The sequence below is a fragment of the Streptomyces sp. NPDC031049 genome (assembly GCF_055571015.1).
On sequence record NZ_JBVIGC010000032.1, the window covers coordinates 1 to 57,671 of the forward strand.

General features: G+C 71.3%; 42 protein-coding genes and 2 pseudogenes (1 of these 44 running past the window's edge). 18 read left to right on the forward strand and 26 right to left on the reverse strand.

Translation table 11 applies throughout. The features are described from left to right. Together ACZ45Q_RS33145 and ACZ45Q_RS33150 are read left to right on the forward strand one after the other, a co-directional pair. Positions 1-136, forward strand: a pseudogene (locus ACZ45Q_RS33145) (5,10-methylenetetrahydrofolate reductase); the annotation flags it as partial. Between the two features lie 76 nt (positions 137-212). Further along, positions 213-347, forward strand: coding sequence for a hypothetical protein (locus tag ACZ45Q_RS33150; RefSeq protein WP_468268586.1), 135 nt, complete (start codon positions 213-215; stop codon positions 345-347). Here the strand turns inward: ACZ45Q_RS33150 and ACZ45Q_RS33155 are convergent. Together ACZ45Q_RS33155 and ACZ45Q_RS33160 are read right to left on the reverse strand one after the other, a co-directional pair. After that, positions 311-982 (reverse strand): response regulator, encoded by a 672-nt coding sequence (locus ACZ45Q_RS33155; RefSeq protein WP_468268589.1) that lies wholly within the window; start codon positions 980-982, stop codon positions 311-313. The genes ACZ45Q_RS33150 and ACZ45Q_RS33155 overlap by 37 nt on opposite strands. Further along, positions 979-2,076, reverse strand: a complete 1,098-nt coding sequence (locus tag ACZ45Q_RS33160; protein ID WP_468268592.1) for a sensor histidine kinase — start codon at positions 2,074-2,076, stop codon at positions 979-981. The genes ACZ45Q_RS33155 and ACZ45Q_RS33160 overlap by 4 nt, the downstream gene beginning before the upstream one ends. A 167-nt stretch (positions 2,077-2,243) precedes the next feature. Here ACZ45Q_RS33160 and ACZ45Q_RS33165 point away from each other — a divergent pair, with 167 nt between their 5' ends. From ACZ45Q_RS33165 to ACZ45Q_RS33180, 4 genes are all read left to right on the forward strand, one after another. Then, complete coding sequence (locus ACZ45Q_RS33165) at positions 2,244-3,254, forward strand: carboxymuconolactone decarboxylase family protein (RefSeq protein WP_468268595.1); 1,011 nt, start codon at positions 2,244-2,246, stop codon at positions 3,252-3,254. 131 nt (positions 3,255-3,385) lie between these two features. Further along, positions 3,386-4,120, forward strand: a complete 735-nt coding sequence (locus ACZ45Q_RS33170; protein ID WP_468268598.1) for a hypothetical protein — start codon at positions 3,386-3,388, stop codon at positions 4,118-4,120. 214 nt (positions 4,121-4,334) lie between these two features. Continuing rightward, positions 4,335-5,039, forward strand: coding sequence for a cyclodityrosine synthase (locus tag ACZ45Q_RS33175; protein WP_468268601.1), 705 nt, complete (start codon positions 4,335-4,337; stop codon positions 5,037-5,039). Continuing rightward, positions 5,036-6,226 (forward strand): cytochrome P450, encoded by a 1,191-nt coding sequence (locus ACZ45Q_RS33180; RefSeq protein WP_468268604.1) that lies wholly within the window; start codon positions 5,036-5,038, stop codon positions 6,224-6,226. Before ACZ45Q_RS33175 ends, ACZ45Q_RS33180 begins: the two co-directional genes overlap by 4 nt. A gap of 55 nt (positions 6,227-6,281) precedes the next feature. Here the strand turns inward: ACZ45Q_RS33180 and ACZ45Q_RS33185 are convergent, their stop codons facing one another. From ACZ45Q_RS33185 to ACZ45Q_RS33205, 5 genes are all read right to left on the reverse strand, one after another. After that, a complete protein-coding gene (locus ACZ45Q_RS33185) occupies positions 6,282-7,283 on the reverse strand; it encodes a TIGR03842 family LLM class F420-dependent oxidoreductase (RefSeq protein ID WP_468268607.1) in 1,002 nt (333 codons plus the stop codon). Positions 7,284-7,322: 39 nt separating this feature from the next. After that, entirely contained in the window at positions 7,323-8,726 is a 1,404-nt protein-coding gene (hydA, locus tag ACZ45Q_RS33190; protein WP_468268610.1) for a dihydropyrimidinase, read from the reverse strand. A 52-nt stretch (positions 8,727-8,778) separates the two neighbouring features. Continuing rightward, on the reverse strand, positions 8,779-10,062 hold the full coding sequence (locus tag ACZ45Q_RS33195; protein ID WP_468268613.1) for an aspartate aminotransferase family protein: 1,284 nt from the start codon (positions 10,060-10,062) through the stop codon (positions 8,779-8,781). Next, positions 10,059-10,901 (reverse strand): nitrilase-related carbon-nitrogen hydrolase, encoded by an 843-nt coding sequence (locus tag ACZ45Q_RS33200; protein WP_468268616.1) that lies wholly within the window; start codon positions 10,899-10,901, stop codon positions 10,059-10,061. The genes ACZ45Q_RS33195 and ACZ45Q_RS33200 overlap by 4 nt, the downstream gene beginning before the upstream one ends. Before the next feature lie 173 nt (positions 10,902-11,074). Beyond that, positions 11,075-12,409, reverse strand: a complete 1,335-nt coding sequence (locus tag ACZ45Q_RS33205; protein ID WP_468268619.1) for a hypothetical protein — start codon at positions 12,407-12,409, stop codon at positions 11,075-11,077. Positions 12,410-13,088: 679 nt separating this feature from the next. Here ACZ45Q_RS33205 and ACZ45Q_RS33210 point away from each other — a divergent pair. Continuing rightward, positions 13,089-15,623: an ATP-dependent Clp protease ATP-binding subunit gene (locus ACZ45Q_RS33210; protein ID WP_468268622.1), complete on the forward strand. Its 2,535-nt coding sequence runs from the start codon at positions 13,089-13,091 to the stop codon at positions 15,621-15,623. Positions 15,624-15,735: 112 nt separating this feature from the next. Here ACZ45Q_RS33210 and ggt read toward each other — a convergent pair whose 3' ends face one another. Then, positions 15,736-17,661 carry a gamma-glutamyltransferase gene (gene ggt / locus ACZ45Q_RS33215; RefSeq protein ID WP_468268625.1) on the reverse strand — a complete coding sequence of 642 codons (1,926 nt, stop codon included), beginning with the start codon at positions 17,659-17,661 and terminating at the stop codon, positions 15,736-15,738. A gap of 118 nt (positions 17,662-17,779) precedes the next feature. Between ggt and ACZ45Q_RS33220 the strand changes: the two genes are divergently transcribed. Next, positions 17,780-18,538, forward strand: coding sequence for a hypothetical protein (locus tag ACZ45Q_RS33220; RefSeq protein ID WP_468268628.1), 759 nt, complete (start codon positions 17,780-17,782; stop codon positions 18,536-18,538). Between the two features lie 236 nt (positions 18,539-18,774). Here the strand turns inward: ACZ45Q_RS33220 and ACZ45Q_RS33225 are convergent, their stop codons facing one another. After that, a complete protein-coding gene (locus ACZ45Q_RS33225) occupies positions 18,775-19,182 on the reverse strand; it encodes a DUF6278 family protein (RefSeq protein WP_468268631.1) in 408 nt (135 codons plus the stop codon). 170 nt (positions 19,183-19,352) lie between these two features. Here ACZ45Q_RS33225 and ACZ45Q_RS33230 point away from each other — a divergent pair, with 170 nt between their 5' ends. After that, complete coding sequence (locus tag ACZ45Q_RS33230; RefSeq protein WP_468268634.1) at positions 19,353-21,119, forward strand: SGNH/GDSL hydrolase family protein; 1,767 nt, start codon at positions 19,353-19,355, stop codon at positions 21,117-21,119. Between the two features lie 24 nt (positions 21,120-21,143). Here ACZ45Q_RS33230 and ACZ45Q_RS33235 read toward each other — a convergent pair whose 3' ends face one another. The 4 genes from ACZ45Q_RS33235 to ACZ45Q_RS33250 form a co-directional block, all read right to left on the reverse strand. Beyond that, entirely contained in the window at positions 21,144-21,923 is a 780-nt protein-coding gene (locus ACZ45Q_RS33235) for an exodeoxyribonuclease III (RefSeq protein ID WP_468268637.1), read from the reverse strand. Positions 21,924-22,059: 136 nt separating this feature from the next. Next, positions 22,060-22,695, reverse strand: coding sequence for an MBL fold metallo-hydrolase (locus tag ACZ45Q_RS33240; RefSeq protein WP_468268640.1), 636 nt, complete (start codon positions 22,693-22,695; stop codon positions 22,060-22,062). A gap of 352 nt (positions 22,696-23,047) precedes the next feature. Then, on the reverse strand, positions 23,048-24,361 hold the full coding sequence (gene pcaDC, locus ACZ45Q_RS33245) for a bifunctional 3-oxoadipate enol-lactonase/4-carboxymuconolactone decarboxylase PcaDC (RefSeq protein WP_468268643.1): 1,314 nt from the start codon (positions 24,359-24,361) through the stop codon (positions 23,048-23,050). Between the two features lie 257 nt (positions 24,362-24,618). Then, positions 24,619-25,758: a PucR family transcriptional regulator gene (locus tag ACZ45Q_RS33250; RefSeq protein WP_468268646.1), complete on the reverse strand. Its 1,140-nt coding sequence runs from the start codon at positions 25,756-25,758 to the stop codon at positions 24,619-24,621. 87 nt (positions 25,759-25,845) lie between these two features. Between ACZ45Q_RS33250 and ACZ45Q_RS33255 the strand changes: the two genes are divergently transcribed. Then, entirely contained in the window at positions 25,846-26,907 is a 1,062-nt protein-coding gene (locus tag ACZ45Q_RS33255; RefSeq protein WP_468268649.1) for a ferredoxin reductase, read from the forward strand. 7 nt (positions 26,908-26,914) lie between these two features. Then, a complete protein-coding gene (locus tag ACZ45Q_RS33260) occupies positions 26,915-28,033 on the forward strand; it encodes a fatty acid desaturase family protein (RefSeq protein ID WP_468268652.1) in 1,119 nt (372 codons plus the stop codon). Positions 28,034-28,199: 166 nt separating this feature from the next. On the opposite strand, the gene ACZ45Q_RS33265 is transcribed toward ACZ45Q_RS33260, so the two are convergent. The 8 genes and pseudogenes from ACZ45Q_RS33265 to ACZ45Q_RS33300 form a co-directional block, all read right to left on the reverse strand. Next, entirely contained in the window at positions 28,200-29,885 is a 1,686-nt protein-coding gene (locus ACZ45Q_RS33265) for a ribonuclease J (RefSeq protein WP_468268655.1), read from the reverse strand. Positions 29,886-30,338: 453 nt separating this feature from the next. Then, on the reverse strand, positions 30,339-30,683 hold the full coding sequence (locus ACZ45Q_RS33270; protein ID WP_468268658.1) for a MerR family transcriptional regulator: 345 nt from the start codon (positions 30,681-30,683) through the stop codon (positions 30,339-30,341). 780 nt (positions 30,684-31,463) lie between these two features. After that, on the reverse strand, positions 31,464-31,790 hold the full coding sequence (locus ACZ45Q_RS33275) for an SCO5918 family protein (RefSeq protein WP_468268661.1): 327 nt from the start codon (positions 31,788-31,790) through the stop codon (positions 31,464-31,466). 49 nt (positions 31,791-31,839) lie between these two features. Beyond that, the gene (locus tag ACZ45Q_RS33280) at positions 31,840-32,241 is read right to left on the reverse strand and encodes a CBS domain-containing protein (protein WP_468268664.1); all 402 of its coding nucleotides are present in this window, start codon (positions 32,239-32,241) and stop codon (positions 31,840-31,842) included. A 45-nt stretch (positions 32,242-32,286) separates the two neighbouring features. After that, positions 32,287-33,783: a DEAD/DEAH box helicase gene (locus ACZ45Q_RS33285; protein ID WP_468268667.1), complete on the reverse strand. Its 1,497-nt coding sequence runs from the start codon at positions 33,781-33,783 to the stop codon at positions 32,287-32,289. A 354-nt stretch (positions 33,784-34,137) separates the two neighbouring features. Then, entirely contained in the window at positions 34,138-34,341 is a 204-nt protein-coding gene (locus ACZ45Q_RS33290; protein ID WP_043505040.1) for a cold-shock protein, read from the reverse strand. Positions 34,342-34,916: 575 nt separating this feature from the next. Beyond that, positions 34,917-35,159, reverse strand: coding sequence for a DUF5302 domain-containing protein (locus tag ACZ45Q_RS33295; RefSeq protein ID WP_468268671.1), 243 nt, complete (start codon positions 35,157-35,159; stop codon positions 34,917-34,919). A 212-nt stretch (positions 35,160-35,371) separates the two neighbouring features. Then, a pseudogene (locus tag ACZ45Q_RS33300) lies at positions 35,372-35,563 on the reverse strand (DEAD/DEAH box helicase); the annotation flags it as partial. A gap of 726 nt (positions 35,564-36,289) precedes the next feature. Between ACZ45Q_RS33300 and ACZ45Q_RS33305 the strand changes: the two are divergent. Together ACZ45Q_RS33305 and ACZ45Q_RS33310 are read left to right on the forward strand one after the other, a co-directional pair. Continuing rightward, the gene (locus ACZ45Q_RS33305; RefSeq protein WP_468268674.1) at positions 36,290-36,721 is read left to right on the forward strand and encodes an NUDIX domain-containing protein; all 432 of its coding nucleotides are present in this window, start codon (positions 36,290-36,292) and stop codon (positions 36,719-36,721) included. Beyond that, positions 36,718-37,035, forward strand: a complete 318-nt coding sequence (locus tag ACZ45Q_RS33310; protein ID WP_468268677.1) for an AAA family ATPase — start codon at positions 36,718-36,720, stop codon at positions 37,033-37,035. Before ACZ45Q_RS33305 ends, ACZ45Q_RS33310 begins: the two co-directional genes overlap by 4 nt. 614 nt (positions 37,036-37,649) lie before the next feature. Here the strand turns inward: ACZ45Q_RS33310 and ACZ45Q_RS33315 are convergent. Together ACZ45Q_RS33315 and ACZ45Q_RS33320 are read right to left on the reverse strand one after the other, a co-directional pair. Then, on the reverse strand, positions 37,650-38,519 hold the full coding sequence (locus tag ACZ45Q_RS33315; protein ID WP_468268680.1) for a hypothetical protein: 870 nt from the start codon (positions 38,517-38,519) through the stop codon (positions 37,650-37,652). 124 nt (positions 38,520-38,643) lie between these two features. Next, positions 38,644-46,290 (reverse strand): golvesin C-terminal-like domain-containing protein, encoded by a 7,647-nt coding sequence (locus ACZ45Q_RS33320; protein ID WP_468268704.1) that lies wholly within the window; start codon positions 46,288-46,290, stop codon positions 38,644-38,646. A gap of 1,285 nt (positions 46,291-47,575) precedes the next feature. Here ACZ45Q_RS33320 and ACZ45Q_RS33325 point away from each other — a divergent pair. Continuing rightward, complete coding sequence (locus ACZ45Q_RS33325) at positions 47,576-48,283, forward strand: hypothetical protein (RefSeq protein WP_468268683.1); 708 nt, start codon at positions 47,576-47,578, stop codon at positions 48,281-48,283. Between the two features lie 90 nt (positions 48,284-48,373). Next, positions 48,374-49,489 (forward strand): SMI1/KNR4 family protein, encoded by a 1,116-nt coding sequence (locus ACZ45Q_RS33330; protein WP_468268686.1) that lies wholly within the window; start codon positions 48,374-48,376, stop codon positions 49,487-49,489. Positions 49,490-50,120: 631 nt separating this feature from the next. On the opposite strand, the gene ACZ45Q_RS33335 is transcribed toward ACZ45Q_RS33330, so the two are convergent. Beyond that, positions 50,121-50,795: a lytic polysaccharide monooxygenase auxiliary activity family 9 protein gene (locus ACZ45Q_RS33335; protein ID WP_468268689.1), complete on the reverse strand. Its 675-nt coding sequence runs from the start codon at positions 50,793-50,795 to the stop codon at positions 50,121-50,123. 358 nt (positions 50,796-51,153) lie between these two features. On the opposite strand from ACZ45Q_RS33335, the gene ACZ45Q_RS33340 reads away from it, so the two are divergent. The 3 genes from ACZ45Q_RS33340 (at position 51,154) to ACZ45Q_RS33350 (ending at position 55,677) form a co-directional block, all read left to right on the forward strand. Beyond that, on the forward strand, positions 51,154-51,954 hold the full coding sequence (locus ACZ45Q_RS33340; RefSeq protein WP_468268692.1) for a calcium-binding protein: 801 nt from the start codon (positions 51,154-51,156) through the stop codon (positions 51,952-51,954). A gap of 420 nt (positions 51,955-52,374) precedes the next feature. Next, positions 52,375-53,823, forward strand: coding sequence for an alanine/glycine:cation symporter family protein (locus tag ACZ45Q_RS33345; RefSeq protein WP_468268695.1), 1,449 nt, complete (start codon positions 52,375-52,377; stop codon positions 53,821-53,823). 483 nt (positions 53,824-54,306) lie between these two features. After that, entirely contained in the window at positions 54,307-55,677 is a 1,371-nt protein-coding gene (locus ACZ45Q_RS33350) for a helix-turn-helix domain-containing protein (protein ID WP_468268698.1), read from the forward strand. Between the two features lie 145 nt (positions 55,678-55,822). On the opposite strand, the gene ACZ45Q_RS33355 is transcribed toward ACZ45Q_RS33350, so the two are convergent. Together ACZ45Q_RS33355 and ACZ45Q_RS33360 are read right to left on the reverse strand one after the other, a co-directional pair. Further along, positions 55,823-57,145: an RICIN domain-containing protein gene (locus ACZ45Q_RS33355; RefSeq protein ID WP_468268707.1), complete on the reverse strand. Its 1,323-nt coding sequence runs from the start codon at positions 57,143-57,145 to the stop codon at positions 55,823-55,825. Positions 57,146-57,244: 99 nt separating this feature from the next. Next, positions 57,245-57,671: the final stretch of an endo-1,4-beta-xylanase gene (locus tag ACZ45Q_RS33360; RefSeq protein WP_468268701.1), read on the reverse strand. The gene runs 998 nt beyond the window's last position; the window shows 427 of its 1,425 coding nt (coding positions 999-1,425); its start codon lies beyond the right edge, outside the window; it ends in the stop codon at positions 57,245-57,247.

Here is a 57,671-nt window from a genome sequence, read left to right on the forward strand (position 1 = left end):
ACGACTCCTGGCCGAGGGCGCCCCCGGACTGCACTACATCACCCTCAACCGCTCCACCGCCGCCCTCGACATCCACCGCAACGTCCAGACCCTCGCCGGCACCCCGGCACGGCACCCGGCGGTCCCGCGTCAGTAACCATACAGGTGGGTATACTCCAGGTGTGGCCGAGGCCACGCCCAGCTCGGCAGCCGAGAATCTTGGAGAGCCCGCCATGAGGATGCTGGTGCGATTCGTCTGGAACCTGCTGCGCGACGCCGCCTACGGGGTCAACGCGGGCAACGCCATCCGGCACGGGGCGCCGGTCCCCGCTCAGCGGTGGCGGGCGGTGACCAAGCCCGACTCGTAGGCGAAGACGACCAGTTGGGCCCGGTCCCGGGCGCCGAGCTTGGTCATGGCCCGGCTGATGTGGGTCTTGGCGGTCAGCGGGCTGATGACCATGTGCGCGGCGATCTCCTCGTTGGTCAGCCCGCGGGCGGCCAGCGCGGTCACCTCCCGTTCGCGCCGGGTGAGGCACTCCAGTCCGGGCGCGGTGGCCCGGTCGGGCGGCCGGGCCACGAACTCCCCGATCAGGGTGCGGGTGACCGACGGCGACAGCAGGGCCTCGCCGCGGGCCACGACCTCGACGGCCTGGAGCAGGTCGGCCGGTTCGGTGTCCTTCAGCAGAAAGCCGCTCGCTCCCGCCCGCAGCGCCTCGAAGACGTACTCGTCCAGGCCGTAGTTGGTGAGGATGACGACCCGTACGGCGTCCAGGGCGGGGTCGGCGGCGATCCGGCGGGTGGCCTCGATGCCCGTCATCACCGGCATCTGCACGTCGACCAGCGCGATGTCGGGCACCTCGGCCCGCACCAGCGCCACCCCCTGTTCGCCGTCGGCCGCCTCGCCGACCACCTCGATGCCGTCCTCCGCCTCCAGCAGCGCCCGGAAGCCGGCCCGGATCAGCGCCTGGTCGTCGACGAGCGCGACCCGGATCGTGTCGGTCATCTCCCCTCCTCCAGCGGCAGTTCGGCACGGACCCGGAAGCCGCCCTCGGGGCGCGGCGCGGCGTGCAGGGTGCCGCCGAGGGCGGTGACGCGCTCCCGCATGCCGGTCAGTCCGGTGCCCGGCTCCGGCGGGCGGGAGGGGTCGGCGGCACCGTCGTCCTCCACGGCGACCGCCAGGCGCTCGGGGCCGTGGTCGAGGCGCACCGTCACCTTCGCCGGCCCCGCGTGGCGCGCCGCGTTGGTGAGGGCCTCCTGGACGATGCGGTACACGGCCCGGTCGACGGCGCCGGGCAGCGGGCGCCCGTCGCCGGTGACGGTCAGGTCGACGGCGAGGCCGGCCCGCCGGGCGCGCTCCACGAGCTGCGCGGGCGTCCCGGCGGGCTCTTCCGCGCGCAGCACGTTCAGCGCGGCACGCAGTTCGCGCATCGCCTCGCCGCCGGCCTCCTGGATGGCGAGCAGGGCGGGCGGCACCTCCTCCCCGCGTTTCCGGGCCAGATGGACGGCGACGCCCGCCTGGAGCTTGACGATGGAGATGCTGTGCGTCAGCGAGTCGTGCAACTCCCGGGCGATGCGCAGGCGCTCCTCGCCGGCCCGGCGGAGGGCGGCCTCCTCGCGGGTGCGTTCGGCCTCCAGGGCGCGCTGTTCGGTCTGGCGCAGATACGCCTGCCAGTTGCGGTCGGCGAGCCCGGTCACCACGGCGCACAGGAACCACCCGGCGAGCAGCGCGGTCCGCTCGGCCGCCTCCTGTGCGCCGGGCCCGGTCACCGCGTATCCGGCGAGGAACACCCCGGCCGCGCCCGCGGCGACGCCGCGGTGGCCGACGCGGGCCGCGGTGTGCACGGCGCCGAGGACGGGCAGGGCGGCGAGCGGCCCCGGATGGGCGTGCAGCACATAGGCGGTGCCGAGCGCGGTGGTGACCGCCAGGACCGCGCGGGGCGCGGCGCGGTAGAAGGCCAGGGCCGCACTGGCGAGCGCGACGAGCGCGTGGTCGAGCGCGGTCGTGTCGCCGTCGGCCGTGACCAGCACGAGCGCGCCGATCACGACGGCGAGCGCCGCGTCGGCGAGCCGTGCGCGTGTCACCCGGTGCCCGCTCATGCCCGCACCCTAGACGGCCGGACCGGCCGGGGCGTCCGCCCTGTGGACGGCTCGGGGACTACTCCCCGTGCAGTAGTTCCGGGTCCGGCCGGGCGCGGCCGGCGCAGCGCGGAAAGCATCCGGCGGCACGACGCCGGGGAGTGCCCCCGCGGCGCACCCTGGGGTCCATGACGTCCCACAGCACGCCCTTCCGCCACACCGACCCCCTCCCGCCGAAGTCGGCCACCGGCCGCGTCGCCGAGGTCTTCGCGCAGATCGCCCGTGACTTCGGCGTCGCCGAGCCGCCCACCTTCGTGGTGCTCTCCTCCGCCCCCGGACTCCTCGCCCCCGCCTGGGCCCTGCTGCGCGAGTCCCTCCTCGCCGGCCCCGGCGGCCGGACCGGCAAGGAGGTCGCGGCCTTCGGGGTGTCGCTCGCCAACCGCTGCCCGTTCTGCGTGAGCGCCCACACCGTGCTGCTGCACGCGGGCGGAGACCACGCCCTGGCCGAGCGGCTGTCGCGCGGCGAGGCCCCCGAGGACGAGCGGCACGCCCGTGTGCTCGACTGGGCGCAGCGCACCCGTGTTCCGGGCGCCGCCGCCGGGCCGTACCCGTTCCCGCCCGAGGAGGCGCCGGGCTATCTGGGCACCGCGCTGGCCTTCCACTTCATCAATCGCATCGTCTCCGCGCTGCTGACCGAGAAGCTGCTCCCCGGCGGTGCCGAGCGCCTGCGCCCGGCGCGCCGTCTCGCCGGACGGGCGCTCTCGTCGGCCGTGCGCCGCCCCGTGCCACCGGGCGCCGCCCTGGCCCTGCTGGACGAGCCGGGCCCGGGGCCGGCCTGGGCGGCCGGAACGCCGGTCGGGCCCGCGTACGCCGCGCTGCGCACGGCCGCGCTGGCGGGCGCGGGCCTGCTCGACGCCGAGGACCGGGCTCTCGTACGGGGGACGGTGAGCGCATGGGACGGCGGGCACCCGCCGCTCGCCCCGGACGGTTTCCCTGACCGGCGGGAGCGGCCCGGCGCGCGGCTGGCGCTGCTGGCGGCGCTCGCGCCGTACCGGATCACCGACCGCGACGTGGCGGCCTGGCGCCGCCCGGAGCACACCGACCACTGTCTGGTGCACCTCGTCGCGTACGGCGCGTTCCTCGCCGTGGACCGGATCGAATCCGCCCATTCCCCGCGCACCGCCCCCGAGACGGCCTAGCGGCGGGACCGTTGCGTCACCGGGCGGGCACGCAGCGAGTTGGCACTTCCGCCCCACCGGGACTCGTGTGAAACTGGCGTCCCGTCCGCAGTGCGGACCCGCTCCGCACCGTCCCCCACGAGAAGTGCGCCGTGCGTTCCCTTCCTCTGCCGCTCGCCCTCGCCGCGCGCCTGACCCCGGTCGCCGTGCTCGCCTCGGCGGGCTGGGCGCTGTCGTCCGGCCCGTTCGCCGCGGCGCCGGCCGCCGAGCACAAGCCGCAGTCGCAGACCGGGCGGACCGGGACCGCCTCGCCCTCCGCACCGTCGACGCAGGCGGTGTCAAAGACGTACGCCTCCGCGCCGGCGCCCTGCACCAGCCTGGCCGAGGGCACGATCTCCTCGCTGGTGCCGGGCGCGAGGACGGCGGGCAAGGAAATACCCTCGACGGATTCCGCAGTGCGCCGCACCTGCTCCTGGAACGCGCTCAAGGGGTACGACTACCGCTGGCTGGACGTCTCCTTCGAGGTGATGCGGTCCGACGAGGCGGCGGAGAAGTCGTACCGGGAACGGGTCGCGGACCGCAGCGGCGGGGGCGAGGTGCCCGGCCTCGGGGACGCGGCCTACTCGGTGGTGAACCTGACCACGGAGGACAAGCAGCAGACGCGCGAGGGCACGGTGCTGGTCCGCGCCGCGAACGCGCTGGTCGTGATCACTTACAACGGCAGCGACTTCGAGAGCAAGACGGCACCGAGCACCGACGAGATCAACAAGGGGGCCATCAAGGCGGCCAAGGAGGCGGTGGCCGCCCTGGAGAAGAAGCCGGACGGCGCGGACGGCACGGCCGGTTCCGACGGCGATGACGGCTCGGACGACGCGAGCGGCTCGTAGGGGCTCGGACGACGGCCCCGGATCGGCGGGCTCCGGCACGCGATGTCCGTTCCGTCCGGACTGAGCGGAGTTCAGCCGCCTACGAAATCCGCAGAGTTACTGGCCGGTCATGGTGTGTGACGCGCGGGGTTTCGGCTAAGTTGCTGCCCGGAGTTCGCCACACCGGGGGCACGGGGCCCCACTGGGACTAGCGGCTCCGAAGGAATCGTCCCCTTTGACGACCATCACGACCGACATATTCACCGTGCGGCCGTACACCTCCCACTGCCGGGTCATCGAACAGGAAGCCCATCACGCCGTCATCGGCGTCTCCCCCGGCAACGGATTCTTCACCGCCGACACGGTCACCGGCCTGGCGCACTGGGCGGCCGAGCGCTTCACCCGGGTCGACATCGTCTACACCGACATGTACGTCGCCGACATGTACGAGGCGCTGGGCTACGCGCCGGACGACGCCCGCCGCAAGGCGGTCAAGAACCTGCGCGGGGTGCGTGCCAAGGTCACGGCCGCCGCGCGGTCCGCCGACCCGGACGACATCCGGGTGCGGGCACAGCCGGTGTCCGCGCTGACCTCGCGGCCGGAGTACCGGCGGCTGAGCCGGTGGCTGGAGGAGCTCATGGCCGGCGATCCCGTGCTGCGGATGACCGTCGCCGATCTGGTGAATCGTTTCCTCAGAGACAAGGTCACCGGACGGGAGAGCACCGGACGGCAGCGAGAGGTGTGCACCCGCTACATCCTGGCCGAGCTGCCCCTGTTCATCGACTCCCCGGCGATCTTCGACGTCGCCTCCTCGCTCAACTGCTACCACCAGGTGCTGCCGCTGGCGGACCTGCTGTACGGGCCGGGGCACGGGCTGCGGGCCTCCCGCAACCAGGGCCACGGCATCATCACCCCCACGCGTACGGAGGCCACCCGGTGACGACCGCAGCCGGCACGGACCTGCTCGACTTCCCCTTCTCACCGCGCGGTGACCGGCTCCCCGACGAGGTGCCGGCCCTGCTGCGGGACCGCCCGGTGACCCGGGTGCGCACCATCGCCGGCGACGAGGCGTGGCTGGTGTCCTCCTACGCCCTGTGCAAGCAGGTGCTGGAGGACGACCGCTTCAGCCTCAAGGAGACCTCCGCCCCCGGAGTTCCGCGCCAGTACGCGCTGACGATCCCGCCGGAGGTCGTCAACAACATGGGCAACATCACCGGTGCCGGGCTGCGCCGGGCCGTGATGCGCGCCATCAACCCCAAGGCGCACGCCGACTGGATGGAGGACTACGCCGCCCAGCTGGCCGACCGGATGGTGGCCCAGGGGGCTCCGGCCGATCTGCGCCGGGACTTCGCGGTGCCGTACTCCACCGGCCTGCACTGCCGGCTGCTGGGCATTCCCCTGGAGGACGCCGACCGCCTCTACCGCAGTCTGCACGTGGCGTTCATGAACAGCCCCCGGCCGATCCCGGCCGCCGCGCTCAACTGGGAGCGCGACATCGCCTACATGAAGGCCCGCCTGGACGACCCGGACACCACCGGGCTGATGGGCGAGCTGGCCGCCCTGCGCGGCACCGCCGGCTACACCCACGTCTCCGACGAGATGTTCGCGACCGTGGGGGTCACCATGTTCGGCGCCGGGGTGATCTCGGTCATGGGCGCCCTGACCATGATGTGCACGACGCTGCTGCTCAACCCCGGCGTACGGGACCGGCTGGCCGCCGACTCCGGCCTGGTCCCGGCCGCGGTCGACGAACTGCTGCGCGTCAACCTGTCCATCGCCGACGGGCTGCCGCGCATCGCCCTGGACGACGTGCGGCTCGGTGACGTCACGGTGGCCAAGGGCGAACTGGTCCTGGTCCTGGTCGAGGCCGCCAACCACGACCCCGCCCGCTACGAGGACCCGCACACCATCCGGCTGGACCGCCCCGATGCGGGCACCCATCTGTCCTTCGGCGGCGGGGCGCATTACTGCCCGGCCACCGCCCTGGGCAAGAAGCACGCCGAGACCGCGCTGCGCGTCCTGCTCGACCGCATGCCCCGCCTCGGCCTGGCGGTCCCGGTCGAGCAACTGGTGTGGCGGACCGGGTTCATGAAGCGCATACCGGAACGGCTGCCCGTCCACTGGTAGGAGCGCCGTACCCGAAGTCCCCGAGGACCGTCCGCCTCGGGGACTCCCGCTCCGGTCAGGCGTTGACGGCCGGGATGACCTCGGAGCCGTACGCCTCGATCGTGGCCTCCTGCGCGTCGTGCATGTCGTACACCGCGAACTGGTCGACGCCCAGGGCCCGCAGCGCCTTCAGCTTCGCGATGTGGGCGGCCGGCGGCCCCAGCAGGCAGAAGCGGTCCACGATCGCGTCGGGGACGAAGTCGGTGGAGGGGTTCCCGGCCCGCCCGTGGTGGCGGTAGTCGTACCCCTGGCGGTCCTTGATGTACGAGGTGAGGGCCTCGGGCACCAGGCCGGAGTGCTCGCCGTACCGGCTCACCAGGTCCGCGACGTGGTTGCCGACCATGCCGCCGAACCACCGGCACTGGTCGCGCGCGTGCGCCAGGTCGTCGCCGACGTAGGCGGGCGCGGCGACGCAGACGGTCACCGAGGCGGGGTCGCGGCCCGCCTCCTCGGCCGCCTTCCGCACCGCCTTGATCATCCATTCGGTCAGGAACGGGTCGGCGAGCTGGAGGATGAAGCCGTCCGCCTTCCGCCCGGCCAGCGCGAGCGCCTTCGGCCCGTAGGCGGCCATCCACACCGGAAGCCTGCCGCCGCGGACCCAGGGGATGCGCACGGGTTGGCCGTCGACGACGGCCTCGCGGCCCTCCGCCAGGTCGCGGACGACGTCGATGGCCTCGCCCAGCCGGGCCAGGGTGTTCGGCTTGCGGCCGGCCACGCGCATCGCCGAGTCGCCGCGGCCGATGCCGCAGACGGTGCGGTTGCCGAACATGTCGTTGAGGGTGGCGAAGGTGGAGGCGGTGACCTCCCAGGTGCGGGTGCCCGGGTTGGTCACCATCGGCCCGACCTTCAGTTTTCGCGTGTTCGCCAGGATCTGACTGTGGATCACGAACGGTTCCTGCCACAGCACGGCGGAGTCGAAGGTCCAGCCGTGGGTGAAGCCGTTGCGCTCCGCCCGTTTCATCAGGCTGACGACGCGGGAGGCCGGCGGGTCGGTCTGAAGGACGAGTCCGAAGTCCATCTGCGCCACTCCATGTCGCTGGTTGTCGGCTGCCGTCGGCTAGTTCAGGTACTGGCAGGTGGCGCGCGGGGTGTAGACGCCGTGGCCCTTGCGGCCGGTGTACTCCCGCTCGGTGATGACGGGGACACCGCGCGAGAGCACGGTGTCGACCCGGCCGGTGACCCGCTTGCCCTCGTACGCCGAGTAGTCGACGTTCATGTGGTGGGTCTCGGCGGACATGACCTGCTCGGCGTGCGGGTCGTAGATCACGACGTCGGCGTCGGCGCCGGGCGCGATGGTGCCCTTCTTCGGGTACAAACCGAACATCCGGGCCGGGGTGGCACAGGCGATCTCGATCCAGCGGCGGCGGGAGAGGTGCCCGTCCAGGACGGCCTGGTGGAGCAGGTCCATGCGGTTCTCGACGCCGGGCAGGCCGTTGGGGATCTTGGAGAAGTCGCCGCGGCCCAACTCCTTCTGGCCGGCGAAGCAGAAGGGGCAGTGGTCGGTGGAGACCACCTGGAGGTCGTTGGTGCGCAGGCCCCGCCACAGCGCCGCCTGGTGCTCGCGCGGGCGCAGCGGCGTGCTGCACACGTACTTGGCGCCCTCGAAGTCCGGCTCGGCGAGGTTGTCGGTGGACAGGAACAGGTACTGCGGGCAGGTCTCCCCGAAGACGGGCAGCCCCTCGTCGCGGGCCCGGGCCAGCTCGGCGACCGCCTCCGCCGCCGAGACGTGCACCACGTACAGCGGTGCCCCGGCGACCTGGGCGAGGCGGACGGCGCGGTGCGTGGCCTCGGCCTCCAGCAGGCTCTTGCGGACCTCACCGTGGTAGCGGGGGTCGGTCTCGCCGCGGGCGAGGGCCTGCTCGACGAGGACGTCGATGGCGATGCCGTTCTCCGCGTGCATCATGATCAGTCCGCCGTTGGCGGCGGACCGCTGCATGGCACGCAGGATCTGGCCGTCGTCGGAGTAGAAGACGCCCGGATACGCCATGAACTGCTTGAAGGAGGTCACGCCCTCCTCCACCAGCAGGTCCATCTCCTTCAGCGTCTCCTCACGGACGTCGGAGACGATCATGTGGAAGCCGTAGTCGATCGCGCAGTTGCCCTCGGCCTTGGCGTGCCAGGCGTCCAGCCCCTCGCGCAGGGAGTGGCCGACGCTCTGCACCGCGAAGTCGACGATGGTCGTCGTGCCGCCCCAGGCGGCGGCCCGGGTGCCGGTCTCGAAGGTGTCGGAGGCGAAGGTGCCGCCGAAGGGCAGTTCCATGTGGGTGTGCGCGTCGACGCCGCCCGGGATGACGTACTTGCCGGTGGCGTCGATGACGTGCGCGGCCGTGAACGACTCGGCGGCCGGGGTGCCGGACGCGGCGAGGGCGGCGATGCGGCCGTCCTCGATCAGGACGTCGGCGTGGATCTCGTCGGACGCGGTGACGACCAGGCCACCGCGGATCACGGTACGGCTGCTCATGCTGCTTCCTCCTGCTCGGTGCGCGGTCGGCGACGTGCGGGGGCGGCGGTGCTCACAGACCGCGCAGCGCGCGTTCCAGGATCGCGGCGCCCTCCTCGGCCTCGGCGACGGTGAGGGACAGCGGCGGGGCGATGCGCAGCACGCTGGTGCGGTGCCCGCCGCCCTTGCCGACCAGCAGACCGCCGGCGCGGGCCGCCTCCAGCACGGCGGACGCGGCCTGCGGATCGGCGTCGTCGGTGCCGGGACGGGTCAGCTCGATGCCGATCAACAGTCCGCGTCCGCGCACCTCGCGGACGTGCGGCACCTGGGCGGCGACGGCCCGCAGCCGCTCGATGAGCAGGCCGCCGACCCGCCGGGCGTTGCCCTGGAGGTCGTGTTCCAGCAGGTACGAGAGGTTGGCGAGGCCGGCGGCCATGGTGACCTGGGTGCCGCCGAAGGTGGAGATGCTGTTGGCGTCCAGGCAGTTCATGATCTCGGCGCGGGCGATCACCCCGCCGATGGACATGCCGTTGCCGATGCCCTTGGCGAACGTCACGATGTCCGGCGGGCCGCCGCGCCCGTGCGCCTGCCAGCCCCAGAAGTGCTCGCCGGTGCGGCCCCAGCCGGTCTGCACCTCGTCGGCGATCCACAGGACGCCGTGCTCGTGCAGCACCTCGCGGAAGGCGGCGTACAGGCCGTCGGGCGGGGAGGTGAAGCCGCCGACGCCCTGGATCGGCTCGGCGATCAGCGCGGCGGGCGGGCGGGTGTGGCCGAGCAGGTCGGTGAGGTCCTCGACGCAGGCGGCGATGAAGTCGCGGTCGTCCAGGCCGGCGTACGGGCCGCGGGTGCGCACCCCGCCGTGGACGTAGAGCGTCTGCAACGGGGACAGGGAGGTCGGGGACCAGCCGCGGTTGCCGGTGATGCCGACGGCGCTGAAGGAGCGGCCGTGGTAGCTGTTGCGCATCGCCAGGATCGTGTTGCTGCGCCGGTGAGTGGTGGCGAGCAGCAGGGCGGTGTCGTTGGCCTCCGTGCCGGAGGTGGTGAAGAAGACGCGGGCGTCGGGGATGCCGCTGACGTGGGCGATGCGCTCCGCCAGTTCGACCATCGGCCGGTTGAGGTAGAGGGTCGAGGAGTGCACGATCCGCCCGGCCTGCTCGCTCACCGCCTTGGTCACCTCGGGCAGGGCGTGCGCGGTCATGGTGGTGAGGATGCCGCCGAAGAAGTCCAGGTACCGGTTGCCCGCGGCGTCCCAGACGTGGCGGCCCTCGCCGTGGGTGATCTCCAGCGGCTCCTCGTAGTACAGGGCGAGCCAGTCGGGCAGGACGGACCGGTGGCGGGCGAGCAGGTCCCGGGTCACGGCCGCACCAGCCCCTCGTAGGCGTCGGGGCGGCGGTCGCGGTAGAACGCCCACTGCTGCCGCACCTCCTCGACGAGGCCGAAGTCGAGGTCCCGGACGACGAGTTCCTCCTTGATGTCGCTGGCGACGTCGCCGACGAACTGGCCGCGCGGGTCGACGAAGTAGGAGGTGCCGTAGAAGTCGTTGTCGCCGTACTCCTCCTGTCCGACGCGGTTGATCGCGGCGACGAAGTACTCGTTGGCGACGGCCGCCGCGGGCTGTTCCAGCCGCCACAGATGGGCGGACAGGCCGCGGTGGGTGGCGGAGGGGTTGTAGACCAACTGGGCGCCGTTGAGGCCGAGTTGGCGCCAGCCCTCGGGGAAGTGGCGGTCGTAGCAGATGTAGACGCCGACCCGGCCGACGGCGGTGTCGAAGACCGGCCAGCCGAGGTTGCCGGGCCGGAAGTAGAACTTCTCCCAGAATCCCTTGACCTGCGGGATGTGGTGCTTGCGGTACGTCCCGAGGACGGTGCCGTCGGCGTCGATGACGGCCGCGGTGTTGTAGTAGAACCCGGACTGCTCGATCTCGAAGACCGGTACGACGATCACCATGCCGGTCTCGCGGGCGAGGGCCTGCATCCGGCGGACGGTCGGGCCGTCGGGGACGGGCTCGGCCCAGCGGTAGTGCTCGGGGTCCTGGACCTGGCAGAAGTAGGGGCTGTTGAAGACTTCCTGGAAGCCGATGATCTTCGCGCCCTGCCGGGCCGCCTCGCGGGCGTGCTCCTCGTGTTTCGCCACCATGGACTCGGTGTCGCCGGTCCAAGTGGCCTGGACCAGAGCGGCGCGTACGACGTTGGCCATGAGCTGCTCCTTCAACGGGACGCCAGAGCCTCTACGCCCGTAGACGCAGGCCGTAGAGGCACGACCGTAAGCCTCGGCGCAGGGCTTGCCAAGACCATCGTCACCAAGCCGTGGTGTCGACCGCGTTTCACACCCCTGTGGGTGAGCGGGCGCACGCCGGGGGCGCACGGGTGTCAGGAGGCGAGTCCGGCGACGCGCAGGGCGTGCACGAGGTCCCAGTGGCGCTCCCGGGACACTCCTTCCGCGGCCTCCAGCAGCAGCGGCACGATCACCCGAGGGCCGGGGACGGCGCTGCGGGCGGCCTCCTCGGGGGTGCGGACGCGGACGTAGGCGTCGAGCAGCGCCCGCACCTCGCGCCGGCGTCCCTCGGCGGCCAGGGCGAGCACGCCCCTGCCGACCTCGGGGGCGGGCCGGGCCACGCCCTGACGCAGGATCTGCTCGGCGTCGTCGGGGCGGTCCGCGGCGGCCAGCGCGTCGGCGGCGGCCACCAGCCGGTCGACGGGCAGTGAGGCGGCCTCCCACAGCAGGGTCGTCCAGTCGGCGCCGAGCCCGGCCTGCCGCAGCCCGGCGGCCAGCAGCGGGAGCCGGGCGGCGGGCCCGTGGGCGGCCTCGGCCAGCAGCACGTGCGCCTCCCCGCTGCGCCCCTCGGCACGCAGCCGCGCCAGCGCCGCGACCAGTCGTACGGCCTCCCGCCGGTCCGCGTCGCCGGCCACGGGCGCCTGCGGCACCACCGGCTCCGGGGCCTGGCCGGCCCCGGCGAAGCGCGCACCGCGCGGGGCACCGCGGCCGGCGGCACCGGGCCGGCCGGGCAGGCTCGGCGCGACCACGGGCGGTACCGCCGGCCCGGCGGCCTCCTCGGCCACCTGGTCGTCCAGCCCGGCGAACCGCGCACCGCCGCGCCGGCGCTTGCGAGGTCTGTCGGGCGGGGTGGCGCGCGGCCCGCCGGAGCCGTCGGGCACGCGCCCCGGGCTCGTGCCCGACGGGGTCCGCTCCCCCGTCGTGCGGCGGTCCAGCGCCTCGATGCGTGCGCGAAGTTCCGTGCAGCGGGCCGCCGCCCGGGCGTGGTCGTCGCGTGCCCAGGCCAGGTCGACGCGGAGGGAGCCGGCCTCGCCGGACGCGGGGGCCGCGGCGAGGAGCCGGCCGAGTTCGGCCTGCCGCTCGGCGGCGTAGCGCCGCTCGCGCAGCATGACGTCGAGCCGGTCGGCGAGGGCGTCGCGGGCGCCGGGCCCGGCGTCGTACTCGGCGAGGGCCGCGGTGTGCAGGGCGCGGGCGCGCTCCGTCTCGGCGCGGGCGCCCGCGGGGTCGTACCGTGCGGCGAGATCGCTCAGGAGCGACTCCACCAGGTCCCACGGCGGCACATCGCGCCCGTCGAGGAAGTCCCGCATGCCGTCCGGGTCGCGCCGCCAGAACACCCCGCACCAGCCGTCGTCCTGGTCCAGACGGGTCAGCAGGTCCGCCAGGTAGGCCGCGAACCGCCTGGTCCGCCCCGGCAACCGATCCGCGGTCATCGCTCAACTCCCCGAACGCAGTGGAGCCTTCCGGTCCGGTCGGCCAGGAAACACCAGGCGTGTTACGGGGCGGCTACGGGGAGTTTTCCGCGGGCGACACGCGGGGGCGCGGGCGACGCGGGGCCGCGGGCGGCGCGCGGGCCGCAGGCGGGCGGCGCGCGGGCCGCAGGCGGGCGGCGGGCCGGCGGCGGGCGGCGGGCCGGCGGCGGGCGGGCGGCGGCAGAGGCCGCGGGCGACGCGCGGGACCGCGGGAGAGGCCGCGGGCGGCGGGTCGGTCCCTGCCGACGGCACGAGGGCACCCGGCGGCGGCCTCGGCAGCATGAGAGCACCCGGCGAAAGCCTCGCCGCCACAAGACACCCGGCGCCGGTCCCGGCGGCGCGGACGTGTCCGGGACGTTCCCGTACCGGCCGGCCCGGTCTCCCGGCGCCGGTCCCGGCGGCCCGGACGTGTCCGGGCGGTCAGCACTGGCCGGCCGCGGCTGGTACGCACGCGCGGGCCCGGCCCTCGTGGGCCCGTACCCCCTGCCCCGTACCCCCGTACCCCCGAGCCTCGGGCGTCTCTGACATGCCCGTCACCCCAGAACGTGACATCTTGGGCATGACCGCCCTCCGGCCGGGTTACCCGGCCCCGACACGTCAAGGCAAGCGGCAGCGGAGAAGCAGCGGAGGCACGGAAACGATGACCAGCGGCTTCATGGGCCCGGAGGGCGACCCGTTCGCGGAGTTCCTCGCACGGTTCTTCGGGGGCCCGCGCCCCCGGCAGATCGACATCGGCCGACTGCTCAGTCAGCCCGCCCGTGAGCTGGTGCGGGGTGCCGCCCAGTACGCCGCCGAGCACGGCAGCCGCGATCTGGACACCGAACACCTGCTGCGGGCCGCCCTGGCCACCGAGCCGACCCGCAGTCTGCTCAGCCGGGCGGGCGCCGACCCCGACTCGCTGGCGTCGCAGATCGACGAGCGGTCCGGCCCGGTGCAGCACGCCCCCGGCGAGGCCCCGCCGCCCACCTCGCTCTCCCTGACCCCGGCCGTCAAGCGCGCCCTGCTGGACGCGCACGAGATGGCACGCACGTCCGGCACCGGATACATCGGCCCGGAGCACGTGCTCAGCGCGCTGGCCGCCAACCCCGACTCGGCCGCCGGGCACATCCTGAACGCGGCCCGGTTCGCGCCCTCGGGGCTGCCCCGGGAAGGCGCGCCGGAGGCCGCGTCCCCCGCCCGCGGGACCGAGCGCCCCCAACCCGCGAACACGCCGACGCTGGACAAGTACAGCCGCGACCTCACCGACCTGGCCCGGCAGGGCCGTATCGACCCGGTCATCGGCCGCGAGAAGGAGATCGAGCAGACCGTCGAGGTCCTCTCCCGCCGGGGCAAGAACAACCCCGTCCTGATCGGGGACGCGGGGGTCGGCAAGACCGCCGTCGTCGAGGGACTGGCGCAGCGCATCGCCGACGACGACGTGCCGGACGTGCTGCTCGGCCGCCGGGTGGTGGCGCTGGACCTGACGGGCGTGGTCGCCGGCACCCGCTACCGCGGCGACTTCGAGGAGCGGATGAACAACATCGTCGACGAGATCCGCACCAACTCCGACCGGCTGATCGTCTTCATCGACGAACTGCACACGGTCGTCGGCGCGGGCGGCGGCGGCGAGAGCGGGTCGATGGACGCCGGGAACATCCTCAAGCCGGCCCTGGCCCGCGGCGAACTGCACATCGTGGGCGCGACCACCCTGGAGGAGTACCGCCGGATCGAGAAGGACGCGGCACTGGCCCGCCGCTTCCAGCCGATCCTGGTGCCGGAGCCCACCACGGCGGACGCGATCGAGATCCTGCGCGGACTGCGCGACCGCTACGAGGCCCACCACCAGGTCCGCTACACCGACGAGGCGCTGGTGGCGGCCGTGGAGATGTCCGACCGCTACCTCACCGACCGGCGGCTGCCCGACAAGGCCATCGACCTCATCGACCAGGCCGGGGCCCGGGTGCGGCTGCGCGCGCGGACCAAGGGCACGGACGTGCGCACCATGGAGCGCGAGGTCGATCAGCTGGTCCGGGACAAGGACCAGGCCGTCGCCGACGAGAGTTACGAGCAGGCGATGCAGCTGCGCGACCGGATCACCGAGCTGAAGCGGCGGATCGCCGAGGCGGACGGCAACGAGGAGGCCGACGAGGGCAACCTGGTCGTCGGCACCGAGGCCATCGCCGAGGTGGTCTCCCGGCAGACCGGCATCCCGGTCAGCAGCCTCACCCAGGAGGAGAAGGACCGGCTGCTGGGCCTGGAGGAGCATCTGCACCAGCGGGTCGTCGGCCAGGACGACGCCGTGCGGGTCGTCTCCGACGCCGTGCTGCGCTCCCGGGCGGGCCTGGCCAGCCCCGACCGGCCGATCGGCAGCTTCCTGTTCCTCGGCCCCACCGGTGTCGGCAAGACCGAGCTGGCCCGCGCGCTCGCCGAGGCCCTGTTCGGCAGCGAGGACCGCATGGTCCGCCTCGACATGAGCGAGTACCAGGAACGGCACACCGTCAGCCGGCTGGTCGGCGCCCCGCCCGGCTACGTCGGGCACGAGGAGGCCGGGCAGCTGACCGAGGTGGTGCGCCGGCACCCGTACTCGCTGCTGCTGCTGGACGAGGTGGAGAAGGCCCATCCGGACGTCTTCAACATCCTGCTCCAGGTGCTGGACGACGGGCGGCTTACCGACTCTCAGGGCCGCACGGTCGACTTCAGCAACACCGTGGTGGTGATGACCAGCAACCTGGGCTCCGACGTGATCACCCGCCGGGGCGCGGGCATCGGCTTCGGCGCGGGCGGCTCGGAGGCGGACGAGGAGGCCCGGCGCGAGCAGGTGCTGCGCCCGCTGCGCGAGCACTTCCGCCCGGAGTTCCTCAACCGCATCGACGAGATCGTCGTCTTCCGCCAGCTCAGCGGCGACCAGCTGCGGCGGATCACCAGCCTGCTGCTGGAGCAGACCCGGCGGCTGCTGCACGCCCAGGGCGTCACCGTGGACTTCACCGACGCGGCCGTCGACTGGCTGGCCGAGCGCGGCTACCAGCCGGAGTACGGCGCCCGCCCGCTGCGCCGCACCATCCAGCGGGAGGTCGACAACGAGCTGTCCCGGCTGCTGCTCGACGGCCGGGTCGCGGACGGCGGCCGGGTGACGGTGGACGTCGAGGGCGGGCGCCTGGTGTTCCGCACCCGGGAGACGCCCGCCCCGGAGCTGTGACGGGCCGCTCGCGGCCACTCCCCCGATCCGTCGGCGGCCGGGCCGCTCCTGCGTACGTCCAGCGGCCGAACCGCTCCTCCGTCCTTCTGCGGCCGGGCCGCCCACCGTCGTTCTAGCGGCCGGGCCGCACCACCATCGCCGAGCCGCCGCCGCGTCGTTCCTTCTCGGCGGCGGCCAGCCAGCGTCCGTCCGGCAGCCGCTGCACGGCGGTCGCCGCGCCGATCTCGGGGTTGCGGGTGAAGGAGTGCCCGAGGGCCTTCAGCCGCTCGCGCAGGCCGCTGTCGTAGAGGCCGGGTTCGAGGTCGGTGCGTGCCGTGTTGCGCTGGCTGGCGCGTGGCGCGGCGATCGCGTCGACCAGGGGCAGGCCGCGGTCGAGGAAGCCGGTGAGGGTGTGCAGGACGGTGGTGATGATGGTCGCGCCGCCGGGTGAGCCCAGCGCCACCACCGGGCGGTCGTGGCGGTCCAGGACGATCGTCGGCGCGATGGAGGACCGGGGCCGCTTGCCGGGTCCGGGCAGGTTCGGGTCGTGCACCGCCGGGGCGGCGGGCACGAAGGAGAAGTCGGTCAGCTCGTTGTTGAGCAGGAAGCCGCGGCCGGGCACGGTGATGCCGCTGCCGCCGGTCTGCTCGATGGTGAGGGTGTAGGCGACGACGTTGCCCCATCGGTCGGCGGTCGTCAGATGGGTGGTGCTCTCCCCCTCGTACGTCGTCGGCGCCGCCGGTCCGCGGGATGCGCAGGGCTCGGGGTCGCGCGGGTCGCCGGGGGCGAGCGGGCTGGTGAGCGCCGCGTCGTCCTGGATCAGGCAGGCGCGGGAGTCGGCGTAGCGCTGCGACAGCAGTTCCTTCGTCGGCACGTCCTCGAACGCCGGGTCGCCGACCCAGCGTCCGCGGTCGGCGAAGGCGATGCGGCTCGCCTCGATGAGGCGGTGAAGGTAGCGGCTGTCGTCGGCCCGGGAAAGGTCGGTGCCCTCCAGCATGTTCAGGGCCTGGCCGACCGTGGTGCCACCGGAGGAGGACGGGGCGATGGAGTAGACGTCGAGTCCCCGGTACGAGGTCTTCGTCGGCGGCTGGAGCCTGGTGCGGTAGGCGGCCAGGTCCCGTTCGGACAGCTCGCCGGGGCGGGCGTTCCAGCCGGAGCCGGGGTCCACCGGGGGCTTGGCGACGGTGGCGACGATGTCCGCGCCGATGTCGCCGTGGTAGATGGCGCCGACGCCCTCGCGGGCCAGTTCGCGGTAGGTGCGGGCGAGGTCGGGGTTGGTGAAGGTGGAGCCGACGGCGGGGAGCCGGCCGCCCGGCAGGAACAGCTCGGCGGTGTCGGGGAAGCGGCGGAACCGCTCCTCGTTGGCGGCGGTCTGCGCGCGGAAGGTCTCGTCGACGGTGAAGCCGTGCCGGGCCAGGCGCTCGGCGGGTTTCAGCAGGGTGGCGAGCCGCTTGCTGCCCCACCGGTCCAGGACGGTCCGCCAGGTGGCCGGCGTGCCCGGGGTGCCGACGGCGAGTCCGCTGCCGACGGCCTCGGCGAAGGGGATCGGCTCGCCGTCCTCGGTGAACAGGTGCTCGTCGGCCGTGAGCGGCGCGGTCTCGCGGCCGTCGACGGTGTGCACCGTGCGGGACCCGGCGTCGTAGTGGACGAAGTAGCCGCCTCCGCCGATGCCGGCCGAGTAGGGCTCGGTGACGCCGAGCGCGGCGGCGGTGGCGACGGCGGCGTCCACGGCGTTGCCGCCCTTGCGCAGCACCTCGATGCCGGCGGCGGAGGCGTCCGGGTCGACACTGGCGACCGCGCCGCCGTACCCGACGGCGACCGGGGCCTTCCCGGCCTGCCCGGGCCGCTCGGCGGATGACCCGTGCCGCTCGGCGGCCGACTCTGTCTGTTCGGCGGACGGTCCGGGCCGCTCGGCGGCCGACCCTGTCCGTTCGGCGGACGGTCCTGTCCGCTCGGCCGGTGGCCCGGTCCGTTCGGTGGGCGGGGCTGCCGCCCCCAGCGACACCATGGCGGCCGTGACCGCCAGAACCGTCAGCTTGCGTCCGACGGGACGACGCATGCGCACCTCCGCTCAAAGGCCGTCCACGCAGCCTAGTTGCTCATCATGACCGCGTCAGGAGCGCCTCGCGGCGCCTGGTCGAACACGGGTCCGGCCGCGCCCGCTAGCATGCGCGCCCATGACTGACGACGTGCGCAACATCGTCCTGGGCGTGGTCGCGGCGGGCATCAGCGCCGCGCTGGGCTGGATCGCCCGTACGTACCTGTGGCGGCGGAAACGGAGGCGCAAGCAGGCCTTCTTCGGCCTGCCGGAGAACTCCGAGTCGCTGCTCGTCGTCAACCGCGATCCGGCGATGGTCGAACCGGCGGTCCACCGCATCGACGTCTTCGCGCTGCTCGAGCTGTCCGCGCTGATCAAGGACTGCGGCGCCCATGTCCAGATGGTCACCCAGGACGCGGTCCACCAGGGCTTCGGGGAGCGCACCGAGTTCTGTGTGGGCGGCCCCGGCTCGAACCGGCGCATGGCGGCCCACATGACGGCGATGCTCCCCGGCGTACGGGTCAACGTCGACCCGGAACCGGGGCCGGACCGGGGCGCCTTCCAGATCGGCGCCGAGCGCTACCGCATGGACCCGGGCGTCGCGGAGTACGTGCTGCTGGCCCGGCTGACCGCCGGCGACCGGCGCGAGTCCCGGCCGGTGTTCCTGTTCTGCGGGCAACGGGCCGTCACCAACCAGGCCGCCACCCGCTACCTCGCCCGCAACCACGAACGGCTCGCCCGCAAGCACGGCAACGCCTCCTTCGTGCTGCTGCTCAAGGTGGTCAACTCGCAGGCCTACGGGCCGGACATGGTGGAGCTGATCGGGGACGTGACCCGCGCGGCGACGAGTCCGCTGCCGGCACCACCCGCTCCCCGCAACTCCCACCGGGCCTCCTGAGAGCGACCGGGCGCCACCCGGCGGGCGGGCAGCTGACCTTCTCCTCGCTACGAGCAGTGATCTGCGGCTGCCGCCGACGGGTACGGCGCTCGGTCAGGGGATCGACGGCGGTGCCGGCCCTCCTTCTCGGTGGCCTCCGGACGGCGGCAACGTATCCGGACCGGGGGATGGCGCACACCCGACACGCACTTTTCGGGCATTAGCCGTATTTACCGCCACAGGGGTTGCGGGTCTGCTCAGGGCTCGGCGACCTCGGCGTACAGCTGCGACAGCTCCGGCACCCCGCTGGCGGCCCACGCGCGCCCGGAGGCCACCACGTCGAACTCCCGGCCGGAGGCGAGGCGGACGACCGGCTGGCCGTCGGACCGGATGCGCCAGGCGGCACCGGGGACCGTGCGCACGATGACCGTGCCCAGGTACAGACCCGCGTCGTTGCCGAGCCAGGACAGGGTCTCCTCGTCGTCCCGCCAGCGCGGCACGAGCTGGTCGAGTTCTTCCAGCGAGGCCGCCGAGTCGTCGAGCCGGACCCCCTCCCGGGCCGCCTGCGAACGCAGCAGTTCGCACTCGGCCAGCAGACCGGCGATGCCCTCGGCGTCCGGGGCTGCGGGTGGCTCGCGTCGCTTGCCCAGGAAAGAGAGGTTCATACCTCCAGACTGTCATTCGTACCCCCGTACGCACCACAGGCACGCGGTGGGTCGCTTCCGGACGACTTCACCGGCCGCGTCCGCATGGCTCGTTGACGGACCGCCGGCCGCTTTCTAGCTTCGCCGTGCGTCCCGCGGTGTGCGGGCCCGTGTGGCGGGAGGAGCCGGCCGTGCGCCGATGGGTGGTGAGTTGCGCGGTCGTCGTCGCCCTGCTGGCCGCGCTGGTGCCGGGTGCCGTCACCCGGGCGGTCGCGGCGCAGGGGGCCGTCCCGGTGCCGCTGGAGCGGCTGTTCGACAACACGGCCGTCAGCGACGACGCCCGGCCGGGCGAGGCGGACTTCGACGGCGCGGGCGCCTCCCTGTCGGCGCGGGACCTGGCCGCCGCCGGGTGGACACCGGGCCGCGTCCTGACCGTGCAGGGCGCCCGGCTGACCTGGCCGCGACGGCGCGCGGGCGAGCCGGACAACGTCCGGGCGAACGGCCAGTCGGTACGGGTCACCGGGCGCGGCGACGCGCTCGCGTTCCTGGTCGCGGGCACGGACGGCGGCCCCGTGGGCGGTGCGGGCGAGGTGAGGTACGCGGACGGCGGGCGCTCCCCCTACCGGCTGACCGCGCCGGACTGGCGCACCGGCCCGCTCGCGACGAAGGCGGTGGCGCTGCCGCGGGTGAACACGCCCGCCGGCCCGCTCGCCGAGCGGGCCCTGCTGTACGTGGTGACCGTGCCGCTGTCCCCGGGGCGCGAGGTGGTCGCCGTGCGGCTGCCGCGCGCACCCGGCCTGCATGTGTTCGCGCTGTCGGTACGGGACGCCGGGCGGGACTGGACGGGCACCTGGGCGGCGTCGACCGGCGGGCTGGCACCGGTGGGCCCGTGGACCGGGCGGACGCTGCGGCTCGTGGTGCACACCTCGGCGGGCGGGCCCCGGGTGCGGGTGCGGTTCGACAACACGTTCGCTGCGGCCCCGGTACGGATCGGTGGCGCGACCGTCGCCGTGCAGGCGGCGGGGGCGGCGGCACGGCGGGCACCGGTGGCGCTGTCGTTCGCCGGTGCGGCGGGCGTGGAGATCCCGGCGGGGGCCCAGGCGTACAGCGATCCGCTCGCCTTCCCGGTGCCGGCCGGCACCAACCTGCTCGTCAGCTTTCATCTGCCGGGCACGGTGGCGGCCCTTCCGCTGCACCGGCTCGCGGTGCAGCGGTCGTATCTGAGCGAGCCGGGCGACCACACGGCGGACGGCTCGGCCGCCGCCTACACCTCCGTGCTGACCGGCTGGCCGCTGCTGACCGGGGTGGACGTGGGCGGCGGGCCCGGCTCGGTGGTGCTGCTCGGCGACTCGATCACGGACGGCACCGCGTCCACGCCCGACGCGAACCGGCGCTGGCCGGACGTGCTGGCCGCGCGGCTGCGCGCGCAGCGCGCCGTGCCCCGCTACGGGGTGCTCAACCACGGCATCTCCGGCAACCGGGTCGTCACCGACCGCTACCCGGGCGAGGGGGTGTCGGCGGACACGGCGGGCGTCAGCGCCGTGCACCGGTTCGACCGGGACGTCCTCGCACAGACCTCGGCGCGCACGGCGGTGGTCTTCGAGGGCGTCAACGACCTGCGGGCGGGCACGCCGGCCGAGCAGGTGATCGCCGGGCTGCGGCAGCTCGCGCAGCGGGGGCGGGAGCGGGGGCTGCGGATGCTGGCGGCGACGATCCTGCCCTGCGGCGGGTCGGCCGCGTGCACGGCCGCCGTCGACGCCGAGCGGAGCGCGGTCAACGACTGGCTGCGGGGCGGCGCCGATTTCGCCGCCGTCCTCGACTTCGACGCCGTGCTGCGCGACCCGGCCGACCCGTCGCGGATGCTGCCCGCCTACGACAGCGGGGACCATCTGCACCCCGGGGACGCCGGGCTGGCGGCCCTGGCGGAGTCGGTGGACCTGGCGCTCCTGGAGCCCTGACCCGCGCCGCTGCCCCGGGGCGGACTACACGTCCAGGTCGACCACGACCGGCGCGTGGTCCGAGGCGCCCTTGCCCTTGCGCTCCTCACGGTCGACGTAGGCGTCCTTGACCGCCTCGGCGAAGGGCGCGTTGCCGTACACCAGGTCGATGCGCATGCCGCGGTTCTTCGGGAAGCAGAGCTGACGGTAGTCCCAGTAGGTGAAGGGCCGGTCGTACTTCAGCGGGCGCGGCACCACGTCGGACAGGCCGGCCTCGCGCAGGGAGGCGAGGGCGGCGCGCTCGGCCGGGGTGACGTGGGTGGAGCCCTCGAAGGCGGCGGGGTCGTGGACGTCGTCGTCCGTCGGAGCCACGTTGTAGTCGCCCATGACCGCGAAGGGGCGGCTGCCCGTCGCGTCGCCGGCCACGGCCGCGCGCAGCGCCTCGAACCACTGGAGCTTGTACGCGTAGTGCGGGTGGTTCACCTCGCGGCCGTTGGGCACGTACACCGACCAGACGCGGACCGGGCCGCAGGTGGCCGAGATCGCACGGGGCTCCTGCACACCCTCGAAGCCGGGGTCGCCGGGCAGGCCGTTGACCACGTCCTCGAGGCCGACGCGGGAGAGCACCGCCACGCCGTTCCACCGGCCGGTGGCGTGGACCGCCGTCTCGTAGCCCAGCTCGCGCAGCCGGCCGGCGGGGAACTGGTCCTCGGCGACCTTGGCCTCCTGGAGGCAGAGCACGTCCGTGCCGCTGCTCTCCAGCCAGGCCAGGAGCCTCGGCAGGCGGGCGGTGATCGAGTTCACGTTCCAGGTCGCGATGCGCATGCCCCACAACCTACCGGGCGGGTCCGACAACGCGGCCCCGCCCGGGTGCGGGGGCCCGGGCGGGCGCCGGGGCTGGGCCGGGTGCGAGGACTGAGGCCGGTGCGAGGGTTGAGGCGGGTGCGGGCCCGGCCGGTGGTCAGACGTGCGCGGAGTCGCCCGGCGCCAGCCGCAGGTGCTCGGCACCGGCCAGCTGACCGATCTGACGGTCGTAGACGGGGCGGGCGAGGTCGGTGAGGAGGGCGTCGTGGATGTCGTAGGCACGCTGCGGCCGTACCTCGCGGACGTAGTCGATGACCTCGGAGATCTTGTTCCAGGGGGCCATCACCGGCAGCATCAGCGTCTCGACCGGGTGCTCGGGCACGGTGAGGGCGTCGCCGGGGTGGAAGACCTTGCCGCCGTCGATCAGGAAGCCGATGTTGGTGATCCGCGGGATGTCCGGGTGGATCACCGCGTGCAGCTCGCCGTGCACCTGCACCTCGAAGCCCGCGGCGGTGAAGGTGTCGCCGTGGCCGACGGTGTGCACCCGGCCCGGGAACGCGGAGGTGATCTTCTCGGCGACCGACCGCAGCGTCCAGATCTGCGCGGCCGGGTTGATCTCCATGGCGGCGCGCAGCCGCAGTTCGTCGAAGTGGTCGGGGTGCTCGTGGGTGACGAGGATGGCGTCCGCGCCGAGCGCGGCGTCCTCCTCGGTGAAGGCGCCGGGGTCCAGGACGAGGCTCCGGCCGTCCTTCTCGAGCCGGACGCAGGAGTGTGACTTCTTCGTGAACTTCATGATCCCATCCTGCCGCGCGGGCCCGGCCGGGGCGCTGCGCCGCCCGCTCCGGCGGGGCGCCGTGCCGGGCGGTTCCGGCGGGGCACCGTGCCGGGCCACTCCGGTGACGCGCCGTGCCGGGCGGCTCAGGCGGGGAACCGTGCCGGGCGGCTCCCGCGGGCGGCTCCCGCGGCGTCCGGCCGGTCGGACTCCGCGGGGTGCGGCCGGTCGGACTCCGCGGGCCCGGCCGGGACGGGCGTCGCAGGTCCGGCCGGGACGGGCGTCGCAGGTCCGGCCGGGACGGGCGTCGCAGGTCCGGCCGGAGCGGGCTTCGCGGGTCCGGCCGGGGTGAGGCGGGCTTCCGCCCGGTGGATCACTCCGCCGGCGTCGTCTCCTCCTGTATGACCCGCTGGGCCACCCGGAAGGCGCCGGCCGCGGCCGGTACGCCGCAGTACACGGCCGCCTGGAGCAGCACCTCCTTGATCTCGTCGGGGGTGAGGCCGTTGCGCAGGGCGGCGCGGGTGTGAGAGGCGAGCGGCTCCGTGTGGCCGCCGGCGACGAGGGCGGTGAGGGCGATGCAGCTGCGGGTCCGGCGGTCGAGGCCCGGCCGGTCCCAGATCTCGCCCCAGGCGTAGCGGGTGAGGAGTTCCTGGAAGTCGCCGGAGAAGTCGCCGGCCTGCTCCAGCTCCCGGTCGACGTGGGCGTCGCCGAGCACCTCCCGGCGCACCTTGAGCCCCGCCTCGTACGGGTCCGGGCGCCCCGGCGCCTGCGGCGGTACGGGGGCCGGGGCTATCTCGCCGGCCGGCGTCAGGGGCGGGGTCTGCACGGGCTGCGGCGCCGCGGCCAGGACGGGCTTGACCGGGGCCGCGGGGATCGCGGTCTGGCCGGTGGCGGTGTCGTAGGCGGGCTGCCAGGCGGTGGTGAAGTGCCGGACCAGCAGATCGGTGACGGCCGCCGGCTGCTCGACCGGCACCAGGTGGGAGGCGCCGGGGACGACGGCGAGCCGGGCGTCGGGGATGCCGGCGACCAGGGTGCGGGCCTCGGCGGGGCCGGTGACCTGGTCGTCGGAGCCGACCAGGACGAGGGTCGGCACTCCGACCCGGCCCAGTTCCGGGCGGACGTCGAACGAGGCGAGCGCCTCGCAGGCGGCGATGTAGCAGCCGGGGTCGGTGGTGCGGACCATCTGCACGGCCCACTCGGTGATCGCGGGCTGCGCGGCGGCGAACCCGCCGGTGAACCAGCGGTCCGGTGCGGTGCGGGCGATGGGGTCGAGCCCGTTGGTCCGCACGATCACGCCGCGCTGGCGGAACTCGTCGGCCGTGCCGAACCGCGGGGACGCGGCGATCAGCGCGAGCGAGGCGAGGCGCTCGGGGTGGCGCAGTGCCAGCTCCACACCGACCGCACCGCCCAGCGCGCATCCGGCGTACCCGAACCGCTGGACGCCGAGCCCGTCGAGCGTGGCCAGCAGCCGCGTGGTGAGGTCGGCGACGGAGGCCGCCGGGTGGGCGGGGGCGCCGCCGTGTCCCGGCAGGTCGAACCGGAAGACCCGCCACTGCTGCGCCAGCTCGGGGACCTGCCGGTCCCACATGTGCCAGGTGGTACCCAGTGAGGGACCCAGGATCAGGACCGGGGCTTCTTCCGGCCCGTCAAAGCGGTATTGCAGGGTGTTCGACGGTGTCTCACTCACGCCCCAGACCTTCTCACGTCTCACAGACGCCCCTATAACGCGGGGGTACGGGGAACCGGTCTGACCAGGTTGAAGACCTCGCGGGCGGCGTATCGCTCGAGGCATCGGATGATCTCACGGCTCCGCAAAGGGCAGCAGAGGACGCCTCGGTGTGGCGGGCGGTGCGCCCGAACCCGGTCAGCCGCAGCCCGGGGTCAGGTAGACACCGAACACGGTCCCGGGAACCGCCGGGAGTTCGTGGACGGTCGAAGTACGCGTCAACTGGCCCGAAGACCGACCGCCAGCGTCAGTTCAAGGACCCGGTGTGGCGATGCGAGATCCGGAAACAGCTCTCGCAGCTGCGACATCCGGTACCGGACTGTCTGGGGATGGACGAACAACGCCGCCGCCACCTCGTCCCGCCTGCCCTGGTGGAGCAGCCACGCCCGCAACGTCTCCTCCAGCCGCCGTGCGGTCGCGACAGGCAAGGTGCGCAACGGTGCGAGGGCTCGGACACGCAGGTCTGCGAACGCGTCCATGTCGGCGCTCAGCACCAGCTCGGGCAGGTGGTCCTCGGTGTCACGGATATCAGAGGAGAGGGAGCGCGCGCGTACCGCTCGTGCGTACGAGGCCGACGCACGAGTCCATGGCCGGGCCGGGCCGACCACGGCGGTGCGGTCGGTCAGCTGCCGCAAGAGATGTGATCGGTCGGCATCGGGGACGAGCAGCACACCGGTGGCGTCCGGCAGATCGTCCAGGACGAGGGTGTTCGGGTCGAGCGCGCGGTAGGCAGGCCGGGCTTGGGCGGCGGGCAGCAGGACCGCGGTCAGCGAATCCGGAGGCTGCCATCCGGCCCGTTGAGCAGAGGCCAGCAGCACGTCCGGGCTCACGCCGGCGAGGAGGTCGCGGGCCAGGTGTTCCAGGTGACGCTCGTGGGCCCTGCCCCGGGCGACCAGTTCGTCGGCGTGGCCCGCGGCGCTCGCGGCGGAGAGCTCGTCGATGTAGGCGAAGGTCAGCTCGGCGAACTTGGCGACCTCGGCGGCGGGCAGACCTGCGGACACGGCGCCCGCTGCCAGGCATCGCCAGGCCACGCGGGCGCCGACGCGGTAGGCGCTGAGCAGGGCGTCCATCGAACGGCCGTCGCGCACCTCGCCGCGGCCCAGCTCGTAGGCCGCGTCACCGCCGTCGCCGCCCGTGGCATTCCCGCTCGCGAGGTCCAGGTAGTGCCCCAGGGCGGTGCGGACGGCTCGGCGGATGGTGCCGCCCATGCTGCCCGAAAGGGCGTTGGCGTAGGGAGGGACCTCGTCGATGATCGCCTGGACGACCTCGTCGGCTGTGGTCTTCAGCGCGGCCCGAAGTGCGGTGACCGTCGTCTCGTCCAGGGCCAGTTCGCTGGCCCTCTGGGTTACACGACTCACGTTCTTATTCCCTGCGAACAATTCCACCCACCAGATTCACGTCCTACGGTCAGGACTTTACGCCCTGAGACGCAGCAAGCTGGAGTCATGACGAGTGCAGCCCTTCGCAGCAGGGCGTGGAAACTGCTGGAGATGGTCACGACGCCGCTGCTGCCGTCGGACTACCTCGACCTGGTCAGCCCACTGCGTGCGGGCGCTGACCTGCGGGGGCGCATCGAGGCCGTGCACCCCGAGACGGATGACGCCGCGACGGTCGTGATCAGGCCGGGACGGGGCTGGCGCGGCCACACAGCCGGTCAGTACGTGCGGATCGGGGTCGACGTCGACGGGGTGCGCCTGTGGCGTGCCTACTCCATCACCTCGCCGACGAACCGCCAGGACGGCCGCGTCACGATCACCGTGAAGGCGATCCCGGACGGCAAGGTCAGCAACCACCTGGTCCGCAGGGCGAAACCGGGCACGTTGATCCAGCTCGACCAGGCGACCGGTGACTTCGTGCTGCCGCAGGCCAAGCCCGCCAAGGTGCTCTACCTGACGGCCGGCAGCGGCATCACGCCCGTGATGGGCATGCTGCGCGACACCGGTCTCGACGACGTCGTCATGGTCCACTGCGCGCCACGGCCACAGGACGTGATCTTCCGCAACGAACTGCACGATCTGGTCGCGGACAAGAAGCTGCGGCTCCTCGAGGTGCACACCGACACGGACGGCATGCTCGACATCGCCCGTCTCGACGAACTCGTGCCCGACTGGGCCGAGCGCGAGACCTGGGCTTGCGGGCCCGCGGGCCTGCTCGACGCCGCCGAAGAGCACTGGAGCGGGCACGGCGTCCAAGAGCGCCTGCACACCGAACGCTTCCGCCCCGGCATCGTCGTCGCCGGCGACGGACGCGGCGGCGAGGTCACGTTCAGCGCCACCGGCAAGACCGTCGACGCGGACGGCGCTACGCCGTTGCTGGACGTCGGCGAGGAGGCCGGCGTGCTCATGCCGTCCGGGTGCCGCATGGGCATCTGCTTCGGCTGTGTCACGCCGCTCAGGGGTGGCGCCGTCCGAGACCTGCGTACCGGCGAGATCACCGAGGCCGAGCCGGGCGTCCTCATCCAGACCTGTGTGTCCGCCGCGGCGGGCCCCTGCGACATCGAACGGTAGGAGCAGCTTGACCGCCATCGACCCCACCGCCCACCTGACCGAGGAGCAGATCGAGGAGCTCGGCCGCGAGCTGGACGCGATCCGCGACGAGGTGATCGCCGGCCGCGGCGAGAAGGACGCCGCCTACATCCGCAAGGTCATCTCGGCACAGCGCACGCTCGAGCTCGTCAGCAGGGGCGTACTGCTGTTCTCGATCTTCCCGCCCGCGTGGCTGCTCGGCACCGCCGGCCTGTCCGTGGCGAAGATCATGGACAACATGGAGATCGGCCACAACATCCTGCACGGCCAGTGGGACTGGATGCGAGACCCGAAGATCCACTCCACCACCTGGGAGTGGGACCACGTCTCGCCGGCCGACCAGTGGAAGCACTCGCACAACGAGCTGCACCACACGTACACCAACGTGATCGGCAAGGACAACGACCTCGGCTACGGCATCATGCGCGTCGACGAGGACCAGGAGTGGCACCCGTCCCACCTCGGCCAGCCGCTGTGGAACTTCATCAACGCCTGCTTCTTCGAGTACGGCATCGCGGCGTACGACCTGGAGCTGGGCAAGAACCTGAACAAGCGCCGCCGCAAGGACCCGGAGTTCCGCGCGCGGGCCAAGGCCGTGGGCCGCAAGATCCGCAAGCAGGTCCTCAAGGACTACGTGATCCACCCGCTCCTGTCGGGCCCCTCCTTCCTCACCACGCTCGCCGCCACGTTCACCGCGAACCTGGTCCGCAACATCTGGTCCCACTCGGTGATCATGTGCGGACACTTCCCGGAGGGCGTGCAGGTCTTCGAGCGCCGGTCGATCGAGGGCGAGACACGCGGCCAGTGGTACCTGCGCCAGATGATGGGCTCGGCGAACATCAGCGGCAGCAAGGCCATGCACTTCATGACGGGCAACCTGTCGCACCAGATCGAGCACCACCTGTTCCCGGACCTGCCGAGCAACCGGTACGCCGAGGTCGCGGTGAAGGTGCGCGCACTGTTCGAGAAGTACGAGCTGGAGTACGTCACCGGACCGCTGCCCAAGCAGGTGTTCTCCGCGTGGCGCAAGGTCTTCCGGCTCTCGCTGCCGAACAGGAAGCCCGAGGTCAAGACGCCGGACAGTGAGCAGGAGCTCGTCGCCGCCTGATTGTCACAAGCGCCTGGCTCACGATTCCCGGGGTCAGGCGCCGCCGCCCGGGCCGACGCGGTGGGCCGGTGGGCCGGTGATGAGGCGGGACATCAGGATCGACTCGTCGCCGGGTTTCACCTCGTGCACATCGGCGTCCGCCCCCGGACGCCTGCCCGAGTGCGGCTCAGGCGTCGATGATGACGGGGATGACGAGGGGCTTGCGGCGGTGGGTGCGGAACGCCCAGTTCGCCACGGCGCGGGCGATGAGCTGTTCCAGCTGGTGGGCGTCCCCGACGCCTTCCTCGGCCGCGGTGGCCAGGGTCTTCTCGATGACGGGGATGACCGGCTCGAAGGTGGCGTCGTCGTGGACGAAGCCCCGGGCCAGGAAGTCGGGGGCCTCGGCGAGGGCGCCGGTGTCGGCGTCGACGATCGCCACCACCGTGACGACGCCCTCTTCGGCGAGGGTGAGGCGGTCCTTGAGGGACGCTTCGGTGGCGCCGCCGACTTCCATGCCGTCCACGTAGACGTTGCCGGCGGGGACCTTGCCGGTGATGGAGGCGCGCCCGTCGATCAGGTCGACGACGACGCCGTCCTCGGCGATGACGACCCGTTCGGGGTCGACACCGGTACGGATGGCGAGGTCGGCGTTGGCCCGCAGGTGGCGCCACTCGCCGTGGACGGGCATGACGTTGCGGGGCTTGACGATGTTGTAGCAGTAGACGAGTTCGCCGGCGCTGGCGTGCCCGGAGACGTGCACCTTGGCGTTGCCCTTGTGGACGACGTTGGCGCCCCACCGGGTGAGTCCGTTGATCACCCGGTAGATGGCGTTCTCGTTGCCGGGGATGAGGGAGCTGGCGAGCAGGACGGTGTCGCCCTTGCCGATGCGGATCATGTGGTCGCGGTTGGCCATCCGGGACAGCGCGGCCATCGGTTCGCCCTGCGAGCCGGTGCAGACCAGAGTGATCTTGTGGTCCGGGAGCTTCTCCAACTCCTTCGTGCTCACGACCAGGCCGGAGGGGACCTTCAAATAGCCCAGGTCACGGGCGATGCCCATGTTGCGGACCATCGACCGCCCGACGAAGGCGACCTTGCGGCCGTACTGGTGGGCGGCGTCCAGGACCTGCTGGATGCGGTGCACGTGGCTGGCGAAACTGGAGACGATGACCCGGCGAGGCGCGGTGCGCATCACCTGCTCGATCGCCGGGTTCAGCTCTCGCTCGGAGGTGGTGAAGCCGGGTACTTCGGCGTTGGTGGAGTCGGTCAGGAACAGGTCCACGCCCTCCTCGCCGAGGCGGGCGAAGGCGCGCAGGTCGGTGATGCGGTCGTCGAGAGGGAACTGGTCCATCTTGAAGTCGCCGGTGTGCAGCACCATCCCGGCCCGGGTACGGATCGCGACCGCGAGGCTGTCGGGGATGGAGTGGTTGACCGCCACGAACTCGCAGTCGAAGGGCCCGAAGCCACGCCGGTCGCCCTCGCGCACCCGCACCGTGCGCGGCCGGATGCCGTGCTCCTTGAGCTTGGCCTCCAGGAAGGCCAGGGTCAGCTTGGAGCCGACGACCGGGATGTCCCTCCGCTCGCGCAGCAGGTACGGCACGCCGCCGATGTGGTCCTCGTGGCCGTGGGTGAGGACCACGGCCACGATGTCGTCCAGCCGGTCCCGGATCGAGGTGAAGTCCGGCAGGATCACGTCCACACCGGGCTGGGTCTCCTCGGGGAACAGGACACCGCAGTCGACGATGAGCAGCTTGCCCGCGTGCTCGAAGACGGTCATGTTGCGGCCGATCTCACCCAGGCCGCCCAGGGCGATGACCCGCAGCCCTCCTTCGGGAAGGGGCGGTGCGGCTTTCAGCTCGGGGTGCGGATGACTCATACCCTGACGGTACCCGGAGAGCGGGACAGGTGATCCATTACCTCCTCCCGACATGGTCGGGGCACCACAACGGGTGTCCCGGGGACGATCCGGTGACGCCAGCGACCGGACAGGGAGGGGTCAAGGCGGGACCGGCCAAGGTGAGCTCAAAAGCCGCCACGAGATCTCGGAGTCCTGAAGTGCCATCGTGCCAGACGCGCGGACGGCACGGACGCCGACACGGCAAGCATGTGCCTCACTGGGCCCGGCAGGCCGCCGACGGGCAACCGGCGCGCTGGCAGGGCTCCGGCCCGGGACCGGGGGAACCGTCTTGTCCAGAGAAGGACCCCAGCGTGGTGATCGCCGGGGTCCCTGCCCGGTGGGAGTAAGGGGCGCTCGTTTCAGGGGCCGATGGGGGGGGTCCAGTCGGTGGCGGCCCGGGAGCGTCGTCCGTGTCTTCGTGCCTGCGTCCGGTCAGGCTGAGGTCTTCGACTGCGGCTCGGGGCCTTGTGTGCGCAGTTGTTCGTTGATGCGCTGCGCTTCTTCGAGTTGGTCTTCGAGGATGATGATGCGGCAGGCGGCCTCGATGGGGGTGCCGTGGTCGACGAGTTCGCGGGCGCGAGCGGCGATGCGCAGCTGGTAGCGGGAGTAGCGGCGGTGGCCGCCTTCGGAGCGCAAAGGGGTGATCAGGCGGTGTTCGCCGAGGGCGCGGAGGAAGGCGGGGGTGGTGCCGAGCATGTCGGCGGCCCGGCCCATGGTGTAGGCGGGGTAGTCGTCGTCATCGAGGGGGGTGACGGCGCGGGAACTGCCAGGGGGCATAGACCTCTTCTTCCGGGGGGCGCGTCGGGGGGCCCGGGCACCGTACTGGCACCCGGGCCCCGAGCTTTCAACACCATCTACCGGCCGGCTGCGCCGGCCTTGTATGTCCGCAGGGTCCGCCTGGGAGGGCGGGGCTGCGGGGATCGCGGATGCGTGACCGGGGACCACCTTCCAATCCGGGGCCTGCGGTACCCGGGCGGACTGCTTCCTCGCCCGGGCGATCCTGATGGCGTCTCGCTCCTTACCTTCGGTTACTCGGTGATACTGCTGGATACCGCGGGTACTGCTCACGACCCCCTTGGGCCGTGTCCTGCTTGACCTGCCGGCACGGCAGTTCGTGTCTGCCGTGCCCACTTCGACTTCCTGGGTACGACAGATACATTAACCCTGCGACGGGCCAATGTCTACTGTCGTCACGACAGGTTTTCTCCATGACCAGTGCCTGGTTCTTCCGTAGACACTCTCGGAAGAGTGCTGTCGGTGGGTTGCTTCCTGCTCGGCGACCCCATGCTGGGCCTGGAGGCTCAAAACCGATCCAACGACGGCGGGAGGCTCGCCGCAGCAGGGGGCCGCGGCGGCGGTCGTTGGAGGAGGCCGCTCAGCGGGCGGCCGACGGCCTGGAGGCTCTCCGAACTCAACAGCCGCCCACGCAAAACGCTCGACTGGGAGACCCCAGCCGAGCGTCTGTTCACACTGCTCGCGGCTTGATCAACTCACCGCAATGTTGCTACGACCCTTGGAATCCGCCCACGCCGGTGGGGCCTCACTGCTCGGTTCGGCTCACACCTGTCCGTACGTCAGGCGGACAGGGGGAGCGCCGAGCCTTGCGGAAGCCGGCCCGTCCGGGCCGGCCACGGGCGCGGTTGCGGCGGTAGGGCGGGTGCGGCAGGTGAAGCCGAGTTGGGTCATGGCCCTGAGGACTTCCCCGGTGCTGAAATCACGGCGGTCCTGGCGGGTGATGACCTGGCCGACCTGCTTGGCGGGGTAGTGGCGTCGTCCGATGATGACGAACTCACCGGTGACCGGCTCAGGTGTGACGCCCTTCATCGATTCCACCACGCCGCTCTTGGTCAGGTCGAACGGGAAGCGAGCGATGATACAGCGCATGAGGGCTCCAGGGAGAAGAGAAGACGGGGCCGGGCAGGGTGACGGCGGTTCAGCGAGAGAGGGCGAGGACGCCCAGAGCGTTGCCGTGTCCGTCGACCACGGGCGGGGCCCCGAGCCGGCGGCAGCGCATCGCACGCTCGGCTTCGGCCCTCGTGGGCAGCGGCGAGGCGAAGGACCCGATGACGTCGGCGATGTCACGCAGGCGGATCCGGTCCGTGTATCCAGAGCCGTCACGAACGGCCGTGAGCCGGTCCCGGGTGACCAGGCCGGTGCCCATACCGTCCTCGTCGCAGACGACCAGCTGACCTGTACGGGCGGCGGCCATCACGGACAGTGCCACCTCCACGGTCATGTCCTCCCAGACCTGCGGTCCGACCGCGTCCGCGGGATCGGCCTCCGTCTGCACGGCGTTGGTACGTGTTGAGCGGAAGTGCGTCTGGTCCAGCGTCAAAGGGTGCCTCCTGCGAAGTTGGGTGGGCTTCCTGACACGAAGGTTCTATGCCGCTGCACCGGGGGTGGACTGCCGTACGGGCGCGCGGCGGGCCGCCGAGACGGGGCGGCGCCGGCCTCGTGAGGTGGCGCCGCGCTTCTTGGGGCGTTCGACCACCGGTGCGGTGATGACGACCGGGATGCCGGAGGGGGCCTGGGCGCCGGTGATGCGGTGCAGGGCCTCTTCGCCGGCGCGGACCTGGGTGGTCTGCGGGACGATGCCGGCCGCTGCCATGAGGCGGGTCATGCCGCGGCGCTGGTCGGGGGTGACCAGGGTGACGACGCTGCCGGACTCTCCTGCGCGGGCGGTGCGGCCGCCGCGGTGGAGGTAGTCCTTGTGGTCGGTCGGCGGGTCGACGTTGACGACGAGGTCGAGGTTGTCGACGTGGATGCCGCGCGCCGCGACGTTGGTCGCCACCAGCACGTTGACGTGTCCGGTCTTGAACTCTGCCAGTGTGCGGGTGCGCTGTGGCTGTGACTTCCCGCCGTGCAGGGCGGCGGCCCGTACCCCGCTGTTCAGGAGGTGTTCGGTGAGGCCGTCGACGGCGTGCTTGGTGTCGAGGAACATGATCACGCGGCCGTCGCGTGCGGCGATCCGGGTGGTTGCCGTGTGCTTGTCGGCGCCGTGAACGTGGAGCACGTGGTGCTCCATCGTCGTGACCGCGCCGGCCGAGGGGTCGACGGAGTGCACGACGGGGTCGCTGAGGTAGCGGCGCACGAGCAGGTCGACGTTGCGGTCGAGAGTGGCGGAGAACAGCATGCGCTGGCCTTCGGGGCGGACCTGGTCGAGGAGGGCGGTGACCTGCGGCATGAAGCCCATGTCGGCCATCTGGTCGGCCTCGTCGAGGACGGTGATGGAAACCTGGTTCAGCCGGCAGTCGCCACGGTCGATGAGGTCTTTGAGCCGTCCCGGCGTGGCCACGACGATCTCGGTGCCGGCGCGCAGCGCGCTCGCCTGCCGGCCGATCGGCATTCCGCCCACCACCGTGGCCAGCCGCAGCCGCACGGAGCGGGCGTACGGGGCGAGCGCGTCGGTGACCTGCTGCGCCAGCTCACGCGTGGGTACGAGGATCAGCGCCAGCGGCTGCCTCGCCTCGGCGCGCTGCCCGGCCGTACGGGCCAGCAGCGCCAGCCCGAAGGCGAGGGTCTTGCCGGAGCCGGTGCGGCCACGGCCCAGTACGTCCCGGCCGGCGAGGGAGTTCGGCAGGGTCGCGGCCTGGATCGGGAAGGGCACGGTCACGCCTTGCGAGCTGAGCGCGCCCAGCAGTGCTCGGGGCATGTCGAGATCGGCGAAGCCCTCCACTGCGGGGAGCGCGGGAGTGATCGACTTGGGGAGGGCGAACTCCCCCTGGGCCGCGGCGGGCCGGCGGCCGTGACCACCGGAGCGGCTCGGCCCGCCGGAGCGGCTCCTGGCCGACGAGCCGAATCGGCTGCCGCCCCTGCCGGAGTCGGTACTGCCGTTACGGGTGCGGATGAAGCGGTCGTTCGTGCGTGTGCGGTTCATGCGGAACCTTCCTCGATGCGGCACATGTCAAGGAATTCCCGCAGCGATCAGCAGCACAGAGAATCGCAAGAATGGGCCGGTGGAATGCGACAGCGAATCTGACCGACGGAAAATCCGTGCGGGCACAGGCGCTGGACTGAGTAGTGCGAAGCGGACGCAATGTTCGGGCGTCTGCCGCTATGAAGCTGTGAAGCTGTGAAGGGGTGCGTACACCCCTGAAGGATGCTCCGTATGCGCTGAGCCTACGGTTTTTCTGGTTGCCGTCCGCAGGGAAACCACTGCGGAATACGCGAGTAGCTGGGGCCCGCACCCCGAAGGACGCGGGCCCCAGCTACAAGTACGCGACAGGCAGCGTCAGGCGAGAACGATGTTCTCGGCCGTCGGGCCCTTCTGGCCCTGCGCGATGTCGAAGGTCACCTTCTGGCCCTCGATCAGCTCACGAAAGCCCTGGGCGGCAATGTTCGAGTAGTGGGCGAACACGTCAGCGCCGCCACCGTCCTGCTCGATGAAGCCGAAGCCCTTTTCCGCGTTGAACCACTTGACAGTACCAGAAGCCATGCCATTTCTCCTTTGGGGCAGTGCATCGGGATCCGCACTGCACGGACCCCGCGTCGCCGCGATGATCACCCCGCCGGGAAAAAGACCGGATAACAAAAGTGCTTCCAGTGGCACAGGCGCCGCCCGGAGAGCACTTGAAGTTTTGGGACCACAACTGCAACTGAGATCGACAGTAGCACGCCGAAGCGGCCTGTGTACGGTGAAGAATCCCACCCCGCTTAATACGGTAGAGAATCTGTCTGCCCGTCCCGTTGTAACCTCAGCTCGCGGGCACAGATTTTGACCCAGCCGGAGCGCAACGTTTCGGGAAGCTGGGGGCGCGCCCAGCGCAAGGGCTGCTCCCCCAAAAGATGGTGCGGGCGGGCGTGGAGATCAGCCTGGCTCCGGCAAGCATCACGGCCCGTCTCCGGCGCACGCGCGGGAGCGGCCATATATTCCCTCAGGCGAGTCCGCCGATTACGCCCGCCCGCGACGCGCACACGGGTATGCGCACGTCGCGGGCCAGCCACTGGACGGGACGCGCGAGTGGATGGCGCGCGTGCCGGTGAAGCGGTCAGGCCGCGGGACTCATCGACTCAGCCGCCACTCTTGCGCCTGAACGACCGCTGGCTCGCAGCCGGGCCGTGCGCCGAACGCACCTTCGACGCGTCGGACTTGGCGGCAATATCAGTGGTATCCACCTGCGCACCGCGTTTGCGCGCCAGGGCTTCGCGGAACTTGCGCTTGAGGTCATAGTTGCCGTTGCTGTCCGGCTCCAGAGGGGACGTCTCGGGGGCAGCCGGCTCCGAACCTTCCGTAGATACGGGCTCTGCGGTCATGGTGATCTCCTGGGTTCGGGGGTGGGCAGGCACAGCTTGTCATGCTGGGCGCAGTGCGAGGCGCCGGCAAGATCATTCTGCTCCGTTTCGGCGGGTATCCCTCTCGCGGCCAAAGGCGTTGACTTCGTAGGTGAGGCGCACATGACGGCTTCGGGCCGGGCCGAGGGCTGCCGATCCCGTGGCCAGGAGATTCGCCGCCAGGGCGACGGCTCTCAGCCGTTGCGACGCACGAGGGCGGCCTTGCGGGCCTCGGCAAGCTTGCGGGGGGCCTCGCCGGCCTTCCGGGGTTTGCCGCCGGCGCCGCAGGAGGTGCCCTTGCTGGTGCCGAGGCCGCGGAAGGGAGCGTCGCTGTTCTTGGGTCGGGGGACGGCGGGCCCGCCGTCGAGCAGGATCCCGGACCGCAGTGCCTGACCTGCTGTTACGCGTCCGCCCCGGACTGACGTGGACGCCCGAAGACGGTCTCTACAACCTGTGCCAGGTGGTACCCGGTGAGGGCCCGAGGATCAGGACCGGGGCCTCTTCTGGCCCGTGAACGCGGTATCACAGGGGGGCGACGGTGTCTCGCTCGCGCCCCGCGCCCTCTCACATCTCACGAAATCTCACACAGCCGAGGGAAGCCGGCTGGCCCGGCGCATCCGCGACTCGGCCCGTCGAGCACTGCGACGGCCTCATCGATTGATAACCACCCCTTGGGATACATCGCTGGCCTCACGCGCGATCGTACAGCTCACCGTGCAGGCCATCCCGGGCCGAGTAGGGACTCGCTCCCCTTAGCTCTCACCGACGTGGCCCGGATCACCAGCGGTCTCTGACCGAAGCCGTCACGCTCGGCGAAGCCGAGCCGAGGCGACTTCTCCGAGACGACCAGGCGGCACCAGACAACCCCCCGAAGGAGGTACCGCAACCCACACGAGTGATCGAAGGCAGCGTCACAGCCCGCCCCGCCCGGCCACAGAAGGAGAGGGCCCGATATCCGAATTCACGTCCTAGATTTCGCCCGCGTCCACCCGTCACAGCGACGGCCAACCCGCCGTTACCCGATCCCCTGTCCGCATCCCAGCCCGAGGAGCCACCGTGAATCCCGTACAGCGCCATGCGCTTGTTCATCCCGCGTTCGAAAAGGCGGCCTCATGGACGCTCGGTGTTCACCTCTACCTGGAGCGGCCCGACGGAACGGTGCTGCTCGGGCTGCGCCCCCCGACTCCGCGTTCGCGCCGTCCACCTGGCACGTCCTCGCCGGCCACTGTGAGCAGGAGAGCGCCATCACCTGCCTGATCGGGGAGGCACGGGAGGAGGTCGGCCTGCTCATCGAGCGCCAGGACGTCGAACTCGTCCACGTCGTCCACCACATCGGCCGTGCCGGGGACCGGCCCCGCGTGGGCCTGTTCTTCCGCGCCCGCACCTGGAGCGGCGAACCGGAACTGCGCGAGCCGGACAAGTGCACCCGGTGGAGGTTCTGGGACCCGGCCGCGCTGCCCGACAACCTCGTCTCCTACACGCGCCAAGCCATCACAGAGACCCAGAACGGGGACCTGTACAGCGAGTTGGGATGGCCCGCATGACCGGCACGCCGAGCGGCGCGCACCGTCGTGGGTTCCCCGGGCATTCGACCGGCCGTGTGGACACCCGTCTGGTGGTGATCCGCGGCAACTCGGCGTCAGGCAAGGCAAGCGTGGCCCAGGGCCTGCGAGATGGCTACGGCCGCGGTGTCGCCATCGTGAGCCAGGACGTGATCCGCCGGAGCGTGCTCAGGGAACACGACACCGCGCGCGGCGCCAACGTCGCCCTGCTGGGCAGGATGGCACGCGAAGCACTGAACGCCGGCTTTCACGTGGTGCTCGAAGGAATTCTGTCGCCGATCGCTACGGCCACATGATCACCTCTCTGGTGCGGGACCACCTCCGCATCTCCTGCTGCTACTACCTCCACGTGCCGCTGGAAACGACGTTCGTCCGACACGCGTCGAAGGCGGATGCCGCTTACCTTGCACACGTCACCGAAAGCCACCTCACCTCCTGGTACCGCGAAATGGGCAAGGACGCGAACCAAGAGACCCCATCGATCGACCGAAGACCTGGGAACATCCTGGACAGGGATTCACTGAACCATTGCCGCACTGCTTCTCCGGGATCGCGCCGGTCAGCCGAGTCGGGTTGAACCTCGATGTAGACGTCCATCAAACCCCCTTTACCTGTGATAAGCGGCAGCTGCCACGCCGATTCGGCGTGGCAGCTGCTCTATGAAGCCCGATCCGTCAGCCCGGGTTGGACGAGGACGTCGCCGGCAAGCGTGTACGCGCCCGCCTCCACCGGGCCGCCCTCACCGGTGAGGTTCTCCCCACAGGGTTGCCGTCTCCGGCAATGCTGCCACCATGATTCTTTCCATCGTCGCAGGCTGATGCAGCAGGGCTGCCCGACCTGGGCAGGCGAACGAACGTCCCGGCGACGGTCAGCCGCGGGCGGTTGCGACCGCCGGAGCCTCTGCCGCCGGTTACTGGATGTCCAGCACCGGACCGTGCCGGACATCGTTCCGGCAGACGAAGACGCGGAGCTCGCCGAACCGGCCGACCTCCGCCCCGGTCGGTTCGTAGGCGGTCTTGCGCGCCTGCGGGTCCAGCTCCCTGTCCTCCAGCGGCCACCACCGGTCACTCGCGCCGTCCCACTCGCTGCTGTCCGCCTTCAGGAGCAGCTCGACGTCTCCGTCGCAGTCGGGGCAGCGGAGATTCCTCTTGTCCGTCGCGTGCCAGCTCGGCCACCCTGCGACCTTCCAGCCGCGCGCGACCGAGAGCGCGAACTGGTAGCGAAGACCCCGGTCCCGGTCCGCCTCGGCCAGACGCCTCATGAGGTCGTCGGGGAGTTCTTCCATCACGGGAAATTCGGTGACCCGCTCGGGCGAGATGCTGCAGGGGCGCAGCTCATACGAGTCGTTGAAGGGCTCGGCCCGGTGGAAGGAGTTCTCGGCGGCACGCCCCGTGCTCCGGGCGGAATCCAGCCAGAGAAGTGACACGGCAGGTCCCGCGTACTCCGAGTCGACGTATTCCACGTAATGGTCGTTCGGGCACCAGTAGACCTGCAGGAGATCACAGTCCGACGGGTAGGGAATCTCCGGGAATTCCCGTCGGAAGAACTGCGCCACGGATTCCATGGGGCGGGGCGTACGCGGGCCTCGGTCGTCTGTCGGATGTTCCTCGCAGGCGGGGCGCGCAACGCCCTCGACCTCGAGCATGGGACCGCCGACATGGCTGTCGGCCTGCCGAGGGGCGCCCGGCCTGGGGTGCAGGCGCACGGTGGTCCGGCGCCACGGGGAGAGTTCAGGGATGATCTCGGTGAGGTCCACCTCGGCAGCAGGGGTGGTGCGCACGAGCCTCTGGTCCTTTCAGCATCGCCAAGTTTCTCGAATCGCCAAGTGTCTCGCCGCAGACCGCGGTCGCCATGGCCCCCGGAGCTTATCGCCCGGGGGCCACGGCGACCTGATGCGGCGGGGGTCAGCCCAATGTCGTCCAGGTACCGTTGCGGAGCGCCCAGTTCGGGAACGTCCGGTGGTCCGAATCACCGGTGCTCGTGTAGTAGGACATGCTCACCGCGTAAGGACGGCTGGCCCCTTCGCGGTACAGCAGACTGACGTTGTAATAGACCGACACACCGGGTTTGACGAGAGCCGCCACCCGCTTCTCGAACTGGTGGTACATGTTCGCGGAATTCGTCGGGTTCTGCGCACACGTGAAGAGATTGTCCTCGCGCGTACCGTCACCGCCCAGCTTGTTCCCGATGATGTGGCACCGGGACACATTGAATCCCTGGCTCCGCGCGTCCTGGTACCCCGAGATCGGCAGGGATGCGGCCGGCGACCCCGTCCCCAGCGGATCCGTGAGGCAGGCGTGGGCGCCCTGCGCCTTGCCGTCCCTCAGCGGGTCGTACTGGATGGCGGAGCCGGACCAGTTGCCCGAGGTGCAGTCCTGGCGGCTGCGGTTCATGGGAGAGGGCGCGGGGCTCGGCGTCGGCATCGGCCTGGGCTTCGGCTTCGTCTCGCTGTCCCCGCGCGGGCCACCACGCGGCTTGTTGTCGCTGCGTGGCTCCGGGTCGTCCTCCGCGGCCCGGCGAATGGAGTCGCGGATGCTCTCGGCCGTGGACGCGATACCGTCCGCCATCTGGTCCAGGAGACTCTTCCGGCCGCTCTGCTTGGCCGCCACGTGATCGGTCGCCAGTGCGGCGGCCACCACGACGACGGCTACGGCCGCGGCGAGCGCGAAGGCGAAGTGGCCGTCCTCCTCGACGAAGCTGACGGGGTTGCCGCCGGTGAAGGCGTAGCGGTTGCCGGTGAACGGGTCGGTGCCGAGTCCCATGTCGGCGAGGGCGCCGTTGTACATGTCCCGGGTGGTGAAGCGGTTCAGTCCCGGGTTGTAGTCGCGGAAGCCCATGTCGTAGGTGCCTGACTGGGCGTCCCAGCGCTTGGCGTTGTACCGGTAGGGGTTGTACTGCTCCTTCCCCGGGTTGGCGGCGTCGGGCTTGTCGATGCCGGTGAACTCGGACGTGTCGTCGGAACCGTACGCGGTGTAGCCGTACGTGGCCCTCGTATCGCCGTTCTCGTCCGTGACGGTCTCGACGTCGGTGTGGCTGTTGTAGCCGTAGTAGCCGGCCTCGGCCGTGCCGTCGGTGTTGTGCTTGACCTGCGACAGGCGCTCGCCCCACGGGCTGTACTGGTACGACTTGGTCAGCGCACCGGAGACTTCCTCGGTCAGCACCTCGCCGGACAGGCCGAGGTAGTTGAACGTGGTGGTCTTGCCGTCCGCGGTCTTCGACGCGGTCCGGTCCAGCGGGTCGAAGGTGTACGTGGTCGCCTTCATCGCGCCCGTGGAGTCCACGCTCTGGGACTCCACGACGTGGTCGAAGCCGTCGTAGACGTTCCGGCTGATCACCTTGCCGCCCGACGACACCGATTCCTGGCGGCCGAACGGGTCGTAGTTGTAGGTGGACGTGGTGCCGCCCACTGCGGTGGCGCTCAGCAGCCGGTTGCGGTCGTAGTGGTACGTGGTGGTCGTGCCGTTGACCGTCTGGCTGATGACGTTGGCGTTGTCGTCGTGGACGTAGGTGTCCGTCCCGGCACCGTTGCCGGTCTTGACCGACTTGGCGAGCCGGTCGGCCGGGTCGTAGGTGTAGTCCGTGGTCGAGGAGAGGTACGCCGTGTGGTCGTCGGCGTTCATCTTCTTCGCGATGTCCTGCGCCTTGTTGCCGTTGGGGTCGTAGGCGTAGGTGTGCGAGGAGACGAGGGTGCCGTTGGGCTTCTTCTCCGTCGTGGACTTGACCGGGCCGTCGAGGTAGTAGGTGTAGTCGACAGTGTTGCCGTTGGCCTTGGTCTCCTTCAGGCGCTGGCCGCGGTCGGTGTAGGTGTACGACGTCACCTTCGGGTCGGTGTCCGTGGCCGTCTTGCCGACGGAGACCGTCTTGACCAGGTCACGCAGGTCGTACGTGTACGTCGAGTGCTGGTCGGGGTGGGTGATCGTCTCCGGCAGGCCGTTGGCGTCGTAGGTGTACGACGTCGACTTCTTCGCCGTGCCGTTGAGCGACTCCGTCACCTTCTGGACCTGGTTGAGGCCCGTGTAGGCGATGGCGTAGTTGTCGATCTTCGCGTTCGACGAGGTGTCGTCGATCGTCGTCAGGTTGCCGTTCGCGTCATAGGTGTACGTGAACGTCTTCTGCTCGGTGTCGGTGTCGGCCGAGTTGTCCCGGACCAGCTTCACGCCGTCCGCCACGACCGTGCCGCCGCTGTTCTCGAACAGCTCCAGCTTGGCCGTGTTGCCGCGCTTGAAGCTGTAGGAGCCCAGGGAGACCCAGGTGCCGGCGCCGGTGGTCTGGTCGACCGTCTTGTCGGTCGTCCCTCCGTCGTGCGTCAGCGTGTACTTGGCCGTTGCCGCCGATCCCGGCACGTCCGGGTACTTCACGTACGCGGTGTACGTCCCGTCGGACGGGATGTTGAGCGTCCAGGTGAACGTGTCCGTGCCGGTGCCGGCCGCGTGCGTGGCATGGTCGTAGCCCTGCTGGCCGGTGATGTCTCCCGACGCCCATGTACCCGTGGAGGAGGTGTTCTGGGTGTCGGAGTTGTCGACCAGGACGACGTCCCGGCCGACGGGCACGCCGTCGTCCGAGCGGGACTTCAGCTTGCCGTCCGGGTAGTAGCCCCAGGTCATCGTGCGGTTCGAGGAACCGCCCGCCGACGTGAGCGTCCTGGCCGTCTGCCGGCCCAGGTCGTTGTAGTCGTAGGTGGTGACGATGTCCCAGGGGTCCGTGGAGGACTTCACCCAGCCGTTGTCGAAGTAGTCGTAGACGGTGGTGTTGCGGACCGACTGCCCCTCGGACGGGGGCAGCGAGGTCGACTTCACCCGGCCGACCGCGTCGTACACCGTCTGGGTGTAGACGTTGGGGTCGTTGTAGCGGGAGTCCGCCGGGTCGTAGGGCTGGAACTGCTTGACCGGACGGTTCAGCGCGTCGTACTCGGTACGGGCGGTGAACGCCTCCGTCGTCCCGGCCGCCACGGCCCGCGGTGTGATCACCTTGGTGGTGTTGCCGACCTGGTCGTACTCGTACTTCGTCGTGCGGTACGTGATCGGCGAGGTGCCCTTGTGGGGGACCTTCACCTCGGTGGTCTTGCCGCGCTCGTCGTAGGTGATGAGCGTGGTGTTGTTCTCCGCGTCCGTCGTGGAGACGACCCGGCCGTCCTTGTCGTAGGACCGCTTCGTCGTCTTTCCGGCCGCGTCCGTGACGGCCGTGACCCGGTGGTTCAGGTCGTAGGTCGTCCTGGTGGTGTAGTCGGTGGTGTCGGTGGTCGCGTTCTTCTTCGGGTCGACGACCGTGACGAGGTTGCCGACGTCGTCGTACTCGTAGGAGAGCTTGTCGCCGTCGGCGTTCACCACCGACGTGAGCTGGTTGATGGCGTCGTAGTGGTTGGTGGTGACGTAGTCGGTGGTGTCGGACGTGGTCAGGGTGCCCTTCGGCTCCGTCGTCGTCCGGAGGTTGCCGACCTTGTCGTAGGTGTAGGTCGTCCTGCGCTCGTCGGACGTGGAGGTGTCCTTCGGCGCGGTCGCGGACACGATCTGGTCGGCCGCGTCGTACGCCGCCGTGGAGACCGCGCCGTTCGGCGCCGTCGACTCCGTGACGTTGTCGTTCGCGTCGTACACCGGCGCCGGCGTGGTGATCAGGTCACCGGCGTCCTGGTCCTTGGGCACCGTGCTGACCAGCGGACGGCCGTAGGTGTCGTACGTCTGCGTGATCGTCTTGCCGAGTGCGTCGGTGACCTCGGTGACCTGGCCGCGCTCGTCGTAGACGAACGTCGTGGACTTGCCCAGCGCGTCGGTGATCTTCGCCGGGTAGCCCGTGGGACCGAAGTCGCTGTTGGTCGTCGGGTTGCCGCCCGCGTCGGTCGCCTTGGTGAGCCGGCCGTAGGAGTCGTAGGCGTACGACGTGGTGTAGTCGCCCTCGGTCGTCGTGGCGACGCCCTTGGGATCGGTGACCGTCGTCAGGTTGCCGAAGTCGTCGTAGCCGAACTGCCACGCGTGGCCCTCCGGGGAGGTCTTGCGGTACAGGTCGGCCGCGTAGCCGTCGGCGCGGGTCTGGTACTCGAACGACGCCGCGTGTGCCGGGTAGGTGCCTGGCGCGCAGTCGGTCGCCGGGGGCACGCCGGTCTTGTTGTTCTCCGCGTCGCGCTGCCAGAGCGGGTAGCCGGTCCTGGCGTCGTAGCAGTAGGCGGTCTTGGCGCCGTTGGCCTCCTCCAGGTACGTGACGTTGTTGTCGGCGTCCCAGGTCATCTTGGTGGTCTGCGACTTGGCGTTGGTCGTCTGGACCGGGCGGCCGAAGTCGTCGGTGACGTACCGGGTCCGGTGCGCCTCGGCGTCGGTGACCGTGGTGTCGGTGAACTTGGTGTTGTCCCCGTTCACGGCGTAGGTGAAGCCCGTGTCACCGCCCAGGCGGTCGGTGATGGTCTTGGTCCACCAGTGGTACTTCGGGTCGTCGCCCGTCTGCGGGTAGTGGTAGGCCAGCTGGGTGCCGTTGCCGCGCGGGTCGGTGACCTCGACCAGCTTGACGTTCTTGTTGCCCTGGGTGGCGTCGTAGGTGAACGCGAAGACCTTCGGCTGGGACGAGCCGGCGCCGTCGGTCAGCTTGGTCAGCAGGGCCTTGTCCGAGTACTCGAAGGTCAGCGTGCGGCCCGAGACGTCGGTCAGCGACCGGATGTGGTCCGCGACCTTCGGGAACGGGGCGTCGGCCTTGTCGTAGTAGTCGACGGTCAGCGACTGCCGGCCGGCCGGGTCGGTGATGTAGCGCAGGAACTTGGTCGGCTTGTTGTTGGACTTGCGTTCCTCGTAGGTGAACGTCTGGGTGTTGCCGTTCTTGTCCACGACGGACGTGAGGTAGCCGTCGCAGCCGAAGAGGAACCGGGTGCCGTCCGGACGCAGCAGGGTCCACGCGTCGGGCACCGGGTCCTTGGCCGGGGTGCAGTCCAGGCCCGCCTTGGCGGTGATCCGGTAGTGGACGCCCGCGGGGGCCTTCCAGGTGCCGTCGTCCTGCTTGCGGAAGACGTGCGTGGTGCCGTCGCCGTCCGGCAGGCGTATCTCCGTCGGATGCGGGTTGGGATGGAAGTCCAGCGGCGCGCCGAGCCGGATCGGGCCGGCCGCCTGGAACGACCAGCCGTGACCGGCGACGGTGTCACTGGTGTCGAGCGAGTTGTAGGCGACGCGGAAGAAGGTGTTCAGTCCGCGGCCGGGGTTGGTGAACGCGTTGTACGACCAGACGCTGTTGCCGGCCGCCAGGTTGTTCATCACGGTCGACCCGGCGCCGGTGTTCTTGCCGGTGTAGGAGTAGAACTTCTCCAGACCGAGGGTGTTGGAGGTGGGGTCCTCCACCGCCACGTTCTGCTGCAGCGGCGCGATGCCGTCGGTGCCGGCGGACAGCCAGCTGCCGTCGGAGACCTTGCGGACGTCCCAGCCCAGGACGTACTCGGTGCGCTTGTTGCCGGAGTCGGAGTTGACGGGCGTGTCGACCCGGGCCTGGATCGTCGCCGACTGGCCGGGCAGCAGGGCCGGGATCGCGGTGGCCGCCTGGGCACTGCCGGTCACGTCCGACCCGTCCGGGAGCTTCCACGTGTAGGACAGCTCCCGCTCACCGGCCGCCCACGCCGAGGACGTGGTGTTGGTGACGGTGAAGTCCACGGTGTACGTGGAGTTCGGGGTCATCCGTGACGGCGTCTGCGGCGCGTAGTAGGTGTCCTGCGTCGTGGAGTCGACGTAGATCACCCGCAGCAGCGGGCCGAGCTGCTGGTCGGCCGCCTCCGAGGCCAGGAACAGGGTGCGCTCCTGCGGGCCGGTGGAGGACTCGTCCCGCAGCTTGACCAGGGCGCCCTTGTTGGACGAGGGGCTGTCGACCCACCCCTGGGTCAGGCCGGTGGCGTCCCACCAGTGCCGGCCGACGTCGTTGGACCACTGCGGGGTGTGGTCGGAGACCGTGGCGGAGAAGTCGCCGCCCGGCTTCGTCCACGCCGTGGTCGAGGTGGCGTTGTTCCAGGTGGCCGTCGTCTCGTCGAAGCCGCGGGTCAGGCCGTGCAGCTCGTAGACGGCGCCGTCGGTGTCGGTGGTGGTCTGCGCCGCCCACATGAACAGCCGCGACTCCAGCACCGTCGCCGTCGTCGGGATGTCGGCGGTGTCGAACTTCAGCGCCGTGCGGGTGGTGCCGTAGGTGCCGGAGTTGTTGCCCACGCTCAGCCACTTCTGGCCGACGTTCCAGGAGTCGATGGTGTCCTGGTTGGTGGACGGCTGCCCGGACGACAGCGTGGTGTCCGTCACTCCCGAGGCACCCTGGAGCAGGCGCATCGTGCGGCCGGCCTTGGGCACGCCGACGATCCGGGTGGGCGAGCCGAGCAGTTCGCCGCTGACGGTCTTCACCGCGAGCTGGTAGTAGTACGACCGTCCGATCTCCGCCGAGGAGGAGTCGGGTGTCGGGGTCGCGGTGGTGTCGGTGTAGGCCGTCGCCGCCTTGTCGATCGGGGCGACGAGCGTCGCGGCCGACGGGGTGAACGCCTGCCGCGTGGAGCGGTGCAGCTGGTACTCCGCGATGTCCAGGCCGCTGTCGCCGCTGGTGTTGCGGTACGGCTTCCAGGACAGCTCCGGGCCGGTGGAGTGGATGACCGTCGGCGAGTTCAGCGTGGTGCCGACCTTGCCGTAGGTGACGGTCAGCCGCGGGATCGTGGCCGTCTCACCGCCGTAGTCGCCGTCCCCCGACTCGTACCGCGGTCCGCCCAGCGGGCCGCCGGTGGACTCGTCGGCGGCGGTCAGCACGAAGCCGTGGTTGGCCGCCGAACCGTCGACCCACTTCTGGACGGTGTCGGTGACCGGGAACTTGTGCCACTGGTTGTACTCGCCCTTGTTCTTCACGATCGACGCCGGGTTCACCCAGCGGACCGCGTCGGCGATCACGGCGGTGGACGTGGAGGCGGGGCCGTCACCGAGGACGACCTTGCCGGCGGTCCCCGCCGAGAAGCCGATCTGAGAGCCGCCGTTCAGCGACGCCCACTCGCCGCCGGAGCCGGCCGACTGGTCCACCGTGTGGGTGGTGGTGCCGTTCTTGCCGGTCACCGTGTACGGGGCGTCGGTCGCGCGGTCGGTGGCGGGGACGTAGTGCACGTCCACCCGGTAGGTGGCCGTCTCCGGCAGCCTCGGCTGCCAGGTGTAGGTGTCGCCGCCGACCGAGTCCTTGTTGTAGTGGTAGTCGTCCCCGACCGCGTACTGCGTCAGCGACGAGCCCGACGCCGGCCAGGTGCCCGACGCGGCCGTGGTCCCGGCGTCGCCGTCGTCGACCTGCACGCTGGTGCCGGACAGCTCGCCCACCAGGGCGCTGGTGTTGTCCCAGGTCGCCGACGCCTCGTCCCAGGCGCCCGTCGCGCGGTGCGCCTCGATCGGCACGTCCGTGCCGCCCGTGGTGTGCGCCTGGTCGAAGTACATCTCCAGCCGCGCCGCGTCGATCTTCGTGCCGGCCGGGATCTCGTCCAGCGGGAACTTGATCAGGGAGCGGGCGGTGCCGGCGTCCGTGCGGCCCACCGACAGCTTCCACGACTGCCCGTAGTTCGCCGTCGGCGCCTCCTTGAGGACCATCGTGTCCTGCGACACCGACGGCGACGGTGCGATCGTCACCGTCGGATCGATGACGACCGGGTACTGGCGCTCCTTGGCCGCCAGCCACTTCGCGTCCGGCGTCACCGTCAGGCGCCAGTTCTCGCCGTCGCGGGTCAGCTTCTGTGTGACCCGGTCACTGTGGGCGTGCCCGTACGGCGAGTCGGCGTCCTTGCGGGCGTCCGTCATGAACGCGGCCGGGATCACCATCACCGGCGTGTCCGGCAGCTCCCCGAACAGCGCGATCGAGCCGTCCTTGCGCGCCTTCGGCACCAGACCTTCGGTGTCCAGGGTGAACGTGAAGCTCACCGGGCCGTCCGGGCGCTCGGCCAGGACGATGTTCTCCTTCACCCGGCCCGGACCGACGCGGTACTCGAGATCCGCGCCGGCGAGGGCGTTGTCGTAGGTGACCGTGGAACCCTTGGCCACCGGCTTCAGGGCGCCCTTCGCGCCCTTCAGACCCAGGGTGACCGCGGAGCCGTCCGGTGCCTCGTACCGCAGCAGCCGGTCCGGGTCGGAACCGAACCAGCTCCTGCCGGTGTTGGTGGTGTTGGCGAAGTCGAAGCCCTTGGCCTTCGTGCCCCGCACGGCGGTGTCGATGGCCTTCCACGCCTTCGACGTCCCGTCCCGGTACGAGGTCGGCCGGGCTGTCAGCTCGGCCTCGACCCGGCCGTCCGACAGCTGCCAGAACCGCGCGTTCGGCGTCCGCCGGCCCGTCAGCTCCTTGACCCGCTTCGCCTTCGGCTCGGCCTTGCCCCTGGCGAGCTTCTGCCTGTCGGCCACCCCTAGGTCATTATGCGACGGGGGTTTATCCAATTCCCTTTCGTCATCGTCCGCGAACCACCCCTTGACGGCGTCGACAATTCCCTTGTCGTCACCGTCCGAAGCGGGCGCGGCATAAGCCACCTGGGGCAACGCAGTGCTGGTCACCGCGGATACCACCAGGCACGCGACCAGCCTGCCCAGTCTGGGTCTCACGCCAGCATTTCCCTGTCTCTCGACGTCCAAACATGGCTGCCGTACAGCCGTCTGACCTGCTGTCATGACTGGCCAGACGAGTCGGCGCCGGAGTTCTAGTCAGACGTCTGACGTCATGTCAAGCGAACTCACAATCAGGGAATTACGGGCATTCGCGGGCCTGGATGTCCGATATTTCCGCTCGCTGGATATCGGCGGCCGGAGTCGTGTATAAGGACCCGGTTCCAGGAGTTCCGGCGCACTGCTCGAATTCCGGCAGTCCATCTCGAGGACGTCCGAGGGAAGATTCATGGGCGACGAAGACAGGAAGACGGCGGCGGAGACGACCGGCACGGAAGTCAACAGGGCGGACGGAGCCGGCGGGGCCGGCGAGGTCGGCGAGGTCGGCGAGGTCGGCGAGGTCGGCGAGGTCGGCGAGGCAACCGCCGACGGAGCCGCTACCGCGGACGGAGCTGCCACGCCCGACGGAGGCATCAGGCCCGACAAAGGCGCCACGCCCGACGGAAGCGCCACGCCCGACGGAGCAGCCACCGGCGATCGCGACGCTCGAGCGGGACGCCCGGGTCGCCCCGACCGCGCCACGCTCTTCGCCTGTGCCGCCGTACTCGCGGCCTGCGCCGGGCTGGTCCTCTACGGCGTCCTGGACACGGGCGACGGCAACGGCAAGCCCGAGCAGCGCACCGCGACGACCTCGGTGACCTACGAAGTCACCGGCCAGGGCACGGCCGACATCACCTACCAGGGCGGCAACGCCTCCGGGAGGGGCAGCACCGTCGACGGCGTCCGCCTGCCCTGGCGCAAGACCGTCGACGTCCCCGCGGGCACGCAGCCGCTCGTCGGCATCGTCCTCGGCGACCAGGGTGGCCAGGCCCGCTGCGAGCTCGCGGTCCGCGGACAGCACGTCCAGAGCGCCACCGCCAGCGGCCGTTTCGGCCGCGCCACCTGCACCGGTTCCCTGCCGTCCCCGGCCCCGCCCGCGGCCGACGCCGCGGAGTGACCGTTCATGCCACGCGAACCCCGGACGGCTCATGCACTTCCCCGCCCCCTGGCCGGCACCCATTCCCTACCGGTAAAGGTCCAGAGACCCGTGAATGCCTCAGCCCCCCACGTCAGCGCCTTCGCCGAGATCTTCGGCGGTCCGCCGGCCGACTTCGCGGTACCTGTCGACTGGGCGGCGGTCGAATCCTGGCTGGGGACGAACCTGCCCGCCGACTACAAGGCCATCGCCGCCGCGTACGGCCCACTCGACATCGGCGCCTGGCTCTGGCTTCACATGCCATGCGTGCACCGCGGTTCGTTCGACTACGGCGCCTGGGTCCAGCAGACCCGGCGTGACGCCCCGGGCGTCCTTCCCTTCGGCGCCACCCGTACCGCCGACACCCTCTACTGGGACACCACGGCATCCGACGACCCCGACCAGTGGCCGGTCGTCATGCACTGCCAGGACGACGAGAACGCGGGCCGCGACCCCTGGCGGCGCTTCGGGACCCCGCTCGTGCCGACGCTGGCCCGGCTGGTGGCCGACGGCATGCGCCCGGTGGCCGTCCGAAGTCGCCTGCAATCCGACCTGGAGCACACCCCGTGGACACCGCCGCCTCGGCGACCGGAGCCAACCGCGCAGCAGCGGGCGGCGCTCACCACGGGCAGCGGGCTGGAGACTTTGACCTCGCTCCTCCCGCCGCCGGAGACACCCACGCTCGGCAAGCACAACTGGGACTGGTTGTACGAACGGCTGGGTACACGTCTGCCCGGCGAGTACGTACGGCTGATGGAGCGGTACGGAGCCGGCACCTGGTGCGGCTGGCTGCGCTTCAACACCCCCTTCGACGGGGACCAGTACGCACTCGCACCGTGGGCCGAGTGGTACGCGGAGGCCTACCGGGGGCTGCGGGCCGAGTTCCCTGAATACCAGCCCCTCGCTGTCCACCCGGAGCCCGGGGGATTCCTGCCCTTCGCCGACTCCATCGACGGCGACCAACTGTGCTGGCTGACCGAAGGCGCCACGCCGGACGACTGGCCGTTGATCGTCGTACCGCGCCATGCCCGCCAAGGCCCCCCGCTCGACACCGACCTGACCTCGACTCTGCTGGAGTGGCTGCGCGGCCGTTTCGCGACCGAGGGCCTCCCCCGGCTCGGACGCAGCGACGAGGACCCCCTCGACTACATCGAGTTCGATCCGTACGAAGCAGAACCAGCCCGCTGACGACCAATGAGTCCGTCAGCGTCGGACGGCGCAGCGGAATTCTTACGCGATCGGGGGTGAGAGGAACGTCCATGCCATCCGGCACGCAGCAGCAGGGCCGGCCCTGGGCCTGCTGCCGGAGTGCTACTGGACGAACCGATTCGCGTGACGAGCCCTCGACAGGCAGTCCCGCGACGAACTCCGAAAGGTCGGACGCTCGGGGCGGCGCTTGCCCATGCAAGAACCGCTGGTAGTGGTCGGCGACGAGACGACGCAGGTCTGCCTCGGCCGGCTCATCGCCACTGAGCTCAAGGGTGACCTGATGCGGCTCACCCGTCATGCGCAACGGTCTGGCCAGGGCGTCGAACCCACAGGCGTACTCGTCGGGCATCTCCCACCACGCCTCGGCGGACGCTCGGTCCCGGAGGACGTACATGGCCCGTCAAAGCGGTATTGCAGGTGTTCACCGGGGGGAAGGCCGGGGCGGCGCGAGTACGTCGAGTGCCGGAGACGTACGACGAGACGGTGGAGGCGAAGGGAGCCCCGCCGGGACAGGGTGACCGCATGGGTCCCCTGCCCCGGCGGGGCTGCCGACCGGGCGGCGGGTACCGGTGCCCGGCAGCGGGCGGTGCCGTGTACCGCGCTCCCCGGCTCAGCCGAAGTTCACGTCACTGCACCACATGTAGGCCTGGTCGAGGTGCGAAGCCTGCCAGATCACGAACACGATGTGGTGTCCGCTGTAGCCGGAGGTGTTGACGTTGAACCTGATGTCCTGCGCCGGGGCGTAGCGGCCGGTCTGCGTGATGAAGTCGAGGTCGCCCCAGCCCAGGCTCTGGGTCTTGGGGTCGAAGCCCTGCTTGCTCACGTAGACCTTGAAGTAGTCGGCACCGTGGGACGCCTGGTCGTACAGGTGGACCGTGAAGTTGTCGCTGACGTTGGTCGTCTTCCACGGCCCGGGCTTGTTCAGGCTGTCGTTCCTCGACAGGTTGTTGCTGCACAGCGTCCCGTCGGGGGTCCGCGCCTGGAACTGGCCACCGAGACCGTCGCGGAGCGCGCTCATCCAGTTCCACATGGTGTCGGGATTGGCCTGGAAGGCCTGCCAACACATGGGGTCCTCGGTCTGCATGGCCGGGTTCGTGTGGTTGCTGCCCCACGTCTTCCAGCACTGGTACGCGCGGGAGGCGGGGTTGATGATGGTGCCGTGAGCCTGGGCGGGGGCCGACCAGGCCAGTACGCCGGCGACCACGGCGAACAGCATGACGAGCGCCTGGAGAGGCCGGCGGAGGGCCGACCGTGGACGCCCGGCTAACGGGGTTTGTGTACGCATGTGGGGGGAACTCCTTCCAGTTGCGAAGCACTATGGGAGCGCTCCCAACGGTACGAAGTCTGAGTGAAATGTCAATGAAACAAGCGGAGTTGGTTGCGGGGTGGGCGGTGAGCAGGGCATCTACCGAGGCCCGGGGTCTGGCCTGAAAGATCGTCTGGTCTCCCAACGCGCGGCATCCGCGGTCCCGTTGGTGCGCTTCCGTACGTCCGACTCGATCGAGCCGGGCAGTTGGGGTCTTGAGAAGCCTCCGGACCCGCAGGAGAGGCTCCCCCCCCCGGCCTCCCGCGACCGGGTCCGCCCGGTCCCCGGCAGCACCGCGCCAAGCAGGTCGAGCGTCAGCCCATCGAGATGAGGTCTCATGAACCGAAACCGAGCCGCCGTCAGCGCGGTCGCCGTGACCCTGTTCGCCACCGGCCTCGCCACGGGCCCGGCGGCCGCCGCCACCGCCTCCGCCGAAGCCACCGCCACCGCCACCGCCGCCGAGGCGAAGGCCCGCGTCGGAGCCGACTGGGCGACTCAGTCGATCGTCTTCACCGCAGCCGCGGGGCAGACCAACGACCTGAACATCTTCTCCATGTACACCAGCGACGGGATCCGGCGGATCGGCTTCAGCGACGTGGTCCCGCTCGAGCCGGGCGACCACTGTGTGTACTCCAGGGCCGAGGACACCACCTCCGTCGTCTGCGAACTGCCCGCCGACGGCTCCCGGCCCGACAGGATCGACGCCTTCCTCGGCGACGGCCACGACACGATCGCCGCCTTCACCCCCGGGATCGGCACCGTCGACGGCGGTCCCGGCGACGACGAACTGCACGCCCACACCGCGCGCACGGTGCTGGGCGGCGCGGGCAACGACATGGTCATGGGACCCGCCGCCCTGCACGGCGGCGACGGCATGGACCACCTGATCGGCGACAGCGGCAACCAGCGGATGTGGGGCGGCCGGGGTGACGACATGATCGAGGGCTACGGCGGTGACGACACCGTGCACGCCGGCCCCGGCGACGACCACGCCATGGGCGGGGACGGCCGCGACATCATCCTCGGCGGCCCTGGCGACGACACACTGAACGGCGAGGGCGGCGACGACCTCGTCTGCGGTGGCACCGGAAACGACGTCCTCGAAGGCGGCCCCGGCCGCGACATCGTCCTCCCGTGACCGACGGGCCCCGTCCGAGGGTGCGTCCTGCCGGGCGCCCTGAGCGTGTACTCCCCGTACACAGTGATGTGGCCCCCGTTCATCGTGCTCGGCCTCGGCGTCGCCATGGCGATGGTGTCCTCCTCGCAACGCGCCGCTCGAGGACGGTGGCGGCCCGGCCACCAGGCGTTCAGGAACGGCGTCCACAGCGCGGTGGTGGTCTCGCAGGGAGGAGCGGGGCCGAGGTCCGGCGGCTGCATGTGAGGCAGACCACTTTCAGTAACCATAGGCAGGGACGGCGACCCCGGCCTAGAGTCCTGGGGTTTGCGGAGTGTTCGCCTCCGCGCCACCGGGCCCGACCGTCCGCTCCGTACACGACCTGTACGCGTGCGCGGAAACCGGGCCGATTCCCCGACTCACAAGGAACCGGGAAGCACTCGCATGAGCACGTTGGAAGCCTGGGTCGTCGATCTCAACGACGTCTTCTGGACCTATCTGCTGATTCCGCTGGTCGCCGTCGTCGGCGTCTGGTTCACGCTGCGCTCCAAGGGCGTGCAGATCCGCCTGATCCCGGAGATGTTCCGGGTCTTCAAGGACAAGCCGCAGTCCGGCGTCAGCCCCTTCGGCGCCTTCACCATCTCCGCCGCCGCGCGGATCGGCACCGGCAACATCGCCGGCGTGGCCACCGCGATCACCATGGGCGGCCCCGGAGCCGTCTTCTGGATGTGGATGATGGCCCTGATCGGCGGTGCCTCGGCGTTCGTCGAGTCGGTCCTGGCCCAGCTGTACAAGGTGCGCGACACCGAGCCCGGTACGTACCGGGGCGGCCCGGCCTTCTACATGCAGAAGGCGCTCGGGATGCGCTGGCTGGGCGTGGTCTTCGCCGTGCTGATCACCCTGACGTTCGGTTTCGTGCTGACCGCGGTGCAGTCCAACACGATCACGGTGGCCACGAAGGGCTCCCTCGGCTCGGACGCCTCCTGGTTCAACCCCGTCCTCGGTGTCGTGCTCGCGGTGCTGCTCGCCCTCGCGGTGTTCTTCGGGGTGAAGCGCCTGACGGCCGTCACCAAGGTCATCATCCCGGTGATGGCCGGGCTGTATCTGCTGGTCGGCCTGGTCATCGTGGTCATCAACCTCGGCAGCGTCCCGGGCATGCTCGGCGACATCATCGGCGGGGCCTTCGGCTTCCGCGAGGTCGCGGGCGGCGCCGTGGGTACGGCGATCCTCCAGGGTGTGCGGCGCGGCATGTTCTCCAACGAGGCGGGCATGGGTTCCGCCCCGAACGCCGCCGCGGCCGCGGAGACCACGCACCCGGTCAAGCAGGGCCTGGTCCAGACCCTCGGCGTCTACTTCGACACCCTGGTCATCTGCACCATGACCGCCTTCGTGATCCTGTCCGCCAACCCGACCCTCGGTGAGCGCGGCGGCGCGGACGTCACCCAGTCCGCCTTCACCGGCGCGCTCGGCGACTGGGCCGGCCACCTGCTGACCCTGGTGATCTTCATGGTCGCCTTCAGCTCCATGATCGGTAACTACTACTACGGCGAGTCCAACATCCGGTTCATCACCCGCAGCAAGGGCGTGATGAGCTCGTACCGCGCCATGGTCGTCGCCTGCGCCGTCCTCGGCGCGATCGGCTCCGTCCCGCTGGTGTGGAGCCTCGCGGACGTCACGATGGGCGCGATGGTCCTGGTCAACCTGATCGCGATCGTCCCCCTCAGCGCCGTCGCCTTCCGCCTCCTCGACGACTACCTGGCCCAGCGCCGTCAGGGCCTCGACCCGGTCTTCCGCAAGGACCGGGTGCCGGGCCTGCGCGGCGAGGTGGAGTGCTGGGGCGCGTCCGACGAGGACGCCACCTCGAAGGAGCGGACGCCGGTCGGCTCGCCCTGACCCGAGCGCGCCCCGGCGCGACCGTACGCATCGAAGGGCGGCATCCTGGACGGGTGCCGCCCTCGGGCGTCACGGGGCACCGGCGCGCACCACCGCCCGGTGCACAGCTCCGGGACACAGGGGGCTCACGTGCGGCAGACCGTGGCGGCGACCGCGGGCAGGAGGGCCAGGGAGAGGGCGCCGCCGGTCAGGGCGAGGGCGGGGCAGCCGGTGGCGGCACGCACGTCCAGCACGGCGACGTCCCCGGCGGCCGTCCGGGCTCGCGGCTCCGCCCGGCCGACCACGGTGGTGGCGTCTTCACCGAGGCAGGCGTCCCGCCCGCGAAGACGAAGCGCGATCCCCAGGGCTGCACCGCGCCTCGGTGCAGCGAGCCGGAGTGGCGGGGACGGGCGTCGGTGGGAGCATCGGGACGGGCCGAGGTGGCCCACCTGCGGGGGAGCCGGCGTCGTGGCCGACAGGTTGGCGGGGCGGGGGAACGTGCCGATGTCTCAGGTGCTCGATGAGTTGCTGCGTCAGCTGCGGCCTCGTGTCGGTCAGGAGGCCGATCACGATCCGCGGGCGCTGATCGATTGGCTGGGGCGGCAGCTCGGCGCGGAGATCGCCGTGGTCGACCGCGCGGGCAAGGTGGAGATGTCCACTGCCCGCCTCGCGCCGGACGTCCTGGCCGGTCTCCAGCCCGCGCTGACGCAGCTGTCGAGCGGACAGCTGGCCGCTGTGGCCTCGCAGGCCGGCGTGTTCGATGTGCGGTGCGAAGCGCTGGGACGGCACGTGCCGCGTCCGGTGCTCGTGGTGGTCAGCCCGTCACCGATGACGCGGGAGGCGCTGGCGCTGATGTCCCATGTCGGAGCCGTGGTCGAGGTGTTGCGACGGATCCGGCGGGCCGACGACCTCGCACTGCGCTATCAGCAGGCGGCAACGCGGCTGCGCCTGGCGGTCTTCACGGCCCTGATGGCCGGAGAGGTGACGATGGCCCGCCGGATGACGGCCGGCGCCGTTCCGCCGCTGCTGGAGGCAGAACGTCTGCGCGTCCACCTGCTGCGCTGCCCGCCCGCGGACCGCGGCCGGCTCAGCGACGCCTACCAGGACTCCTCCGGCTATCACGGCCGCGGCATGATGGTGCGTTGCCCCGTCTACGACCACCACCTCATCTGTCTTCTGCCCGTGGACCACGACCGCGAGGGCGTGGACGACGGCCTGGCCGCGCCCTTGCGGGCGCTGGTACGGGACAACCCGCACTACGCGCTGGGCGTCAGCGCCCCCGTGCCCCTGCCGGCCACTGCGCGGGCCTACGATCAAGCCCGCCATGCCCTGGCCGTCGCCTGTCACACACCCGAACGGGTCGCCGACCACCACGGCCGGCCACCGCTGGCCGGGCTGCTCCCCCGGCGACAAGCCCTCGCCTGGGCCCACGCCTTCCTGGAGCCGATCAGCAAGGCCCCCCGGCTCACCCTCGACATCACCAGCCTTGCCCTGAACTTTCCCCGCTCCGGTGTGGCGCGGCTGCTCGACGTCAGCCGCAACACCGTCACCGCCCATCTCAAGCGCGTCCAGGACGCCCTCGGCCTCGACCTGCGGGACCCCCACAGCCGCGCCGAACTCGCCCTGGCCCTGGCGATCGCAGACCTCCCGCCACCCGCCGGAAACGCCACAGCCGAGCAGGCGCCGACGCCTTCGGTGGACCGTCTGCTGTCCACCGAAGCGGCCATCACCTGGGCCCACGCCTTCCTCCAGCCCCTGCGGCTCGGCACGGACCGCACCGTGTACCGGACCCTGCGAGCCTGGATCGCGGCCGGCACCGATGCCCAGCGAACGGTGAGAACGTGTACTTCAGGCTCTACGACGACAAGGCTCTGACCGACCCGATCACCGACTGGTACGAGTACATCGGGCGCGCCTGACGGCCATCAGAAGCGCGAAACGGCTCCTCCTTCGACCCGCGGTGGACGCCGGCGGAGTGGAGCCGGGGACGGAACCGGCTCCACTCCGCGGTGCGGGTGGGTCAGGAGAACTGTGCGAAGAACCTCCAGATCTCTGTCTTGGTCCAGGTGGCTGTCCCGCTGTCGCCCGGGGAGCCGTCGACCGGAGCTGGTACGTGGCCTCCGTCGAAGGCGGCCCATTGGACCGGGTATCCGGCGCGGCAGCCCGCGTAGGTGGTGGTGATGTGGGTGCGGCTGCCCGGCGCGGGTTCGCGCGGGCTCTGCGGGGTGCAGCCGTTGTTGCCGGCGAACCGGTCGCGCAGGGAGCGTCCTTGCGCGATGGGGAGCACGGAGTCGCTGATGCCGTGGATCCCGAAGTAGGCGATCGGCTGCGTACCGCCGCTGCACCCGCTGATCTGGGCACCGGAGATGACCGCGACGGCCCGGAAGACGTCCGCCCGGGCGCAGGCGAGGGCATGGCTCATGCCTCCGCCCCAGCTGAAGCCCGTGGCGAAACGCTGTGCCGGGTCGACGCAGAGGCCGCCCTCGATGCGCCGGATCATGTCGTCGACGAAGGTGACGTCCTCACCGCCCGCATTGGCCCAGCCGTTGCCGAGCCCTTGGGGTGCGACGAGGATGGCGGTGTTGTTCGACTGTTGCAGTTGGCCGTAGTAGGACCAGGCGCTTCCGCTCGTTCCGCCGGAGGCGACGTCGCCGGCGGTTCCGCCCCGCCAGTGGAAGGCGAAGATCAGCCGGTAGGGGTGGCTGTCGTCGTAGCCGTCGGGCACCTTGAGGATGAAGCTGCGGCTCTTGCCGCCGCTCTGGATGGTGTGCGTACCGCTGGTCAGCGTCGGGGCGCTGCCGCATCCGCCGTCGCCCCCGGACGACAGCTTGACCAGCTGCCATTGCTGATTGGCGCCGCCCCAGTCGGTGTACTGCACGACGTTGCCGCCGTCGGCGGTGGAGGCGCCCTGCACCTCCACGGCCTTGCCGCTGTTGCGGTTGATCAGCCGGACGTGGCCCGCGTCGGAGTCGGCCAGGCGGAACTGCTGGTTGGCCCCGTTGTGGTCGGTCCACTGCTGGATCGCGGCGCCGTCGGCGGTCGAGGCGCCGGCCACGTCGAGCACCTTGCCCGAGTGCCGGGACTTCAGCCGGTAGAAGCCGCCGCCGGAGTCCACGAACCGCCACTGCTGGTTGGCTCCGTCGTGGCGCGTCCACTGGCCGATCCGCGCGCCGTCGGCGGTGGAGACGCCGGAGACGTCCAGCGCCTTGCCGCTGTTGCGGTTGACCAGGACGTACCAGGCGTCGGTGTCCACCGCCGCGGCCTCGGCGGGTGCCGTCCCGGCCCGGGCGGGCCCGGTCGTCGCCGCGACGAGCATGCCGGCCGCGAGGGCCGCCGCCACCACGGCGGTCAGCCGGGACCACCATCGGCGTCCTGGTGAAGGGGCGGCCGGAGCCGCACCGTAGCTCTTCATCGACGCACTCCTTGTCCGGGGCAGGTTCCCTCAGCTGCGGGTCCAGAGTTGGTTGCCGCCGCCCCAGCAGGAGTAGAGCTGGATCCGGGTGCCGTTGGCGGAGCCGGCGGCGTCGAGGCAGAGGCCGGACTGGACGCCGACGATCGATCCGTCGGAGTTCAGGCGCCATTTCTGGTTGTCGCCGCCCCAGCAGCTGTAGATCTGGACGGTGGCGCCGTTGCCGGTGCCTGCGGCGTCCAGGCACTTGTTGCCGTAGACCCTGAGCTCTCCGGCGGCGGTGTGCGTCCACTGCTGGTTGGTGCCGCTGTGGCAGTCCCACAGCTGGAGCTGGGTGCCGTCGGTGGTGCTGGCGTTGGGCACGTCGAGGCACCGGCCCGAGGCGACGCCCTTGATCTGGCCGCCGTCCGAGGGAGGCGGGGTGGTGCCGCCGTTGAGTGCGTTCAGGACGGCGGTGTAG

What these genes read in the sequence shown, in the direction of transcription:
- ACZ45Q_RS33150 (WP_468268586.1), top strand. Translation starts at nt 213, where the DNA reads ATGAGGATGCTGGTGCGATTCGTCTGGAACCTGCTGCGCGACGCCGCC.
- ACZ45Q_RS33155 (WP_468268589.1), bottom strand. Translation starts at nt 982, where the DNA reads ATGACCGACACGATCCGGGTCGCGCTCGTCGACGACCAGGCGCTGATC.
- ACZ45Q_RS33160 (WP_468268592.1), bottom strand. Translation starts at nt 2,076, where the DNA reads ATGAGCGGGCACCGGGTGACACGCGCACGGCTCGCCGACGCGGCGCTC.
- ACZ45Q_RS33165 (WP_468268595.1), top strand. Translation starts at nt 2,244, where the DNA reads ATGACGTCCCACAGCACGCCCTTCCGCCACACCGACCCCCTCCCGCCG.
- ACZ45Q_RS33185 (WP_468268607.1), bottom strand. Translation starts at nt 7,283, where the DNA reads ATGGACTTCGGACTCGTCCTTCAGACCGACCCGCCGGCCTCCCGCGTC.
- hydA (WP_468268610.1), bottom strand. Translation starts at nt 8,726, where the DNA reads ATGAGCAGCCGTACCGTGATCCGCGGTGGCCTGGTCGTCACCGCGTCC.
- ACZ45Q_RS33200 (WP_468268616.1), bottom strand. Translation starts at nt 10,901, where the DNA reads ATGGCCAACGTCGTACGCGCCGCTCTGGTCCAGGCCACTTGGACCGGC.
- ACZ45Q_RS33205 (WP_468268619.1), bottom strand. Translation starts at nt 12,409, where the DNA reads ATGACCGCGGATCGGTTGCCGGGGCGGACCAGGCGGTTCGCGGCCTAC.
- ACZ45Q_RS33210 (WP_468268622.1), top strand. Translation starts at nt 13,089, where the DNA reads ATGACCAGCGGCTTCATGGGCCCGGAGGGCGACCCGTTCGCGGAGTTC.
- ggt (WP_468268625.1), bottom strand. Translation starts at nt 17,661, where the DNA reads ATGCGTCGTCCCGTCGGACGCAAGCTGACGGTTCTGGCGGTCACGGCC.
- ACZ45Q_RS33220 (WP_468268628.1), top strand. Translation starts at nt 17,780, where the DNA reads ATGACTGACGACGTGCGCAACATCGTCCTGGGCGTGGTCGCGGCGGGC.
- ACZ45Q_RS33225 (WP_468268631.1), bottom strand. Translation starts at nt 19,182, where the DNA reads ATGAACCTCTCTTTCCTGGGCAAGCGACGCGAGCCACCCGCAGCCCCG.
- ACZ45Q_RS33235 (WP_468268637.1), bottom strand. Translation starts at nt 21,923, where the DNA reads ATGCGCATCGCGACCTGGAACGTGAACTCGATCACCGCCCGCCTGCCG.
- ACZ45Q_RS33240 (WP_468268640.1), bottom strand. Translation starts at nt 22,695, where the DNA reads ATGAAGTTCACGAAGAAGTCACACTCCTGCGTCCGGCTCGAGAAGGAC.
- ACZ45Q_RS33255 (WP_468268649.1), top strand. Translation starts at nt 25,846, where the DNA reads ATGACGAGTGCAGCCCTTCGCAGCAGGGCGTGGAAACTGCTGGAGATG.
- ACZ45Q_RS33265 (WP_468268655.1), bottom strand. Translation starts at nt 29,885, where the DNA reads ATGAGTCATCCGCACCCCGAGCTGAAAGCCGCACCGCCCCTTCCCGAA.
- ACZ45Q_RS33270 (WP_468268658.1), bottom strand. Translation starts at nt 30,683, where the DNA reads ATGCCCCCTGGCAGTTCCCGCGCCGTCACCCCCCTCGATGACGACGAC.
- ACZ45Q_RS33275 (WP_468268661.1), bottom strand. Translation starts at nt 31,790, where the DNA reads ATGCGCTGTATCATCGCTCGCTTCCCGTTCGACCTGACCAAGAGCGGC.
- ACZ45Q_RS33285 (WP_468268667.1), bottom strand. Translation starts at nt 33,783, where the DNA reads ATGAACCGCACACGCACGAACGACCGCTTCATCCGCACCCGTAACGGC.
- ACZ45Q_RS33290 (WP_043505040.1), bottom strand. Translation starts at nt 34,341, where the DNA reads ATGGCTTCTGGTACTGTCAAGTGGTTCAACGCGGAAAAGGGCTTCGGC.
- ACZ45Q_RS33295 (WP_468268671.1), bottom strand. Translation starts at nt 35,159, where the DNA reads ATGACCGCAGAGCCCGTATCTACGGAAGGTTCGGAGCCGGCTGCCCCC.
- ACZ45Q_RS33305 (WP_468268674.1), top strand. Translation starts at nt 36,290, where the DNA reads ATGGACGCTCGGTGTTCACCTCTACCTGGAGCGGCCCGACGGAACGGT.
- ACZ45Q_RS33310 (WP_468268677.1), top strand. Translation starts at nt 36,718, where the DNA reads ATGACCGGCACGCCGAGCGGCGCGCACCGTCGTGGGTTCCCCGGGCAT.
- ACZ45Q_RS33320 (WP_468268704.1), bottom strand. Translation starts at nt 46,290, where the DNA reads ATGGTCCTCAAGGAGGCGCCGACGGCGAACTACGGGCAGTCGTGGAAG.
- ACZ45Q_RS33325 (WP_468268683.1), top strand. Translation starts at nt 47,576, where the DNA reads ATGGGCGACGAAGACAGGAAGACGGCGGCGGAGACGACCGGCACGGAA.
- ACZ45Q_RS33335 (WP_468268689.1), bottom strand. Translation starts at nt 50,795, where the DNA reads ATGCGTACACAAACCCCGTTAGCCGGGCGTCCACGGTCGGCCCTCCGC.
- ACZ45Q_RS33340 (WP_468268692.1), top strand. Translation starts at nt 51,154, where the DNA reads ATGAACCGAAACCGAGCCGCCGTCAGCGCGGTCGCCGTGACCCTGTTC.
- ACZ45Q_RS33345 (WP_468268695.1), top strand. Translation starts at nt 52,375, where the DNA reads ATGAGCACGTTGGAAGCCTGGGTCGTCGATCTCAACGACGTCTTCTGG.
- ACZ45Q_RS33350 (WP_468268698.1), top strand. Translation starts at nt 54,307, where the DNA reads ATGTCTCAGGTGCTCGATGAGTTGCTGCGTCAGCTGCGGCCTCGTGTC.